Below are 41,254 nucleotides of genomic sequence, written 5' to 3' on the forward strand. Positions count from 1 at the left end.
GGGATAGAGCGTCTGGGGGTGGGGCGCTGTAGGGGTAGACATCGTTGGTACTCCAATCGGGCTGTGGAAGCGGGTGCTCGGTGCTAGAAGGTCACCGGTAGTTCGTAGACGCCATAGGCGAGGCGGTCGTGCTTGAAGGGCACCTCGTCGAACGGGATCGCCAGCCGCAGCGTCGGGATACGGCGCAACAGCGTGTGGAACACGATCTGCAGTTCGGCGCGCGCGAGCTGCTGCCCGACGCATTGATGCCTGCCGTAACCGAAGCCGAGCTGCTGGCCGGCATCGCGGGTGAAGTCGAGCCTGTCAGGTTCGGGGTACGCGGCGGCATCCCAATTGGCCGGGGCCAGGTCGATGATGATGCCCTCGCCGGCGCGAATGGTCTCGCCGCCGATCTCGATGTCGTCGATGGCCACCCGGCGCTGGCCGTTCTGGATGATCGACAGATAGCGCATCAACTCTTCCGCGGCGTTCGCGATGAACTTCGGATCGTTGGAATCGCGGAGGAGCGCAGCCTGTTCGGGGTTCTCCAGCAGTGCGAGTACGCCGATACCGATCATGTTCGCCGTCGTCTCATGGCCGGCGATCAACAGCCCGGTGCCCAGCTGAGCAGCCTCCTTGACACTGATTTCGCCTGCGGTCACCCGCTCGGCCAGGTCGGAGACAGCGTCCTCGGAGGGGTGCTCCATCTTCTTCTCGACCAAGGCGATCAGATACTTGTGGAGGCTCATCGCCCCCTTTTGACCTTCTTCGGCGGACGCGTATCGGGCGAGCCCGACGTTGGCGTGGTGCTGGAAGAATTCGTGGTCCTCGTACGGGACGCCGAGCATCTCGCTGATGACCTTTGTCGGCACCGGCAGCGCGAGCTTGGCGACGATGTCGGCGGGTTGGGGTCCCGCCAGAATCTCGTCGATGCACTCATCGGTGACTTCTTGGATGGCGGTGCGCAGGGCCTCGACGCGTTTGAACGTGAAAGGCTTTGACAGCATCCGGCGGAACCGGGTGTGCTCCTCGGCATCGGAAGTGAAGACCGACCGGGGCCGCTTGTTCACCGTCGAAAGCATGTGCTCATTCCAGTGCGGGAAACCGTCACGCCGGTCGTCGACACTGACGCGCGAGTCCGAGAACAATGCTCGTGCCACCTCGTGTCCGGTGATCAGCCACGGTGTGGTGCCATTCCAGATCCGCACCCGCGACAGCGGCTTGGCCTCACCCATCTCGAGCATCGGCAACGGCGGCGCAAACGGGCATCGGGCCGCTCGCTCCATCGGGTACTCGGGAATATCGGCCGAAACCTGTTCTGTGGCAAGGGTGTCTGACATGAATTCTCCGTCATTCCTCAATGTGAATGGCCAGGGCGGGGCACGCCGCGGCGGCCTTTCGGGTTTCTTCTGCCTGATCGGGGCCGGGTTCGTCGACAAGTAGCTCGACGACGCCGTCGTCGTCGCGCTGGTCGAATACATCTCCGGCGTTCATCACGCACATCCCGGACGAGACGCACCGGTCCTGGTCGACACTCACTTTCACGGTCGCTCCGTGATCGGCGCCTGCCACAACCCGACGATCGCGTCGATGAGGCCGGATGCCACCGAGCTCCACGTGGTTCGGGGCATCAGCGAATTGTGAGAAATATGAGAGCCCTGCGCGCCTTCGGCGAACGCACGCTCGAAATCGGCGCACGTGTGCATCATCAGGTTCCGCACCATGATGTTGCGCTCGGTGACGACAGTCATCGGCAGGTCGGGCAGACAGCGAGTGATGCCATCGACAACGCGCAGCAGCGACGGCGAAGCGAGCGCGTCCTTCACGACGATCTTCTGGTAGGCGGGGTCGGCCAGCGCCTGGGCCGCGAAGCGCGCGTACCAGGTCGGGTTACCGAGCTGGTCGAGGTGCTCGGTGAGTGAACACACCATGCACGCGATCCAGTCGCGCAGGTCGGTCGAGTCGCCTCTGTCGGCAACCATCCGGGCGAGCAGCCGCTCGATCGGCACGCGGTGCTTCTGCTCGATCGCGCGCACGAGGTCGGCCTTGGTGCCGAAGTGGTAACCGACCGCGGCGTTGTTTCCCTGGCCGGCGGCCTCGCTGACCTGTCTGTTGGAGACGGCGTACACACCGTGCTCGGCGAACAACCGCTCGGCGGCAGCCAGGATCGCTTCGCGCGTGATGCTGGCGCGCTCGGTGCGAACGGTCCTGCTGGCTGTGGTCACACGATCAGTGAACCCCGTCTCAGCAGTTAAGTCAAGCGACTGATTTAAATAGACCGCGATGCCCCGCCTGCCCCATCCCCGCGTACCCATAGAGTGCCGCTGACCATGACTAATTCGCGGTTCACCGAAAGCGGCGACGCCCGCATCCACTATCTCGACTCCGGGGGCGACGACCGTGGCGCTCCGGTCGTCTTCGTGCCCGGCATGACATGCATCGCCGACGATTACGCGGAAATCCTGCCGCTGTTCGGACGCAGGACCGTTGTCATCGACCTCAGGGGGCATGGCCGAAGCGGCGCCCCCGCGACCGGATACGACGCCGCGACGTTGAGCACCGACGTCGGTGCGGTGGTGGACGCCGTCACCGACGGGCCGGTGCACGTGGTGACGTTCTCGCGGGGCACGACCTACGCGCTGACGTGGGTGCTGGCCAACGTCGAGCGCGTTCGGTCCGTCGCTATCGGCGACTACGTGCCCGAGGAGAAGGTGTTGACTCCGGAGATGTCGCGACGCCTGCTCGACGGTCGCTGGCGCGGAACTGCGGTGCGCGAGCGCCTCGACGAGCACGCCGCGAACAAGGTGTTTCGCGCGGCTCAGGAGCGATCATTATGGGAGTCTCTTGCCCGACAACACCTTCCACTGCTAGCTGTGCGCAGCCGCGAACGCTTCCTCGTCGGCGACGCGCAGTGGTCGCGCTACCGGGCGTTGTTCCCGGACGCACATCTGGTTGAGTTCCCCGACTCGCCCCACGACATCTTTCGTCCCGACCGTGGCCGGTATCCTCGGCTGGTTTCCGAGCACGTCGACCGTGCGGACGAAGGCCGCTAGTCGGCCTTCGGCTTACGCGCGACCACCTTGCCCGCGCTCGTGCCGCCATCGACGGGAAGCACGGTGCCGGTGACATAGCGCGAGCGATCGGTGGCGAAGTAGAGCGCCGCTTCGGCGACATCTTCCATCGTGCCCTCGCGCTTTAGGGGGCGATCGTTGCGCATCTGCTCGCGGATCTTCGCCTCGAACTGCTCCAACTTCTCGAGGTCCTCCCCCGCCGCCGACTTGCGAACGATCGCTGTGCGGATGTTGCCTGGCGCGATGGCGTTCACCCGAATCTCATAATGTGCCAACTCAATTGCCGCCGACTTGGTGAACTGGATGACAGCGGCCTTCGATGCCCGGTAGGTCATGACGCCGCCGCCGGCCTGAATCCCGCCGATCGACGTCAGATTGATGATCGAGCCGCCGCCGTGTTGTGACATGTGCCGGGCCGCATCGCGCGTCCCTGCCATCACCGCCAGGACGTTTACCGCCATCACCTTGTGGAAGTCGGCGAGGTCGTCGTCGAGGAATCGGCGGTGCATCGTGCCCGACACCCCAGCGTTGTTGACCATCACGTGCAGGCCGCCGAGTCGGTCTACGGCCGTCGACACGAGCGCGCCCACCTGGTCGACGTCGGATACGTCGGCCTCGACGAAGAGAGCGTTGGCACCGATATCCGCCGCGAGCGCCGCACCGGCGTCGGTGTCGACGTCGCCGATCAGCACCTTGGCGCCTTCGGCGGCGAACCTGCGCGCAAGACCTTCGCCCAGGCCCGACGCTCCGCCGGTCACGATCGCGACCTTGCCCGCCAGTTCGTCTGTCATGCTGCTCCTTCGCACTGCTCGGCCAGGAAAGCCATCAGCAGGTCGTTGACCGCCGCGGGCTGTTCGATCTGCGGGCAGTGCCCCGCATCGGGGATCACCGCCGAACGGGCGGACGCGATCTGGCCGGCGATCTCAGCCGCCCAGCCCCGCGGGAGCAGCTTGTCTGCACCGCCTTCGAGTATCAGCGTGGGCACTGCGATGCGTTCATACGCGCGTGCGCTCGACGGCAGCGGTGGCGGCGCCAGCCCGGGACGGCGAAACCTTGCTCCCGCCAAAGCTTCCCAAGCACCCGGGGCGATGCTCGAGTCGTATCGCCGTTGCACGTAGGACTCGTCTGCCACGTATGAGGGATCGTAGAAGAGTGCCTCGACAATTCGACGCATACCGTCGAGCGTGGCGTCATAGTCGTAGAGCGCCGCCGAATGCTCGTTGCGTTGAATCTCGCCTCCGCCGCAGATCATCACCAAGCTTCGCGCGGGCAGCACCGGCGACTCCGAGGTGGCGTCAACGAACAGATTGACCGCGCCCATCGAGTTCCCGACAAAATGCGCTGATTCGACGCCGACGACCTCACAGAACCGCGCGATGTGGCGGATCCGCATGCCGCGGCCGTCATTGAAGTCGATGACCTTGGCGGACGCGCCAAAACCCAGCATCTCCAAAGCGAGGACGCGATGCCGCCGCGCCAGGGCGTCGATGTTGTTCTCCCACGCAATCTGGGCATCGACACCGAACTCGCCGCCGTGCAGCAGAATCACCGGATCGCCTTGCCCTGCCTCGAGATAACCCGTGGCGAGACCGTCGACCAGGACAGTCTTACGCGCTGCGCTCACGCGGTTTCCCATGCGGACTGAGCGAAGGTCAGTACCTGCGTGGCCAACATCTCGAGCTGATCGCAGACCGACGCGTCGGTCAACTCGCCTGCGTTGTCCCAGATCTTGTCGGCGGAGTTGATGGCCACCCCGAGCGGTGTCGGCCAGGCCCGCAGCGCGTGCCCGATGGAACGCAGCTGGCCCAGCGTGCCCACCGCTGCCTGCCAGCCGTAGGCGCAACTGATGCATCCCCACGGCGTGTTGTCGAGGTATACGCGAGGATCTTCGCGCAGATCCTCGATGTAATCGAGCGCATTCTTGACCAGGCCGGAGATCGCCCCGTGGTATCCGGGCGATCCGACGACGACGGCATCGGCGTCGCGCAGAGCACTCACGAGCTCGAGAGCCTTTGGCGTGCGCTCCAGTTCGTGTGGCGCGTACATCGGGAGATCAAGGTCCGGCCCACTGAAGAACCGGGTGCGCCCACCTTGGCGTTCGACCGATGCCAGGCAGTAGCGAAGCGCGCGCTCGGTCGACGAGTTGGCGCGCAGCGTGCCGCCGAGTCCGACGATCAGCGGTGCTCCGCCGGTGGTTGTGCTTGCGGTCATGGTTCTCACCTACTTGATTGCAATCGGGTTCACGGGCGATCCGACGGCGCCGGTCACCCTCAGCGGCGGAGCGATGAGCTGGAATTCGTATACCCCGTCGGCCGCGCAATCGGCCGCCAATGCGGTCAGATCCCAGTACTCGCCGAGCATCAATCCCATGTCACGCAGGCACAGCATGTGCATCGGCAGGAAGACACCGTCGACACCGGGAAGCGGGTTTTCCACCATCAGGTTGTCAGCCGCGATGGCGGCCACTTCGTGGTCGTGCAGCCACGACGCGCACGTCCAGTCCAGGCCGGCGCCGGGTTCACTGCCGTCGCCCGTTTCGAGAAACCTTGCCCACCAACCGGTCCGGACCAGGACGATGTCGCCGCGTTCGACCGTGACTCCCTGCGCCCGAGCGGCCGCGTCGAGTTCGGCAGGGGTGATCGGGTCGCCGAGATCGCAGAACGTCTCTACGCCGCGCAGGCGGACGATGTCGAGCAACACGCCGCGCGAGGTGATGCCCTTGCCGTCCACCTTGTCAATCCCGCAGTGGTAGGCGCCGAGGCTGGTCACCGAGCTTGCGGGAAACCCGTTGTACAGCTTGTCCTCGTAGTACACGTGCGACAACGCATCCCACTGGGTCGCGGCCTGCAGCGGCATGATGATGATGTCGTCGTTGAACCGCATCGGGCCGTTGACCCAGTACTCGCTGAGTTGAGCCGCTGCCGGATTCTTCAGCCACGCCGGGCCGTACTCGGCCAGGGTGCTGGCATCGCCACCGTCGATCGTCATCACGTGCAGTGGGTTCTGCCTGAAGTGGAATGCGCCCTGCGGACCGGACGATCCGAAGTCGACACCGAGCGGAAAGACCTTGCCGTGTCTGGCCAGACTGGCGGCCTGGGCAACCTTGTCCGCCGTGATGAGGTTCAGCGTGCCGATTTCATCGGCCTCACCCCAGCGTCCCCAGTTACGGACGTCGTCGGCGACCCGCCGGAAGTCGCTCATGCTGGCCATAGCTCGCCTCTCATCGTCGCGGAACCGAGCCGGCGAGGTCCGTTTCGCCGATCGTTCCGCCGTCCACCCAGATCACCTGTCCGGTGAGGTAACTGGCTGCCTTGCTGTTCAGGAAGACCAGCACGCTGGCCTGCTCTCCGGGATCGGCGGCCCGTCCCAGCGGAGTACGGAAGGAATCCAAGAACTCCTGTCCGTAGGCCGATCGCAGCTGGTCGAGTATCGGGGTGTCCGTGACGCCCGGTGCGGTGCAGTTGATTCGGATTCCCTTGGCTCCCAGTGCTACGACGTTTGCCATCCCGTACAGAATGATCGCCTCCTTGGAGAGCCGGTAGCCACCGCCGTCGGCGACGGCCTTCGGATTGCGCTCGCACCATTCGATGCCGTCGTCCATCGTCACGGTATCCACCAGGCCCGCGGTGACGCCGGCGTTCTCCCGATATGCCGATGCGGCCAACGACGAGACGGAGGCGATGGCCGACCCGGGGGGCATCGTGGGTATCAGCGCCTCGGTGAACCGCCGGGTACCGAGGAAGTTGATGGTGATCACCCGCAACGGATCACGGATCCCCGATGACACCCCGGCGACATTGAACAACGCATCGACCCGGCCCCCGATCGCGGCGGCCGCGGCGTCGATCGACGACGGATCGTAGAGATCCAGGGAGATGAACTCGCCGATGTTGAAGTCGGGCGGTCGGATATCGAGACCGATCACCTCGGCCCCGAGGTCGGCGAGTTGCTGCGCCAACGCGGCGCCGATGCCCGAAGCGCATCCGGTGACGACGACCCGGCGGCCGTCGTAGCGCCACAGCTCGTCAATCTGGACCACGGATCAACTCTTGTCCGCGGCAGGATTTCTACTCGTCCACCCCTCCCCTGTTTTGAGTTTCGCCGCTGCCGCCTCGATTCCGGCGTTCATCTCGTCCATCGCCAGGGATACCTCGTTGGCGGTGTAGTTCTCGCGGCCGGTGGGCAGACCGCCGAATGCATAGGTCTCGTCGAACAGCGGTGATTTCGACTTGGGCCGGCGCGCCTCGGCCTTCTCCAACACGGGCGCTAGCCGCTTGGCCTTTTCGGCCACCGCCTTGGCGTCGCGCTCGATGAACTCGGGCAGGACCTCGGAGCCCATCAGCTCGATGGACTCCATGGTCTCCTCGTGGCGGCGCGGCGTGAGGAGCAGGATCAGTTCGTCGACGCCGCTTTCCTCGTAGCCGCGCAGGAACTCGCGCACGGTTGCCGGACTCCCGATCGGGCCCCGGTCAGGTCCGTACACGATGCTCGGATCCTTGTCGATCTCTTCGAGGTGCCGCTTCCACACCCCGGTCCGGCCCGGTGTGTGCATACCGGTCATGTAGTAGTGCATGATTCCGAACGCGAAGAACCCGCCGCCCTTTCCAAGTCGCTCGATGGCCTGCTCATCGGTCTTGGCCACCATCATCGACAGGTCGCCGCCGATGGCGAGGATGTTGGGGTTCATCTGGGGCGTGACCGGAACGGCGCTCTCTTCGAACTCCTTGTAATAGCCGTTGACCCGTTCGGTCAGTGGGCCAGGACCGGTGTAGGCGAAACTCAGGGCGCCGAGGCCCTTTTGCGCGGCCATCGACACCGAAGCGGGTCGTGTGCAGGCCACCCATACCGGCGGATGCGGCTTCTGCAGCGGCTTGGGAACGACGTTGCGCGGCGGCATCTCGATGTGCTGACCCTTGAAACCGGTGAACGGCTCCTCGGTCATACAGCGGATCGAGACTTCCAGCGCCTCTTCCCACATCGCACGCTTGTCGGCGGGGTCGATGCCGAACCCGCCGAGCTCACCGACCGAGGACGACTCGCCGGTGCCGAACTCCACTCGACCGCTGGACAACAAATCGAGGGTCGCGACGCGCTCAGCCACGCGGGCGGGGTGATTGACCGCGGGCGGCAGGTGCATGATACCGAATCCGAGCCGAATGTCCTTGGTGCGCTGACTCGCCGCCGACAGGAAGATCTCGGGAGCGGTGGAGTGGCAGTACTCCTCGAGGAAGTGGTGTTCGGTCAGCCACACCGTGGAGAAACCGGCCTTGTCGGCGGCCTCCACCTCGTCGAGACCGTCCAGGAAAAGCTTGTGCTCGTCATCGTCACTCCATGGCCGCGGCAGCGGGAATTCATAGAACAGCGAGATCTTCATTTCGTTACCTTTCGATCTGAATCAAGTGTCGAATCGGTCTGAGTGCCAGGCTGAACAGATCTGTCGGGCAACTGGTCCGCGATGTGCTTGGCAGCCAAATAGCCGAAGGTCATCGCAGGCCCGATGGTCGCGCCCGCGCCCGCGTAGCTGCGCCCCATCACCGCTGCCGACGTGTTACCCACCGCGTACAGCCCCTTCACGAAGCTGTCGTCGGTGCGCAGCACCCGGGCGTGTTCGTCGGTACGCAGCCCTCCGGAGGTGCCGAGGTCGCCGAGGATGATCTGGAACGCGTAGTAGGGCGGCTTCTGCAGCGGATACAGATTCGGATTGGGCAATGTCGGGTCACCATAGTAGTTGTCGTACGCGGAATCACCGCGGTTGAAGTCGTCATCGTGGCCCTTGCGCGCCAGCTCGTTGAAGCGATCGGCGGTCGCACGAAGCTGATGCGGGGGCGCGCCGATTTTGGTCGCCAGCTCCTCGAAGCTGTTCGCCTCCACCACGATTCCTGAATCAAGCCAGGCCTTGGGAACCTTCCGCCCGGTGGGTACCGGCGCGAACGGCACCTTGGGAATCGGCAGGTGCCCGCCCACGACGTAGCGGTGAAACGAGCGGATGTCGGTGACGAGCCAGCAGGGGATGTGGGCGACGCCGGAGTTCTGGCCTTCGATCATCGCGTGCGCGAAGTCCATGTAAGGCGCGGCCTCGTTGATGAACCGCTTGCCCTCGCCGTTGACGACGAACTGCGACGGCATCATGCGCTCGTTCAGCATGAACTGCAGCCTGCCGTCGGGCCAGCACATGGCGGGAAACCACCACGCCTCGTCGAGCAGGTCGGTCGAACCGCCGACCTTCTCCCCGGCTCGGATTCCGTCGCCCATCGACGCGGGATTGCCGAAGCTCCAGTCATTCTCGCCCCCGGCGAGATCATGGACCCTGTCGAGGACAGGCAGATGCTGTCTGCGCCATTCCATGTCATGGTCGAACCCGCCGGCGGCCAGGACGACTCCATGCCGCGCGCCGATGCGCTGCTGGGCGCCGTCGCGCTCGATGACCGCCCCGGTCACCGTGCCGTCGACGTCAGTGATCAGTTCTGTCATCGGTGACCCCAGCCACAGCGGGATGCTCTGCTCTTTGAGGGCCAACCGCATTCGTGCGGCAAGCGACTGGCCGATCGCGGCCATCCGGTCACCGAACACCCGCGCCCGGAACATACGCCAAATCAGTTTCACCAGGACGGCCTTACCGCGCCAGTTCTGGCGTACCTGATAGAACAGCCGAAGATCTTTGGGGGCGAACCAGATTCCCCTCGGCGCCAACGCCAACGGTCGCAGGAGGTTGTGCTCCTCGTCGCCAAGCGTGCGCAGGTCGATCGCGGGCACGTTGATCGTGCTGCCCAGTTCGGAGCCGCCCGGCAGCTCCGGGTAATAGTCGGCATAACCTGGCTTCCAGACGAATTCGAACCACCGGCTGCGCTTCTCGAGGAACTCCATCATCTCCGGCGCACCATCGACATACGCGCGGAGTCGCGCATCGCTCACCAGGCCGCCGGTGATCCGCTGCAGGTATTCGAAGACTTCGTCGGGTTCGGGAACATAGCCTGCTTCGCGTTGCGACGGCGCTCCCGGCACCCAGATGCCGCCACCCGACAGCGCTGTCGAGCCGCCGAACTGGGGTGACTTCTCGACGACCAAAGTGTCGAGACCGAACGCATCGGCGGCCAGCGCCGCGGTCATTCCACCGCCGCCGGAGCCGATGACGAGTACATCGACGGTGTGGTCGAACGCTTCTCCTGTCACGGGTTGCACACCGCCGTCCTGACGGCGAAGCCGGCGATCAACTCGGGTGCCGCGCGATAGAAGCGATTTCCCGTCTCATAGCGACCATGTGCCGCCAGCGCCGCAAAAGCCGCCACCCACGTGCGGATTTCGTGTGCGGAGTGGCCGGCCTGTCGTTCGATCCAACTGTTCGACCAGCCGTCGACCTCGTCGAGGCGATTCGAGTCGACCAAATCGAGGAACGCCTGATCCCATTCGGGATTCAGCGGTTGCAGCGGGCTGTCGCCGTGCGCGAACGCCTGGGCCGCATCGATCACCGCCACCTGTCGCGCCTGGCGCTGCTCCGGCGTCATTGGTTCCCCACCCACGATCCGGGCGAGCGCCGCGGGCGGTGCGGTGGCCAGGGTCGGCACCGGCGGATCATGCGAGAGCCCACCGGATCCGATGACGAGGACCCGCTTACCCAGCGTCGCCAGATGGGTCCCGACTGCGGCGCCGAGCGCCCGAACTCGCCGAAGCGGCCCGAGCGGGGTCGCGACCGAGTTGATGAAGATCGGAATCACCGGCCTCGACGTCGCGTCGCCGAAGAGCTTCTCCAGCGGTTGAACGGTGCCGTGGTCGACATCCATGCTGGCCGAAAGTGCAACGTCCACGCCCGATTCGAGAACTGCCCGCGCACATTCGGCGGCGGTGTCCTCAGGCACGTCCAGCGGGCCCGCATGCGTGCCGTAATCGCCGACACCCTGTGCGGCGGTGCCAATGCAGAACGGTGGCATCGTCCGGTAGAAGAACCCGTTGTAATGGTCGGGCGAGAAGACGACGACCAGTTCGGGGTCGAAGTCCGCGACGAAACCACGCGCCGCTTCCAGGGCCGACTCGACATCGTCAAGAAGATCCCGCGACGGTCCCGGAAGGTTCAGCAGCGGACTGTGCGACATGCAACACAGGGCCAGTGTCGCCATGAGAACTCGAGCCTCCTTCCTGGGTCAGATGCAGGACGTCGAAAAGCGATGCGCTCAGTTCGGGTGCGCGCTGTGCGATGCACGCGCCTGCGATGCAGCGATCGGGACGGACGAACAGCACGGAATCGGTATAGACGTCGAACCACGATTTCAGCGCACCCGTCCGGTCACCGACGACCGTCACGTCAGCGTCATCGTGACCGGTCCAGCGCAGCTGGGTCATGGGACGCGCCTCGACGAACCTTGCCCCCAACGCCTTCCAGCGGTTGAATGCCTCGTCGCCGAGCACGGCCCGCAGGTTGTTGCTCCAGCACAGCACGGCAAAGCCGGTGCCGAGTACGTCATCGAGCAGGACATTCTGGTCCTGTCGCGTATCGACACGGGGCTGGATGAACAGGGTGCCGGTCGGCGAGTTTTCCGAACCGTGCTCGGCGTGGAACACCGCACCCTGCTGATACCGCGGCATCGGCTTGAACCGCATCTCCAGTACATAGCGCTTCAAGGTGGGTACCAGTGACGCGCCGTGGATGACGCGGTCGCGCAGCGCGGCCACCCGCCGGTTCGTCGGCGAGATGACCCGGCCCACCATCGTGGACAGGTCGATCATCGCCCGTGCATGTTTGCGGCGCTCAACGTCGTAGGTGTCGAGCAAGGCGTCGCCGGCCCGGCCGGTCACCACCGCGGCGAGCTTCCACCCGAGGTTGGCGGAATCTCGGATACCGCTGTTGTATCCCTGGCCCTGCCATACCGGCATCAGGTGTGCGGCGTCACCTGCCAGCATCAAGCGACCCTTGCGGAACGAGCCGGCGATGCGCGAGTGATGGGTGTACACACGGTGGCGGATCATGTCGACCCGTTCGGGGTTCGGAACCCGCTGTGCGAGCATGCGTCTGACGAATGCGGTATCGTCGGCGAGTTCGTCGGACTCGTCGTCGTGGATCAGGAACTCGAAGCGGCGGATGCCGTGGGCGATGGAGATCGACACGTACGGCCGCTTGGGATCGGCTCCCACTTCACTGTTCGGATGACCCAGCGGATCGTTCGCGACGTCGACCACCAGCCAGCGTGTCGATGACGTCGTCCCGTCGAACGACACACCCATCAGTCGGCGGGTGGCACTGCGCCCGCCGTCACACCCGACGACGTAGCGCGCCCGCACCGGTTCTTTGCCGTCGGCGAACTCCAGAGTGACGCCGTCGTCGGCTTCGACGCAGTTCTGCATCCGGTGTCCCCACCGAACCTCGACGTGGTCGAAGCGGTCGAGCCCACCGTGCAATTCGGCGTCGACCATCGGTTGGACGAAGCCGTTGCGCTTGGGCCAGCCGAAACGCGCGTCAGGCGGGGCCATTTCGGCAAGCAACCGACGCTTGGCGTCGAAGAAGCGCAGTATCTGGTTCGGCACGGTGTGTGGCAGGACACGGTCGACCAGGCCGATGGACTGGAACGTGCGCAGCGCCTCGTCGTCCAGCCCGACACCCCGCGGGTAATCGATGAGGGTGTCGCGTTCCTCGACGATGACTGTCCGGACCCCCTGCAACCCAAGGATGTTCGCCAGTGTCAGACCGGACGGACCGGCCCCGACAATGACGACATCCACCTGCTCGGTCATTGGCGCCCCAGCAGGAAGTCCAGATGCAGACGGTTGAAGGTCTTGGGGTCTTCGTACTGCGGCCAGTGCCCGCAGCCGGGCATCAGCTCGAACCGGGCGCCCGGGATCATCGACGCGATGCGGCGCCCCTCGGTGACATCGGCGGTCGGGTCGTCGCTGGTCCACACGACCATGGTCGGGGCGGTGATCGACCCGTACTCCTTCGGGCCGAGTAGGTTTCGCTCGCGGATCTCTGGATCCTGCAGTGCCATGATGTCTTTCATCGCGGCGGCGAACCCCGGTTGGCGATACACACGCTGACGGCTGGCGACGATGTCGTCGTAGTCCTTGGACTTGTCTGCCATCAACCACTTGATTCGTGCCTGGACCGTTTCCCAGGTCGGATTCTCAGCGGCCGCCATCGACAACGTGATGATGCGTTTCATCACCTCGGGGTCGGCCTGCGATCCACCCGCGGTGTTGAGCACCAGTCGGTCGATCCGGTCGGGTTGATCGGCAGCGGCGCGTGCGGCCACCCATCCGCCCAACGACTCACCGCTGATGTGGGCACGCTCGGCGTCGATGGCGTCAAGGAACGCCGTCAGGTGGGATACGTAGTGGTCGACTTCGAGCGGGTGCCCGGGCTTGTCCGTGTAGCCGTGGCCCAGCATGTCTATCGACCATGTCGAGAAATGCTCGGCGTGCGATTCGAGGTTCCGGACGTACGCCTCGGCGTGACCGCCCGAGCCGTGCAAAAAAACCAGGGCAGGTTTCCCCAGGTCACCGGCGTGCAGATAGCGGGTGCGCACCCCGCCCGCGTCGATGAAACCCTGCGAGAACGCGACGCTCTGGAGGTCACTCCAGACGCTCTCGAAATCGAGCAACCGAGACGTTTCCCGCACTCGTCACCTCTCTTGACGGCGAGAATCAAATTCTCGTATCTTGTAAGCACTGTGCTCATTTATCGCACGTCCATGTGCACTATAGTCAGAGCATCACTCTCCTAAGTGGTAGATGTCAAGGAAAGTCGGGAAGTCGGATGACTGGTTTGATGGGGTCTGATTCGGCCGACGGGGCTGGCCCCAATGCCGCGCCGACGGGTGCGCCGGGTTCGCAAACTTTGGCGCGAGGTTTGGCCGCGTTGCAACTGGTCGCGACATCCCGGTCGGGACTGACCGCCCAACAGGTCGCCGATGACATCGGCGTGCACCGCACAATCGCGTATCGCCTGCTGTCCACGCTGTCGCAGTTCCGGTTGGTAGCCAAGGGCGAAGACGGCCGCTACCGGGCGGCCGCCGCACTCGCGGTGCTTGGTGCGTCGTTCGACAACCATGTGCGTCAGCTGAGCCTGCCCACCCTCCGCGCACTGGCCGACGAACTCGGCAGCACAGTGTCATTGCTTGTGGCCGAGGGCGATCAGCAGGTCGCCATCGCCGTCATCGTGCCGACCAACGTGTACTACCAGTTGTCCTTTCACGAGGGCAGCCGCTATCCACTCGACCGTGGCGCCGCCGGCCTGGCGCTGCTGGCGAGCATGCCGCCGCGGCCCGGCGAACGCGACCTGGTTCCCCAAACGCGCCAACAGGGTTGGGTTATCACCCACGGAGAGGTCGAGCCGAACACCTACGGCCTGGCCGTGCCCGTACGCAGGCAGCCGCCGTCGCCACCGACCTGCATCAACCTCATCTCGCACCGCGAAGACGTAGTCATGCACGGCAAGGACGCAGTCATGAAGGCGGCCAACGAACTGTCCGCGATCCTGTCCTGAGGATCGCCTGCGCCGAAAGGATTGAGCACGTGACCAATTGGGATCATGAGGTCGACGTGGTTGTGCTCGGCAGTGGCGGCGCCGGCCTGACGTCGGCGCTGACCGCTGCGGTCAATGGAGCCTCGGTCGCGGTGTACGAGAAGGCCGCAACCGTTGGCGGCACGACAGCGGTTTCCGGTGGCATCATCTGGATCCCGGCCCACAACCGGTCCGCCGAAGGCGAACTGACGGTCGACGACGCCATGAGTTACCTGCGCGCGCAGTCACTGGGCTTCATGGACGACGACCTGGTGGACACCTTCGTGCGTACCGGGCCGGAGATGCTCGACTTCGTCGAGGCCCACAGCGAATTGCAGTTCGAGGTCGCCGAGGGATTCCCGGACTACAAGCCCGAACTCCCCGGAGGACGCCCAGCGGGCGGACGGTCGCTGAACGCCAAACCGTTCGACAGGTCCCGACTCGGCGAGTGGAGTGAGCGCATCACGTCGTTTCCAGCCGACTTCAGCAACGTCGGCATCGATGCCGAGACGCGCGCACGCATCCACGCCTCGCTCGACGACGAGTCGGGTGACTACTGCGTGGCGGGCACCGCGCTGATCGCCGGGCTGCTGAAAGGGCTACTCGACCTGGGTGTCGTCCCCCATACGAACGCGCGGGCCGTTGAGCTGTATGCCGACGCTCTGGGGGTCACCGGTGCTCGAATCACGCAGGCCGACAGAGAGTTCAACGTTCGAGCGCGCCGCGGCGTGGTGCTGGGCACCGGCGGATTCGAGTGGGATCCGAAGCTGGTCGAGGCATATCTTCGCGGCCCGATGCGCGGTGCGGTTTCACCGCCCAACAACACCGGGGACGGTCTGCGCATGGCCATGGCGCACGGCGCCGATCTGGCCAATATGGGCGAGGCGTGGTGGGTGCCGATCGTCCAGTTGCCCGACGACACCTTCGGGGGTCATCCGCGCAGTCGCAGCGTCCGACTCGAACGCACCCGGCCCAGAAGCATCATTGTCAACCGCGCGGGCAAGCGCTTCCTCAATGAGGCCGGTGAGTACAACTCGATGGCAGGCCCGTTCCATTTCCTCGATCCGAAGCTGGGCTACGCGAATGATCCGGCATGGATCGTCTTCGACTCCCAGCACTTCAAGCGGTACGGATTCCTCGGCGTGTTGCCCGAGGAAGAGGCTCCGGACTGGTTCGCGCCTTCGGCCGATCTGGCGGAACTCGGCGAGAAGACGGGTATCGACGCAGACGGCCTGGCGGCCACGCTCGCCGCGTGGAACGACAGCGTCGCGCACGAGCAGGATCCCGAATTCGGCCGTGGTGCAAGCGCTTACGACGGCTATTGGGGTGACGCCTTGGCGACCACCCCGGCTGGCAAGACGCTCGGCCCCATCGACACCGCGCCCTACTACGCCGTCCCCGTATCGATCGGTGCGATGGGCACCAAGGGCGGGCCGCGCACCGATCGCGACGGCCGCGTGCTGCACGTCGGCGGTGGGGCCATCCCGGGTTTGTTCGCCGCGGGCAACGCGATGGCGGGCGCGACGGGCAAGGCTTACGGCGGTGCGGGCGGGACGCTGGGCCCCGCAATGGTCTTTGGGTATCGAGTCGGGGTCGCCGTCTCGGCGCGGGTCTCTTAAGGCGAGCCGGCTAGCGAGTGTGCGGTTTCGAACGCCTCACCGGCGTGTCGCGCACGAAACCGCACGCTCGGTGCGCCGCAACCGTCAGCCGGCGATGGCTGAGCCCACGAAATAGCTGCCCAACAGGCAGGTCCCGATGAGGACAACCCAGCCATCAGTCAGGCGGCAGAGCAGCAGTGGTGCGTGTCGCACCTCCATGAACTCCCGGAAAATGATGCGCACCTTGATGAGAGCGATCACGATCGCGCTGACGGTGACCACCGTGCTGGCTCTCAATGTTCCGTTCTGGTCGGCGGTGTTGTCGATCCAGATGTAGGCAAGCGTCATCGACGTCAGGATCAGCCAGACGATCAGCAATCTCGTGTTGAACGTAGTGCTCACAAATCACCTCACGACGTAGAGCAACGCAAAGATAAGGACCCACAGGAAGTCGACCGTGTGCCAGTAGGTCGCACCGGTTTCGACAAGCTGCTGGGAGCGCCGCGCCGGGCTCCATAACTGGTAGACGACGACGCCAAGCACCACGAAGCCGATCAACACGTGTATGCAATGGATCGACGTCAGAAAGTAATAGTGTTGGAAGAACTCGTCGCTGGTGAATGTGTTCCCCAGGTTGATCTCCGTGATCCACTCGAGCACCTTGGACACCAGGAATACGAGCCCGAAGAAGACGGTCACGAAGGCGTTGATCAATGCCGACCGATACGCGCCTGCCCGGGCCGCCTGCACACAGCGCGCGATAGCCCACGAACTCAGCAGCAGGGCAATGGTGTTGAAGATCCCGATGCGAAGATCCAGATCCGCCTGGGACTGCAGGAACAGCGCCTCGTTCTGGGTGCGAGACACCAGATAGACGGAGAAGTAGCCCGTGAAGAGCAGCGACTCGAACAGGACGAACATCCACATGTCCGGCTGCCCGGGCACGGCCTTCGTCGGCTTGTCCTCCACTTGCGACGGCGGGCCCGCGAGGTTCGTCATCGCACCGCCTCCACCGAATCCGAGGCCTTAGCCGCATCCTTGACTGGCAGATCGGGCAGTGGTCCGGTGCCGAAGTCTTCGCGCTCGATCATCTTTCGCAACAGCACGATGAAGACGCCCGTGTAGAGGACGAACACCACCATGTTGATCCACCATGCGATGGCACCGTTCCACGCGAAGGCGCCGCGCTGGAAGATCCATGCCGGCGCGACGACGACTTCGGTCAGCGCATTGCACAGGCTGAGGTAGCCGAACCACTTTGGGAACACCCGGTTCTTGTCGAGCAGGACCGCCACCATCCAGACCAGGGAGCCGATCATGAACACACCCATGGTTCCGCTGAACGATAGGAACGCGAAATCGTATAGCCAGGCGATCAATTCGGGGTCGCGATCGGGGCGAAGGGCGCCGGCCGTCATCGCGATAGCCATTACCAGCATTCCCGGAATAGCGCTGAGCGAATAGATGATCAGATACGAGTACGCGAAGAGTCGGCTCACTGACATCCGCCGCATCGAGTAGGCGAGGAGGGCATTCATGGGAGCACACATACCGCTGATCAGGAAGACGACGCCGAACCCCGCGAGAAGGCCGAGATTACGCTCGCTGAACCACTGCTCGATCATCGGCGTTTCCCAGGCCGGACTCGGCGGGGGCTGCACGCGCGTGACGAAGAAGAACAGCACCCCGTAGAGCTGGTAGAAGACCACCATCACCCACCAGGCGAACCACAGCTCGCGCTTGGGGTGGTAGCGAATGTTCCAGGCCAGCCGGCCCATCCGTGAATCGGCTGGCGGGTCCGGCATCGTTGTCGGTGGTGCGGTGGAGGTGCTCACGCGTCGACCAGATCTTGCGCGCGCTGGTGCCGAATCGTCTGACCGAGGACGATTCCCATGACGACGATCCAGACGAAGATCGCAATGTTCTTGACCCAGAACGACAACACGCCGTCCCAGGCCAATGGGCCGGTGGAGGCCAGCGCGGTGAAGGCGGCGGGTGCCAACGCGACCGCAACGAGAAGATTGAAATGGGCCACCCACGGTTTGAAGATCGGCCGCTCCTGGCGGTCCCAGTAGATCGCCAGCGCGAACAGTAGACACTGCGCGATGAGGTAGGGAACCAGGACGGTGAAGGTGAGCCACGCGAGATCGTTCAACAGCTGAGTCAACTCCGGCGCGCGGTCCGGACGAAACGAACCGAGCAGCCAGAACATGTTGGCGATGAGAAACAGGGTGGGCGGACCACCGGCGCAGGCGATCAGGCTGTAGGACAGGATCGGCGTGCGGTGAGCCATCCGGCGAATCTGCATCGCCAACAGGATCACGATGGGGATGAGCCCCACACCGAACCAGTTGAACAGAATCATGCTGTAGCGGATCCGTGCGGTCTCATCGCGATAGAAACTCGCGACCTCCTCCGCGGACATGTTCGGTGACATCGGGTGAATAAATCCAGGAAACAGCAGGAACGCCGATACCCAGATGATCGCCACCGCCGGCAACGTCCAGAAGAGGATCAACTCGCCGTCACGCTGTCTCATCGTCGAACCATCCCCTTGCAAAGTGTCGGTAGCCGATCGGCAACCGACACGGTAGCCGATCGGCTACTTGATGGTCAATGCTGGGCGGTCTCGGACGTCGACGGGGCGGTACGTCCGGTGAGCCGATCGACGATGTCGGCCAGGCCGGCGAAACCGGGAGCCGCGGCCATATCCGCGGCGACGCGGTCACTCGCCCCGCGGTAGCACGGGTCGTTGAGGACGGCGAGGACTTCGCGGCGCATCGCCTTTGGCGTTGGCTTTTCAGTTTTGATGCGTCGACCGACACCGGACCAGGCGACTCGGGCGCCGACCTCAGGCTTGTCCTCCTTGCCGCCGGTTGCGACGATCGGCACCCCGTAACGCAACGCGTACTGGACACCGCCGTAGCCGCCGTTGGTGACGTAAACCGAAGTGCGCGGCAGCAATTCGTCGTAGGGAAGGAAGATCGCGGCACGGGCGTTCGCGGGCAGCGGGGGCAGGGTTTCCACCGGGCGCCCGCCCGTTGATACGACCACCAAGACGTCTTCGTCGGCGAGCGCACGCAGCGTCGGTTCAATGGCCTGGCCGTAGTCGGTGTTCGCGACTGTCCCCTGGGTGACGTGAACAACGGGGCGGGTGCCGTCGAGATCGGACCACCACTCCGGCAGCGGCGCTTGCGATCCCGTCGCACACAGCGGGCCGATGAAGTGCAGGTTGGGTGGCGCGTCGGACATGGTGTATTCGAACGACGTAACCGTCAACTGGACGATCGCCTCGGCGTGACGGCCCCAGTCCATAAAGCTGAACGGCATGTCGACGCCGTGAACTTGTCTGTGGAATCCGTTGATGGCTCCAAAGGCCTGCCGCAGGATGCGACGAGAAATGGCGGCCAGTATGGCGTTGCGCCCACGGTTCATGACGCGGGCCGGCCGCAGCCCCATGCCGTAGGGCGCGGTGTCACGACTCTCGATGGGCAGCGGAATGACTCCGCACATGATGAGCGGGGGTCGCGATGACGGCGGGTGTCCCAGAAGGAATCCCGCGCCAAGGGAGGCAACATCGGCGATCACCACATCGGCGGGGTGTGCGGCCAGCGCCGCCATAATCGTCTCGTACTGCGGCTTGGCCGGTTTGGCGAAGACTTGGCCGATGTCGAAGGCGACCGCCTTGGCACCTTTCAGCGCGGCACGTTCGGGGAAGAGTTCGCTCAGGGGCCGGTCGTCAAAGTCGGCGTCGGGATGCACCGGCACGTAGGTCGCACCGGTGGCAGCTACTCTTTCGGCGAACATTGCGCCGGTGATGAAGCGAACGTCGTCGCCACGCTCGACGAAGTTTTCAGCGACAGCCAGCAGCGGCGCCACGTGACCTTGTGCCGGAAATCCGACGATCATGATCGATGACACTTATTCCCCCTCGCCGTCTCGGCGAATCCCTACTGTGGTGTAGTATTCATTACTGTGGAACCCAAGTCAATATCTAAGAGTGCTCCACGGTCGTATCGTTCGACGCTGCGTCAGCAGCAGGCGGAGGCGACGCGGTCGCGGGTCCTCGCCGCGGCCGCCGAACTGTTCGCCACTGACGGCTACGCGCGCACGACACTCGCGAAGATCGCCGCGGCGGCCGGGGTCTCCGCCGAGACCGTTCAGGGACAGGGCCCTAAGGGGGCGCTGTTGATCGCCACCATCGAGTACGCCGGGTTCGGTGTGGCCGGCGAAAAGAATGTCTTCAACCTCGACGTAGGTCGTCACCTGCTGGCGATCGACGATCTCGACGAAGCACTGGACTACGTGGCCGACACCGCCACCGACATCCACCAACGGACCGCTCCGTTGGCGCCCGCACTGTACGGCGGCGCGAGCGCCGATGACGAGCTCGAGCGGTACATGGACGACCTGTTCGCGAGCATCAAGCTGCAGTTTCGACGAATCCTCGAGGTCCTTCGCGACCGGGGGTGGCTCCGCGTCGACGTTCCTTTCGATGAATTGCTCGAAACGATGGTGGTGGTCTGCAGTGTCGACACCTATCTGCGGGTCACCCAGCGCGGCGGGTGGAGCGTCGACACCTATCGCTCTTGGTGCCGAAGAATCCTCGCCGAGACTGTTTTCCATTCCCGGAAGCCCGAGACAGAGTAGCCGATCGGCTACTCTCGTCGGTGTGACCTCCACACAGGACAGCGTCAAGTTCAGCGAGATCACCCGCACCGCCGCCCAGACCCGCGTCTTGGACGCGGCATTGAAGCTGATCGCCGAGCGCGGCGTCAGCGGGACGTCGTTGCAGATGATCGCCGACGAGATGGGCGTGACGAAGGCGGCCGTGTACCGCCAGTTCAAGACCAAGGAAGAGATCGTCATCGCCCTCACGGAGCGAGAGATGAGCAAGCTCGAGGATGTACTCGAAGCCGCCGAAGCCGAGGGCCATCCCCTGCGTGCGCGTGCAGTGCTTCTCGACCGGATGGTCGAGCAGGCCATCGACCGCCGTGACGCATTCCGCGTCCCGATGTTCGACCCGGTCATCATCCGCCTGCAGGCGGAGTATGAACCGTTTCAACGGTTCATCGAGCGGCTCTATGCGGCGCTACTCGGCACGGAAGCCGGCGTCGAGGCGCGTCTGCATGCGGCGATGCTCTCGAGTGCCATCAGCGTCGCCGTCATGCACCCACTGCTCGCCGACGTCGATGGCGAGACGCTGCGCGTTCAGTTGAAGCAGATGACCAGCCGCATGCTCGGCCTCCCCGAATGACATTGCCCATCAATGTGGATGAGCAGGCGATCCGCAGTCTCGTCCACCGGTATGCCGATGCCGCGTCCCGGCGTGACCCGGCTGGAGTTGCGGGCACGTTCACGGCCGATGGCGTGTGGCACGCCCCGGAGTTGGGTCGCTTCAGCGGACGTGAAGCGATGCACGGCTTCTTCACCTCGATGCTCGACGGTTGGAACGTCTTCCTGCAGGCGCTGATGTCCGGGGTGATCGTCGTCGACGCATTGAATCCCGATCGCGCCGTGGGCCGTTGGTTCGTCCAGGAGAACGGCCAGCGTGCCGAGGGCACCAACTTGATCATCTCGGGCGTCTACCACGACGAGTACATCCGCGATGGCAACGCGTGGTCGATTCTTCACCGCCGCTACGACGCGCTGATGCGAAACACCGACGGACAGGTGACGACACGGCCGTTCCCGACCGACGTCCCCGCGATCAACTAAGGCTCGACCGGGGCGACGAACAACCCCTCGGTGGCGCTGTATGGATCTGACCCACCGTCGGCGACCTGCGACGCGAGGCGATCCAGATCGGGGTGACTTCGCAGGCGCGTCTGCGCCAACGACAGGATCTGCGCGCGCGCACGTGCCATGCGGCGTTCCGGGCTGTCGGTGCGATGGTGGACCTCGATGACCTCCACCAATTCGGGGATGCCCTGTCCCTCTGCGGCAACGAGTTTCAGGATCGGCGCCTTCGTCTCCGCCTTCAGGTCGCGCACGGTCTGATCGGCACCGTCGCGATCCGCCTTGTTGACGACGACGATGTCTGCGACCTCCAGCAGACCGGCTTTCGCCGCCTGGACCGCGTCGCCCGCACCGGGGTTGAGGATCACGATCGTCGGGTCGGCGATCGCGGCGATCTCGATCTCGGACTGACCGACACCGACGGTCTCCAACACGACCAGGTCGTATGACAACGCGGCGAGCAACCTGATCGCCGCCGGCACCGCTGCGGCCAACCCGCCGAGGTGGCCGCGCGTCGCCACCGATCGGATGAGGACGTCGGAGTCGTTGATGTGCGCGGCCATTCGGATCCGGTCGCCCAGCAGCGCCCCGCCGCTGTAGGGCGATGACGGATCGACCGCGAGCACCGCCACCCGCATGTCGCGTTCGCGGTATGCGGTGACGAGTGCGCCCACTGTCGTCGACTTACCCGCGCCCGGGGGGCCGGTCACGCCGACGACCCGCGGCGCCGGCACCTCGCCAAGAGAGTCGAGCACCTCTCCGCGCCGCGGACTTTCGACCAGGCTCAGCAGTCGGCCGACCGCCCGGGTGGACCCGCTGCGTGCCGCTTCGATGAGCTCGTCGATGGTCATCGCGTCCAGCCTATCCCGGTGGGTACGAATACGAGAATGTTATTCTCTCGACAAGAGAGTGCCAGTTGCAAGAAGGGCGGCCATATGCAACTCACCGGCAAGGTCGCCTTCGTCGCAGGCGCCAGTCGCGGCATCGGTGCGACGATTGCTGCGGCGCTGGCCCGGGAGGGGGCTGCGGTCGCGGTCGCCGCGCGCTCCGAGGAACAGGGCAAGGTGCCCGGCACCATTCATGACGTCGCCAAACGCATCACAACGGCGGGTGGCCGCTCCTTGCCAGTGCAGTGCGACGTCACCAGCGAAGAATCCGTCGAGAATGCAATAGCCGCAACGGTTTCGGAGTTCGGCGGTATCGACATCCTGGTCGCTAACGCCGGCGTGCTGTGGCTCGGCCCGATCGAGTCCACGCCGCTGAAGCGCTGGCAGTTGTGCCTCAACGTCAACCTCACCGGCGTGTTCCTGGTGACCAAGGCCGTCATTCCGCACGTGAAGGCTCGCGGCGGCGGCTCGCTGATGGCGATCACCACGACCGGCGTCGGCATGATCGACCACGGCGCCAACGCATACTGGGTTTCCAAGGCTGCCGTGGAGCGGCTGTATCTGGGACTGGCCTCAGATCTCAAGGCGGACAACATCGCGGTGAACTGTCTGAGCCCGTCGCGGGTGGTGTTGACCGAAGGTTGGAATGCCGGCGGTGGTGGGGTGGAGATACCGCCGGAGATGGTCGAACCGCCGGAGGCGATGGCCGACGCCGCGGTACTGCTCGCCCAGCAAGACGCAACCGGCATCACCGGCACGATCCAGCGCTCAGAGGAACTCACCATCTAGCGCGTGGGCCGATGATCTGCTATTTGTCTTTCGCGATCAGGCCGTCCACGATCTTGTTGAAGTCGGCGGTCCCGAACGACACGTATTCGGACAAGTTGGCGTAATCCAACGACGCCATCACCGACTTCTCGAGTTGGATGTTCATCAATCGCTTCGTGCTCTCGAGCGCCTGCTGCGGCAATTCCATGACCTTCTTCGCGCACGCGATCGCTTCGGCCAGCGGATCCTCGACGACGTGATTGACCATCCCCAGCTCGAGCGCACGTGCGGCCTTGATTCGAATCCCGGTGAAGGCAAACTCCTTGGCCTGCAACAGACTTATCTGCGACGGCCACACCAGCGGACCGCCGTCCGCGGCTACCAGTCCGATCGAGACATGGGGATCGGCGAAGAACGCGGTCTCGGCCATGTAGACGATGTCCGAGAGGGCCGCCAAGCTGCAGCCCAGGCCGACGGCCGGACCATTGACGGCGGCGATCACCGGGATACGGCATCGAATCATGCCGATGACGAGATCACGCCCGTGCTTGATCGTCTTCTGACGTAGCGCTTCGTCGTTGCGCAACTCGTCGAGGTAGTTGAAGTCACCGCCGGCCGAAAACGCCCGGCCTGCACCGGTGATGACCGCTGCCCGCGCGCCGACGTCCTCATTGAGCGCTTCCCAGATCTTGGCGAGGCCGACGTGCAACGGGTCGTTGACCGCGTTGAGTTCATCGGGCCGGTTCAGCGTGATGATGCGCAGACCGCCGTCCGCCCTCACGTCGATTTCGTCTGGCATGTCATACATTTCAGACCCCTAATCCAAGTATTCGCGACGAGATGATGTTCTTCTGAATCTGCGAGGTTCCACCCATCACACTCTGCGCGCGGCTGTACATGTACGCACCGAACAACTCGGGATCGCTCGTGCCGACGGTGGCAAGCGCAGCATGGCCGACCGACTGCTCGACCCAGGTCATCAGCAGCTTGTCCAGCGACCCCTGCGGGCCGTGGGTGATGCCGTCGAGTTGCTCGGACAGCCGTCGGCGCACGTGCAACCTCAACATCTCGGTCTGCACCCACGCCCACGACAGCTCTTCAGGTGTCGCGCCGTCGACCCGGGACGCCAACTGACGCACCAGCTTCCCGTAGCGCGCAGAGAATCCCAGGGTCGATGGTTCGCGTTCATGGCTGACGACAGTCATGGCGAGTTTCCAGCCTTCACCGGGATTACCGACCATGTTCTCGGCGGGCACCCGGGCACCATCGAAGGACACCTGCCCGAATTCCTTCGTGACACCGCTGATCATCTTCAGTGGCCGCTGCTCCACACCGGGCTGATGCATCGAGACGACGAACGCCGAAAGGCCACGGTGCTTCGGCACTTCCTTGTCCGTTCTCGCCAGCAGCAGACACCAGTCGGCGACGTCGGAGTAGCTGGTCCAGATCTTGTGGCCGTGGATGACGAACTCGTCACCCTCGCGGGTCGCCGTGGTGGTCAACGATGCGAGATCCGAACCCGCGCCGGGCTCCGAGAAACCCTGACACCACCGCTCGGTTCCGTTGATCATGCCGGGCAGGAATCGCTGCTGCAGCTCCTTGCTCCCGTGATGGCCAAAAGCGACGACCAAGTATCCCAAGCTCGGGCGCGCCGGGGCGCCCGCCTTGGCGATCTCCTCGTCGACGATGACGTCGTACACCGGAGGCAGGTCCTGGCCGCCGTATTCTTTCGGCCACGACGTTCCGAAGAAGCCCTGCTCGTACAGCGCCTGATGCCAGGCGCCTTGAGCGGCCCAGTACTCGTCGCCGGACGTCGGGAACTTCCCCTTCTGTTCGGTCAGCCAGCCGCGTAACCGGTCACGGAACGCGGCTTCCTCCGTCGAATCACGGAAATCCAATGGTCAGCTCCTCCAGCTTGACGGGCCACGCCTCGGTGGTGGTCAGCACCCGCCGCAGATATATGTGGGCGAGGCACTCCCAGGTGTTGCCGATGCCCCCGTGCACTTGAATCGAGGTCTCGCAGACGGTCAGCGCCGCACGCGCACAGTAGATCTTGGCCACCCGCGCCGCTTCGATGGCCTCGGCAGCAGTCAGTTCGTCGACCGCCCACGCTGCGTGGCGCAGCACGCTGATCGACCCCTCGATGAGGGCCAGGCTTTCAGCGAGCAAATGGCCGACCGCCTGATACGAGCCGATCGTCGCGCCGTACTGCTCGCGGACCTTGGCGTATTCGCAGGCCAGCGCGTGCGCACCGCGCGCGGCACCCACGAGATCTGCACATGTGACGGTGAGCGCGAGCGCGTGCCACCGGCCCGCGTCCTCCTCCGAGAGCTCGTCAAGCGCTGACGGCGATTCGACCACTCCGGCAAGGCTTCTCGTCAGGTCAACAGTCTCGGGGTCGTCGGTGCCCGCAGGCGGCTGCACGCCGCGCTCCCTCAGGTCGTCGGCGAGCAGCGGTCCCAGGAACGGCACGTCGACGAGCCCGCGAGCGAACTCCTCGGCGACGATGGCCACCTCGACACCGGATGCACCGTCGGAGCGCAGCGTCCGAAACCCCGTGGCATCGACCGCCTTCTCCAGACGTGCGACTCGAGCCTGGTCGTCGAGATCAGCGACCGACCCCGGACCCAGATCATCGGCAAGCTTGGCTGCGGCGTCCCGCAGCTGTTGCTGTTCATTGGTCAGACGGACGTCCACAGACGCTCCTTCAACACTCGACGCAACACCTTTCCTGATGGCAGACGGGGTATTTCGTCCACAAACTTCACCTGACTGGGCCGCTTGTACGAAGCCAGCCGATCAGCGACGAGCGCCACGAGTTCGTCGGCACCGACCGAGCCATTCCCCTTGACAGCGGCAACGATCGCCTCGCCGTTGGCCGCGTCGGGGACCCCGAACACGGCGCAGTCCTCGACTGCCGGATGGCCGTGCAGGACAGCTTCGATCTCGGCGGGCGCAACCTGAAAGCCGCGTACTTTGATCATTTCCTTCGAACGGTCGGTGATCCGCAGCCAGCCTTCGGCATCGAGATGGCCGACATCGCCGGTCCGGTACCAGCCGTTCGAAAACGCGTCGGCAGTAGCCGAATCCGGCAGATAGCCGGCCATCGCGGAGCCCGATCGCACCTGGATCTCGCCGAGCTCTCCAGACGCCACAGGCTCGCCGGTATCCAGGGAGACCACTCGCAGATCCACGCCTCCTACCGCGCGACCCACGGTATCCAGACGAGCGCCGGTGATGTCATTGCACGAGATCACCGGCAGTTCGCTGGCCCCGTAAGCGGTCACCCAGTTCACGCCCGCCCTGCGGCTCACGATTTCGGCGACGCTTTCCGTGACCGGTGTCGCGCACCACATCACGTAGCGCAGCGACGACAGGTCGTAGCGCTCGAGATCCGGATGTGCTGCGAGTGCCAGAGCGATCGGTGCAACCGCCATTTCGATCGTGATCCGGTCGGACGCGATGTGCCGCAGCATCACCTCGATCTCGAACCGCCTGTGCAACCGGATCCACGTGCCCGTCTCGAGCGCCATCACGATGTTGAGCAGTCCGAGGATATGCGACGGCGGGGTCATGATCTGCATTCGATCCGCCGACGACAAGTCCAGCGCGCTGCGCCAATGCGCCACGGCGACCGCGAACGACGCGTGCGTGTGGCGCACAGCCTTGGGCATCCCGGTGGTGCCCGAGCTGAAGACGAAGAGTGCGTCGGCCTCGGGCGCCGGCGCTGCGAAAGATCGCTCTCCCGGTGTTATCGCTTCATCCAACGACAACATTGGCATCGACTCGGCGAGCACCGGGTGATCCCCGACGGCGTATCCGGGCTTGGTCAGCGTGAGCGCGTGCTCCACCTCGGTGCGCTTCCACGCCGGACTGAGCAACACCGCGGATCCGCCCAGCCGCCAGATGGCCCGTAGCGCGACGACGAATTCGGGCCGATTGGACGACATGATCGCGACCCGGTCACCCTGCCGCACTCCACGATGCTCGAGGATGGTGGCCATGCCGCTGGCCTGCGCGTCGAGTTCGGACAGCGTGTATTCACGCTCCTCGAAAGCGAGCGCGATCGCCTCACTCACAGCATGTCCTCACTCGCCGGGCCGCCCGTCAGTCGCGAATTGAGAATAGCGTATCATTTAAAGAGAATGGTATTCTCTCGTTCCTAGAATCGACGTGCCAGGAGACGCTTGATGACGGCAGAACCGGTGCCGGGCTCACCCGCCGATGACGGGCAAGTGACGATCGTGCTCGATCGAAAAACGGCGTCGGTGCGGCGGGTGGCCAATGAGACGCTCCTCGAGAGTGCGCGGCGGGCCGGACTCTCTCCGCCATTCTCGTGTGAAGCCGGTAACTGCGGTACCTGCATGGGCAAACTCGTCGAGGGTAAGGCCACGATGCGCGTCAATGACGCGCTCGAAGAAGACGAAGTCGAAGACGGATACATCCTGACCTGCCAAGCGATTCCCGACACCGATTCGGTCAGTTTCACTTACGACGACTGAGGCGACGCGGACTCGGCATGTTCGTCGAGACGTGGCGGCGGCCGGTATTCGGGGTCGTACCCATCGACATGGATCGGGCTGCCCACCAAGCGGAAATCCCCTGCGGTGACGATGATTTCGGGCGTAGCCTCCAATGCCTCGGGCAGCGTGCGCACCGCGGCGGCAGGTATCCCCAGCGGTCGCAGTCGGGCTTCCCAGCCCTTGGCACTGTCTCCTGCGAGTTGGGCTGCGACAACAGCGAGCACCTCCTCGCGGCGTGCGGCCCGTTCGGCCATTGTCGTGAAACCCTCGATTCCGGCCTCCCCGGCGAACGACTTCCAGAAAGCGTCATGCGTGATGAACAACGCGAGGTATCCATCGGCCGTCGCGAAGAGCTGTGCTGGAACGTAATAGGAGTGCGCCCCGTAAGGATATCGACGTGGCTCGGCGCCGTCGTTCAGGTATGCCGACGCGCGGTAGTTCAGCTGTGACAACATCACGTCGCGCAGTGAGACATCCACCTGCCCCCCACGCCCCGCGATGATCTGTGCGAGCAGACCCAGCGCGGCCGCGAGCCCGGTGGAGTTGTCGACCGACGAGTAGCCCGGCAGGGTCGGCGGATCGTCGGGATGGCCGGTCATCGCGGCCACCCCCGTCGCGGCCTGGATGACGTAGTCGAACGCGGGATCGTCGCCGCCGTTCAACCCGAAACCCGTCAGCGCGACGCAGACGATGCGGTCGTTGAACTCCCGCAGCGCGTCATAGGTGAGCCCCAACCGCTTGATCGCCGTCGGCTTCATATTGACCAGTAGCGCATGAGAGTTCGTGACGAGCTCACCGAGACGGGCACGCCCCTCGTCTGACCGCAGATCCAGGACCACGCTCTGCTTGTTGCGGTTCAGACTCGCGAAGTAGCTGTCGCTGACCTGCCGTGAGATCTCGCCGCCCGGCGGCTCTATCTTGATCACCTCGGCACCGAGATCGGCCAACAGCATCGTCGCGTACGGTCCGGCCAGCATGACACCGACCTCGAGGATGCGGATGCCTGCCAGCGGCCCGGCTTCCGAATTCATCGCACGGCCTTGGCGATTTCCGCAATCACCTCGCGCGTGCGGTATTTCGACGCGATCAGCTCGTCGCGGTTGTCACCGATCGGCAGCAGGCGAACCGACAGATCGGTCACTCCGGCGTCGGCGAACTGGCGGAACCGCGCAAGGATCGCGTCCTCGTCGCCGGCAGCGGTCAGGTCTCCCACGTCGCGGGCATCGCCGCGATCCAGTAACCGCTGATAGTTCGGCGACGTCTCTGCCTCGGCCAGAATGCGATTGGCGCGGTCCTTGGCAGCGTCGATCTCGGTGTTGGCGCACAGGCATACCGGAATGCCTGCGACGATGCGCGGCGCGGGGCGGCCCGCTTCTGCTGCGGCCTTGTTGATCTTCGGCGCGATGTGCTCCCCGATGGCCTTCTCGTCGGCCATCCACAGCACCGTGCCGTCAGCGTGCTCGCCTGCGATCTGCAGCATCACCGGTCCCAGCGCCGAAACCAGCACCGGCATGGGTGGGTCAGCGCCGAGCACAGTCGGGTTGTGCACCGTGAAGGTGTCGTTCTCGACGTCGACGTCGCCGGGTCCGGCGATCGCGGCATTGAGCACCTCGAGATAGTCACGTGTGTAGGCAGCCGGCTTCTCATACGGGATACCCAGCATGTCGCGCACGATCCAATGGTGCGAGGGTCCGACTCCGAGCGCCAGCCGACCTCCGGTGCCGGCATGGACGGAGAGCGCCTGACGCGCCAACGCGATCGGATGCTGCGCTTGCAGCGGGACGACGGCGGTCCCCAGTTCGATTCGCGTCGTGCGCGAGCCCATCAGGGCCACCATGGTGAGGCAGTCGAAATCGTTGGGCACCTGCGGCATCCACGCGGTGTCCATACCCGCGGACTCCGCCCATTCGATGTCCTCGATGAGCTTCTTGACCTTGCGGGCCATATCTCCGCGCTCGGCTCCGATCATCACGCCGAGCCTCATGACTGTCCCGCTTTCTCAGTGAGCGCCCGGACATCGCGCACCAGCGTGTCCAGCGGTGTGCCGGTGGGGAACACGGCAGCCGCGCCCGCATCGAGCAGCTTCTGCACGTCCGATTCGGGGATCGTGCCGCCGACCACAACGGCGATATCCCCGGCGTCGGCGGCGCGCAGCGCGTCGACGGTGCGGGTGGTCAGCGCGACGTGAGCACCGGAGAGGATCGAAAGCCCCACCAGGGCAACGTCTTCCTGCAGTGCAATGGACACGATGTCTTCGATGCGCTGCCGGATGCCGGTGTAGATGACCTCGAAGCCGGCGTCGCGCAGCGTGCGCGCCACGATCTTGGCGCCGCGGTCGTGGCCGTCCAGGCCCGGTTTGGCGACGAGCACTCGCGCCGGATGCGTAGCGGTGGATGCAGCCACTAGAACACCACCGGCTGCTGGAACTCGCCCCACACCGACTTCAACGTCGACACCATCTCCCCCACCGTGCAATAGACGTTCGCGCAGTCAATCAGCCTGTGCATCAGGTTGTCGTCACCCTCGGCGCCGCGAGCCAAGGCGGCCAGCGCCTCCTTGACGGCGACGTCGTCCCGATCGGCCTTGACCTTCGCCAGACGCTTGAGCTGCTTGTCACGACCCTCGGCATCGAGTTCGTAGGTGGCGATCTCCGGCGGTGGCTCGTCGACGACGAACTTGTTGACCCCGACCACCGGTCGCTCGCCGGACTCGACCTCCTGATGAATCTTGTAGGCCTCATCGGCGATCAGACCCTGCAGATAGCCATCCTCGATGGCGCGCACCATGCCGCCGTGAGCTTCGAGGTCTGCCATGATCTCGATGATCTTGGCCTCGGTGGCGTCGGTCAGCGCCTCCACGAAGTAGGACCCGCCCAGCGGATCGGCCACCTTCGTGACTCCGGTCTCGTACGCCAGGATCTGCTGGGTGCGCAGCGCGAGCGTCGCGGACTCCTCACTGGGCAGCGCGAACGGCTCGTCCCACGCGGCGGTGAACATCGACTGCACGCCGCCGAGCACCGCAGCCATCGCCTCATACGCCACGCGGACGAGGTTGTTCTGGGCCTGCGGTGCGTACAGCGACGCACCGCCGGCCACACAGCCGAACCGGAACATCGACGCCTTGTCGCTGTCGGCGCCATAGCGTTCCCGCACGATGGTCGCCCACCGCCGACGGCCTGCCCGGTACTTGGCGATCTCCTCGAAGAAGTCGCCGTGCGTATAGAAGAAGAACGAGATCTGCGGGGCGAACTTGTCGATGGTCATCCGGCCACGCTCGACTACGGTGTCGCAGTACGTGACGCCGTCGGCGAGGGTGAACGCCATCTCCTGTACGGCATTGGCGCCTGCGTCTCGGAAGTGCGCACCGGCGACCGAGATCGCGTTGAAGCGCGGCACCTCGGCGGCGCAGAACTCGATGGTGTCGGCGATGAGCCGCAGCGAGGGTTCGGGCGGCCAGATCCAGGTGCCGCGCGACGCGTACTCCTTGAGGATGTCGTTCTGGATCGTGCCGGTGAGCTTCTCCCGCGGCACGCCCTTCTTCTCCGCGGCGGCAACGTAGAAGGCCAGCAGGATCGCGGCGGTGCCGTTGATGGTGAAACTGGTGCTGATCGCCTCCAGCGGGATGCTGTCGAACAGGATCTCGGCATCGGCCAGTGTGTCGACGGCGACGCCGACGCGGCCGACCTCTTCGCCGTACTCGGCGTCATCGGAGTCGTAGCCGCATTGCGTGGGCAGATCGAGCGCGACCGATAGCCCGGTGCCGCCCTGATCGAGTAGGTAGCGGTAGCGACGGTTGGACTCCTCGGCCGTGCCGAATCCCGAATACTGCCGAAACGTCCACAGCTTGCCGCGATACCCGCTCGCGAAGTTGCCGCGCGTGAACGGATAGGTGCCAGGCGCGGGCGGCTCACCGCTTCGGTCCGCCGGTCCGTAAATGGGCTCGAGCGGGATGCCGGAGGGGGTCTGTACAGGCAGGTCAGATGGCGGAGTCATCAGTCGATAACGTACTTGCAAAAAATGAGAATGCCAATACCGCCGGCCGGAAACATGCAGTGAGGGGGACGTACGGCAGTCCCCCGAACATGTCCGAAGGCCCAGTAAACAGCGATTATGGCACTTGCCTAGAATGAGAACGTCACTACCGTTCGTTTAGAATCCAGGTAGAATCCTGGGACTGCGCACCTGAGGAGACTCATGACGAGCCCGTCACCGTTCACCGACCGCACGCTGGTCGTGTCAGGCGGTTCCCGCGGCATCGGACTGGCGATCGCGCTGGGCGCCGCCGAGCTGGGCGCAAACGTCGTACTTCTGGCGAAAACGTCCGAACCCCACCCCAAGCTGCCCGGCACCGTGCACACCGCTGTGGCCGACGTGGAGGCTGCGGGCGGCAAGGGTGTCGCGGTCGTCGGCGATGTGCGCAAAGAAGAGGACGTGCAGCGCGCAGTGGATGCCGCGATCAGCCATTTCGGCGGTGTCGACATCGTCATCAACAACGCCAGCGCCATCGCGACCGAGCCGACCGAGGAACTGGCCGCGAAGAAGTTCGACCTGATGATGGACATCAACGTCCGCGGCACGTTCCTGCTGACCAAGGCGGCCCTGCCGCATCTGCGCAAATCACCGAATGCGCACGTCATCACGCTGTCACCGCCGCTGAACATGAGCCCGCACTGGCTGGGCGCGCACCCGTCCTACACCTTGTCGAAGTACGGGATGACGCTGTTGTCACTGGGCTGGGCGGCCGAATACGCCGGTTCGGGCATCGGATTCAGCTGCCTTTGGCCCGAGACGTACATCGCCACCGCGGCCGTCGCCAACGCACCCGGCTTCCAGGAAATGCTGGCAAGGTCGCGCGATCCGCGGATCATGGCCGACGCTGCGGTCGCGCTCCTGTCCCGCCCGGCCGCAGAGGTCAACGGGCAATGCTTCATCGACGTCGGTGCGCTGGCATCGGCCGGCATCACCGACTTGGCCGGCTACGGCGGTGGGGACGACCCCATCCTTGATATCTTCGTCGACAAACCATGAGCATCTCGTTGCTGCTGGAGATGGCAGCCTCCACAAACCCGGACCGCACTGCGCTGGTGTCCGGTGAGATGCGGCTTACGGCAGCCGAACTGAGTGAGCTCGCCGACGGCGGTGCAGGCGTCATCGCGGCGGCGGGCACCTCCCATGTGGCCTACGTCGGCCTGGGCGGCGCATTGCTTCCTCTGTTGCTGTTCTCCTCTGCACGCGCGGGCGCGACTTTCACGCCGCTCAACTACCGCTTGAGCGCCGACGGTCTGCGCGAGCTCATCGACCGCCTGCCGCAGCCGCTGGTCGTCGCCGACGCGGAGTATCTCGACGTCGTCGCGGGCGCGGGCAAGCTGGTCATCGGCTCCGAGGAGTTCATCGCGGCGGCCCGCACCGCGGAACCGGCCGCCGAGTTCCCCGACCCCGACGATGTCGGCGTGGTGCTGTTCACGTCGGGAACGACGTCGCGGCCCAAAGCCGTTGAGCTGACCCACAACAACTTGACCAGCTATGTCACCGGCACAGTCGAATTCGATTCGGCCGATCCCGATGACGCCGCGCTGATCTGTGTGCCGCCTTACCACATCGCGGGCGTCGGCGCCGCACTGTCGAACCTGTACGCGGGTCGAAAGATGGTGTACCTACCGCAGTTCGACGCGGCCGAGTGGGTATCGCTGGTCGGCGGTGAAGGTGTGACGACGGCGACCGTCGTGCCGACCATGCTCGACCGCATCGTCTCGGCCCTCGAATCGGAACCGGTCGCGCTCCCCAGCCTGCGCAACCTGGCCTACGGCGGCTCGAAGGTCGCACTTCCGTTGGTGCGCAAGGCACTTGGACTGTTGCCCGATGTCGGTTTCGTCAACGCCTACGGACTCACCGAGACCAGTTCGACGATCGCGGTGCTCACTCCCGACGATCACCGCGACGCCATGACTTCCACCGATGTGACGGTCACCCGTCGGCTGGGATCGGTCGGCCAACCCGTTCCCGGCATCGAGGTACAGATTCGCGACGGAAGCGGGCAGGTGGTCGGGCCCGGCGAAACCGGTGAGTTGTTCGTCCGGGGCGAGCAGGTGTCGGGCCGCTACGCCGAGATCGGCTCCGTGCTCGACGCCGACGGCTGGTTCCCAACCAAGGATGTCGCCATGCTCGACGACGCCGGCTATCTCTTCATCGGCGGACGGTCGGACGACACGATCATCCGCGGTGGCGAGAACATCGCGCCCGCCGAAATCGAAGATGTCCTCGTGGAACACCCTTTGGTGCATGACTGCGCGGTCGTGGGACCCGAGGATCCGCAATGGGGCCAGATCATCGTCGCCGTGGTGGTTCCATCACCGGGTGCGAACCCCGATCCCGACGAACTGCGCGAGCACGTTCGATCGCAACTCCGTGGCTCGCGTACACCCGACCGCGTGGTCTTCCGAGACGAACTGCCGACCAACGCGACCGGCAAGGTGTTGCGCCGGGAATTGGTCCAAGAACTGACAGCCTCGAATTGACAAGGAGCCGAACATGATCAAGAACGGGACGCGACTGCAGAGCCAGGTCTGCGACACCCAGGTGATCGTCGTGCGCAGCGCCGACAGCCTCGACGACCTTCGCGCGGGCGGAGTTCCGATGATCCCGCTCGACAGTCAGAAAGATCCCGAGAAGTCCTCCGACTTATCCATCGATCCGGCATTCTCCGAGGGCAACGCGATGGGCAAGCGCTACGTCGATGAGGCGGGCGCCGAGGTGCTCGTCACCAAGGCGGGTGCGGGCACCCTGTCGGTCGGCACCACCGCACTGTCTCTCAAGGAAGCCAAGCCGCTGCCCGCAAGCGACTGATACGTTCGGCCATGTGAAGCCCCGCAGGCTGCTGATCCGGTATGCAGCGGGGCTGACGTTCGCGTACCTCCTGACGACCGCCGAGGTCACAGCGCTCGTCATCTCACTCACCGGCCGCGGCCACAGCTCGCCGGCGATCGTCATCGCCGCGGCGGGGGTGATCGTCATCGGAACAGCCGTCGTCGCTATCGGCGCCGTCCGCATTGTGGCGCCCGCGCTGCAATGGCTCGGCATCCGCGAACCCACCGGCGACGAACGGCGATCGGCGTTGAAGACGCTTCGCCGGCAGTCCGCGATCACCGCCGCGCCCTGGGTACTCGGTGCCGCAGTGATGATTCCCTTGAATCTCGGCGCGCCCGTCGAACTGCAGGTGGTGATCGCCTCGGCACTCATCTTCGGCACGATCGCCACGATATGCACCGGCTTCCTTTTCACACTCCGCACGCTTCGCCCGCTGCTGGCAGGTGTGACAAGGGATTTCAGCGAGATCACGCCCAGCATTGCGCCCGGCGTGCGCGCCAGGCTGCTGATCATGTGGGCGGTGTGCACTGCGCTGCCCGGTATCGCCATCGCCTGTCTACTTATCTTGCGCTCCAACGGATGGATCATTCAGAAGACCACTCCTGTCGAACTGGCCCTGCTGGTGCTTGCCCTCGTCGCTGTGGTGCTCGGACTTCGGGCGATGATCCTGGTGTCCATCTCCATCTCAGATCCGCTGCGCGAGGTCGTCGAGGCCATGGCCGAGGTCGAGCGGGGCGAGATCGACCGATCGCTGGACGTCTACGAATGGTCCGAAATCGGGCGGCTGCAAAGTGGATTCAACCGGATGGTCGCCGGCTTGCGGGAGCGCGAGAAGCTGCGCGATCTGTTCGGGCGTCACGTCGGTGAGGAAGTGGTGCGCCGCGCGATCGACGCAAACGAATCATTGTCGGGTGACGAACGAAACGTCGCGATTCTGTTCATTGATCTCGTCGGCTCGACGCAGCTCGCGGCAACCCACGAACCACATGAAGTCGCGACCGTCCTCAACGAGTTCTTCCGATTGGTCGTCGCTCAGGTCGATGCACACAGCGGGCTGGTCAACAAGTTTCAGGGCGACGCAGTGCTCGCCGTCTTCGGCGCACCGATACGCACAGACGATCCCGCGACAGCGGCGTTGACGACCGCCCGTACGCTCAGCGTCGAACTACGCTGCCTCCCTGTCGATTTCGGCATCGGTGTCTCTGCCGGCCCGGTGTTCGCCGGCAACATCGGGGCGGAAAACCGGTACGAATACACCGTCGTCGGTGACGCCGTCAACGAGGCCGCCCGACTCGCCGACCTCGCCAAGGACTATGACGATCGGGTGCTGTGCTCTGGCACAGCCGTCGAGCAGGCGACCGACGCCGAACGCGGACACTGGATCGCGCACGGTTCCGAGGTGTTACGCGGACGCACCAGCGCGACGGATATTTCGGTACCGGTGCGGCAGGAGCAACCTGCAGGTTAGGTCCTCGGTGCAAACGGGAATGCACGGGTATGACCGCTCGGGTTGCGGCCACGGCAGCCGCTGATCGGGCCAGAATTCGGGCCGGTGACCACACCGGCCCGACGAGCGGGCTTGCGCCGGGCTTCGCGCAGGCCAACCTCGTGATCCTGCCGGCTGACGACGCACTCGACTTCCTGCGATTCTGCGTCCGCAACCCGAAACCATGCCCGCTGCTCGAGGTGACCGACACCGGGTCACCGCGCCCGCCCGGGCTCGCCACCGACGCCGATCTGCGCACCGACCTGCCCCGCTACCGGGTATTCCAGGACGGTCACCTCATCGACGAGCCGACCGACATCGCCCACCATTGGCGTGCAGACCTGGTGTCGTTCCTGTTGGGGTGCTCGTTCACCTTCGAATGGACGCTCGCTGCTGCCGGCCTGCCAGTGGCGCACCAGCTCCAAGGCGTCAACGTTCCGATGTATGTCACCAGCCGACGCTGCAGTCCCGCGGGTCCTTTCGACGGACCGTTGGTGGTGTCGATGCGGCCGTACGCACCCGAGGTCATCCCGCAAGTCGTCGAGATCTCGGCTCGCTTTCCCGCCATGCATGGTGCACCCGTGCACATCGGCGACCCGGCCGAGATCGGCATCGAGGACCTCGCGGCACCGGACTTCGGGGATGCGGTCCGCGTCGGCACGGATGAGGTGCCCGTCTTCTGGGCCTGCGGAGTGACACCGCAGGCCGTCGTAGTCGAGGCGCGGCCCTCCCTCGCGATCTTCCACGCCCCCGGCCACATGTTCATCACCGATCGACGCCACGTCGACTTCGACACCCAGGAGGGGTCATGACCATCCGTGAGGCGCCCAACCGGCAACGCGACACCGACCCAAAAGCGGTACGGAAAGCGGTACGCGGCGCGGCAATCGGGAATACCGTCGAGTGGTACGACTTCGCGATCTACAGCACCCTCGCCACCTACATCGCCGATCAGTTCTTTCCCTCTGGTGACGAGACCGCGGCGCTCCTCAGCACCTTCGCCGTCTTCGCCGCCGCGTTCTTCATGCGTCCGCTCGGCGGTTTCTTCTTCGGGCCGCTCGGTGACCGGATCGGCCGGCAGCGGGTTCTGGCACTTGTCATTCTCTTGATGTCGGGGTCGACCTTCCTCATCGGGCTGGTGCCGAGTTACGAGTCGATCGGCGTTGCCGCACCGCTGCTGCTGCTGTTGCTCCGTTGTGTGCAGGGGTTCTCGGCCGGTGGCGAATATGGCAGCGGTGCGTGCTATTTGGCTGAATTCGCGCCCGACCGCCACCGTGGGTTCGTCGTCTCTTTCCTGGTGTGGTCGGTCGTCGTCGGCTTTCTGCTGGGCTCGCTGACGGTCACCGGCCTCGAAACGCTGCTCTCGGAGAGCGCGATGAACTCCTACGGCTGGCGGATCCCCTTCCTCATCGCAGGCGTACTAGGGGTGGTCGGTCTCTACATCCGGCTTCGACTCGGGGACACGCCGGAATTCGAGACGCTGCGCGAGGAAGGCGAAGTCTCTGAGTCGCCGCTCAAGGAGGCGCTCAAATCGTCATGGCGTCCGATCCTGCAGATCGCCGGGCTCGTGGTGATCCACAACGTCGGGTTCTACATCGTCTTCACCTACCTACCAACGTATTTCACGAAGACGCTTGAGTTCACGAAGACCAATGCGTTCGTCTCGATCATCATCGCGAGCACTGTCGCGATCATCCTCATTCCCCCACTGGGCGCGCTTTCGGACCGGATCGGCCGAAAACCGCTGCTGATCGCGGGCGCCGTCGGGTTCGCCATATTCGCCTATCCGCTGTTCATGTTGCTCAACACCGGATCACTGGCCGCGGCCATCGCCGCGCACGCGGGCCTGGCCGCAATTGAATCGGTGTTTGTGTCGGCGTCGTTGGCGGCCGGCGCGGAACTGTTCGCCACGCGGGTGCGCTCCAGCGGCTATTCCATCGGATACAACGTGTCCGTCGCGATCTTCGGCGGGACGGCACCCTATGTGGCGACCTGGCTGGTGGCACGGACCGGCAACGAGCTCGCACCCGCGTTCTACGTCATCGCCGCGGCGATCATCACGCTGGCCACCATCATGACCATGCGGGAGACGGCCGCTCAACCGTTGCGACAGAAGGTGCACACATAGCGCACACAGATTGAGCGCCAACCGTCCTGCGAGGGACGTCGTCAGCGCAGACTCGACCACATGTCGACGGCACGCTTGCCAAGGAACCGGGCCACCTCTCCGCTGCGCGTGGCGATGGCCAGCTTCATCGGTACGACGGTCGAGTTCTACGACTTTCTCATCTACGGCACCGCGGCGGCGCTGGTGTTCCCGAAGCTGTTCTTCCCCAACGTGTCCCCCGCCTCGGGGTTGCTGCTGTCGTTCGCGACGTTCGGGGTCGGCTTCGTCGCGAGGCCGCTCGGCGGAATCGTGTTCGGCCACTTCGGTGACCGCGTGGGCCGCAAGCGCATGCTCGTCTACTCACTGCTGATTATGGGCAGCGCGACAGTGCTGATGGGTCTGCTGCCCACCTACTCACATATCGGTCTGGCGGCTCCGATCCTGTTGACGCTGCTGCGTCTTGTGCAGGGGTTCGCGGTCGGTGGCGAATGGGGTGGGGCCACGCTCATGGCCGTCGAACACGCATCGGCGGAACGCAAGGGGTTGTACGGTGCATTCCCGCAAATGGGCGCTCCCGCCGGTACAGCGACCGCGACGCTGGCGTTCTACGCGGTATCCCTGCTGCCCGACGAGCAGTTCACGGCGTGGGGATGGCGCATACCGTTTCTTGCGAGCGCCGTGCTGATCGCCATCGGCTTGGTGATCAGATTGTCGGTGGCCGAGAGCCCAGACTTCGACGCACTCCGAAAACGGTCAGTTGTCGTGCGGGTACCCGTCACGGCAGCGTTCCGCAAGCATTGGAAGCAGATCCTGCTCGTCGCCGGCGCGTACCTGTCGCAGGGTGTGTTCGCGTACATCTGTGTGGCATATCTCGTGTCGTACGGCACGACCATCGCCGGAATCGACCGGGCACAGGCTCTTTTGGGTGTGTTCATCGCCGCGGTGGTGGCGGTCGTGACGTATCCGGTGTTCGGCGCGCTGTCGGACATCTACGGCCGCAAGCCGGTCTTTCTGGCCGGCGTCGTTCTGATGGCGCTGTCGGTCGCGCCGGCATTCGCGTTGATCAACACCGGCAATCCGACGCTGTTCCTCGCAGCCCTGCTGCTGGTGTTCGGCTTCGCGATGGCGCCCGCCGCCGGGGTGACTGGTTCGTTGTTCAGCCTCGCGTTCGACGCCGACGTCCGCTACAGCGGAGTATCGATCGGCTACACCCTGTCTCAAGTGCTTGGCTCGGCCTTCGCGCCGACGATCGCGACCGCCCTGTATGCGGCGACCAAGACAAGCAATTCGATCGTCGCCTATCTCATTGCCGTGTCGGTGATTTCCGCGGCCTCCGCGTGCCTTCTGCCGGGTAGGTGGAGGCGGGATTAAGCCTTGGCGAGCTGCTTTTCTGCGTAGAGCCTCGCCCACTCCTTGCGCGGCCGGATCGACACGTCGACGTCGGTTGCCTTGGCGCGCAACGCCCCGACGTTGGCCTGATCCTTCGGCGTCAGCTTGAAGGGATCCCAGCCGAAGAAACGGCAGCTGTTCTGCCACGTGATCTTGTTGATGTCCGTGTCGTCGGCGCCCGCGGCGTTCAGTTCGGCGAGCACCTGCTCCGGCGCATCCGGCCAGAAGCAATCGGAGTGCGGGTAGTCGCACTCCCAGGCGATGTTGTCGATGCCGATTTCGTGGCGCAGCTTCAGCGACGTCTTGTCAGTGACGTAGCAAGCCAGCGAGTGCTCGCGGAACACGTCACTGGGCAGCTTGTCCCCGAAGTCACGCCGCAGCCACTTCTGGTTGGTGTAGTGCCGGTCGCTGCGATCGAGATAGAAGGGGATCCATCCGATTCCGCCCTCGGAGAAGGCGAATTTGAGGTCCGGATAGTTGCGCATCGCGGGACCCCACAGCAGATCCTGGGCGCACATCGCCGAGACCTGGGTGGCCAGGATGATCAGGTTGTCGATCGGCGCGTTGGGCGCCATGCTGATGGCCCCGAAGCCGGTGCCGATGTGCAGACACATCACGACGTTCTCGTCTGAAAGCGTCTGGAACACCGGGCCCCAGTACTCACCGTCGTGGTAACTCGGAAGGCCTTCCAGGTGAGGCAGTTCCGGCATGGTGACGGCCCGGCAACCCTTGGCGGCCACCCGGCGGATCTCGGCGCACATTCCCTCCGGATTCCACGTCGGCAGCACGGCGATCGGGATGAAGCGGTCTTGGTAGCTGCCGGCCCACTCGTCGATGTGCCAGTCGTTGTAAGCCGACACCATCACCAGGGTGACGTCCTCGCGCGTCATGTTGAGATGCCGAGCCGAGAACCCAGTGAAGGTCGGGAAGCACATCGACGCCAGGATGCCGTTGCGGTTCATGTCCCGAACGCGCTCGTGAACGTCGTACACGCCGGGCCGCATCTCGGCGAAACCGGCCGGGTCGCGCCCCCACTCCTCGGCGGGCCAGGACACCACCGCGTTGAGTCCGCTGACGCCCTGCGGCCTGCCCTGGTACATCCACTGGTCGACGCCCTTCTCGTCGGTGACGACGATGGGCGCTTCGTCTTTGTACTTCGCGGGGACGTGGTTGAGGAACATGTCCGGCGGTTCCACGACGTGGTCGTCGATGCTCACCAGAATCAGGTCGTCGGTCTGCATAACCAACTAGTACCGTCTAGAGGCATGACCGTCTCTGCGACTTCGGACAGTCTTTTGTCCGCAGCGGCCAAGCCCGCACAGGATCTTTCCCGCCGCCCCGCCCTGGGCCCTTCCCGCC

At 64.8% G+C, this 41,254-nt stretch carries 43 protein-coding genes; 15 read left to right on the forward strand and 28 right to left on the reverse strand.

Annotated elements, in window-relative coordinates:
* Nucleotides 1-83 precede the first annotated feature (83 nt).
* The 3 genes from CSQ99_RS26655 to CSQ99_RS26665 are packed head-to-tail and all read right to left on the reverse strand — an operon-like array spanning nucleotide 84 to nucleotide 2,294.
* Complete coding sequence (locus tag CSQ99_RS26655; RefSeq protein WP_099042013.1) at nucleotides 84-1,319, reverse strand: cytochrome P450; 1,236 nt, start codon at nucleotides 1,317-1,319, stop codon at nucleotides 84-86.
* Nucleotides 1,320-1,329: 10 nt separating this feature from the next.
* The gene (locus CSQ99_RS26660; protein WP_099042052.1) at nucleotides 1,330-1,524 is read right to left on the reverse strand and encodes a ferredoxin; all 195 of its coding nucleotides are present in this window, start codon (nucleotides 1,522-1,524) and stop codon (nucleotides 1,330-1,332) included.
* Nucleotides 1,521-2,294, reverse strand: a complete 774-nt coding sequence (locus CSQ99_RS26665; protein ID WP_099042014.1) for a TetR/AcrR family transcriptional regulator — start codon at nucleotides 2,292-2,294, stop codon at nucleotides 1,521-1,523. Before CSQ99_RS26665 ends, CSQ99_RS26660 begins: the two co-directional genes overlap by 4 nt.
* 15 nt (nucleotides 2,295-2,309) lie before the next feature.
* Here CSQ99_RS26665 and CSQ99_RS26670 point away from each other — a divergent pair, with 15 nt between their 5' ends.
* A complete protein-coding gene (locus tag CSQ99_RS26670) occupies nucleotides 2,310-3,032 on the forward strand; it encodes an alpha/beta fold hydrolase (RefSeq protein ID WP_099042053.1) in 723 nt (240 codons plus the stop codon).
* Here CSQ99_RS26670 and CSQ99_RS26675 read toward each other — a convergent pair.
* The 10 genes from CSQ99_RS26675 to CSQ99_RS26720 are packed head-to-tail and all read right to left on the reverse strand — an operon-like array spanning nucleotide 3,029 to nucleotide 13,633.
* Nucleotides 3,029-3,841 (reverse strand): SDR family NAD(P)-dependent oxidoreductase, encoded by an 813-nt coding sequence (locus CSQ99_RS26675; protein WP_099042015.1) that lies wholly within the window; start codon nucleotides 3,839-3,841, stop codon nucleotides 3,029-3,031. The genes CSQ99_RS26670 and CSQ99_RS26675 overlap by 4 nt on opposite strands.
* Complete coding sequence (locus CSQ99_RS26680) at nucleotides 3,838-4,686, reverse strand: alpha/beta fold hydrolase (protein ID WP_099042016.1); 849 nt, start codon at nucleotides 4,684-4,686, stop codon at nucleotides 3,838-3,840. The genes CSQ99_RS26675 and CSQ99_RS26680 overlap by 4 nt, the downstream gene beginning before the upstream one ends.
* Entirely contained in the window at nucleotides 4,671-5,261 is a 591-nt protein-coding gene (locus CSQ99_RS26685) for an NADPH-dependent FMN reductase (protein WP_099042017.1), read from the reverse strand. Before CSQ99_RS26685 ends, CSQ99_RS26680 begins: the two co-directional genes overlap by 16 nt.
* 9 nt (nucleotides 5,262-5,270) lie before the next feature.
* Nucleotides 5,271-6,260, reverse strand: a complete 990-nt coding sequence (locus CSQ99_RS26690; protein WP_099042018.1) for a cyclase family protein — start codon at nucleotides 6,258-6,260, stop codon at nucleotides 5,271-5,273.
* Nucleotides 6,261-6,270: 10 nt separating this feature from the next.
* On the reverse strand, nucleotides 6,271-7,089 hold the full coding sequence (locus CSQ99_RS26695; RefSeq protein ID WP_099042019.1) for a coniferyl-alcohol dehydrogenase: 819 nt from the start codon (nucleotides 7,087-7,089) through the stop codon (nucleotides 6,271-6,273).
* Between the two features lie 3 nt (nucleotides 7,090-7,092).
* Entirely contained in the window at nucleotides 7,093-8,424 is a 1,332-nt protein-coding gene (locus tag CSQ99_RS26700) for an LLM class flavin-dependent oxidoreductase (protein WP_099042020.1), read from the reverse strand.
* The gene (locus CSQ99_RS26705) at nucleotides 8,421-10,157 is read right to left on the reverse strand and encodes an FAD-binding protein (protein ID WP_245909110.1); all 1,737 of its coding nucleotides are present in this window, start codon (nucleotides 10,155-10,157) and stop codon (nucleotides 8,421-8,423) included. The genes CSQ99_RS26700 and CSQ99_RS26705 overlap by 4 nt, the downstream gene beginning before the upstream one ends.
* A gap of 59 nt (nucleotides 10,158-10,216) precedes the next feature.
* Nucleotides 10,217-11,137: a 3-carboxyethylcatechol 2,3-dioxygenase gene (locus CSQ99_RS26710; RefSeq protein WP_245909108.1), complete on the reverse strand. Its 921-nt coding sequence runs from the start codon at nucleotides 11,135-11,137 to the stop codon at nucleotides 10,217-10,219.
* Nucleotides 11,085-12,770: a bifunctional 3-(3-hydroxy-phenyl)propionate/3-hydroxycinnamic acid hydroxylase gene (locus CSQ99_RS26715; RefSeq protein ID WP_099042023.1), complete on the reverse strand. Its 1,686-nt coding sequence runs from the start codon at nucleotides 12,768-12,770 to the stop codon at nucleotides 11,085-11,087. The genes CSQ99_RS26710 and CSQ99_RS26715 overlap by 53 nt, the downstream gene beginning before the upstream one ends.
* The gene (locus CSQ99_RS26720; protein ID WP_099042054.1) at nucleotides 12,767-13,633 is read right to left on the reverse strand and encodes an alpha/beta fold hydrolase; all 867 of its coding nucleotides are present in this window, start codon (nucleotides 13,631-13,633) and stop codon (nucleotides 12,767-12,769) included. The genes CSQ99_RS26715 and CSQ99_RS26720 overlap by 4 nt, the downstream gene beginning before the upstream one ends.
* Nucleotides 13,634-13,800: 167 nt before the next feature.
* On the opposite strand from CSQ99_RS26720, the gene CSQ99_RS26725 reads away from it, so the two are divergent.
* Together CSQ99_RS26725 and CSQ99_RS26730 are read left to right on the forward strand one after the other, a co-directional pair.
* Nucleotides 13,801-14,517: an IclR family transcriptional regulator gene (locus tag CSQ99_RS26725; protein WP_099042024.1), complete on the forward strand. Its 717-nt coding sequence runs from the start codon at nucleotides 13,801-13,803 to the stop codon at nucleotides 14,515-14,517.
* Between the two features lie 29 nt (nucleotides 14,518-14,546).
* The gene (locus CSQ99_RS26730) at nucleotides 14,547-16,154 is read left to right on the forward strand and encodes an FAD-dependent oxidoreductase (RefSeq protein ID WP_099042025.1); all 1,608 of its coding nucleotides are present in this window, start codon (nucleotides 14,547-14,549) and stop codon (nucleotides 16,152-16,154) included.
* Nucleotides 16,155-16,238: 84 nt separating this feature from the next.
* Here the strand turns inward: CSQ99_RS26730 and CSQ99_RS26735 are convergent, their stop codons facing one another.
* The 5 genes from CSQ99_RS26735 to CSQ99_RS26755 all read right to left on the reverse strand — a co-directional run bounded on the left by CSQ99_RS26735 (nucleotide 16,239) and on the right by CSQ99_RS26755 (nucleotide 20,054).
* Nucleotides 16,239-16,535 (reverse strand): cytochrome C oxidase subunit IV family protein, encoded by a 297-nt coding sequence (locus tag CSQ99_RS26735; RefSeq protein ID WP_099042026.1) that lies wholly within the window; start codon nucleotides 16,533-16,535, stop codon nucleotides 16,239-16,241.
* Between the two features lie 3 nt (nucleotides 16,536-16,538).
* Complete coding sequence (locus CSQ99_RS26740; protein WP_099042027.1) at nucleotides 16,539-17,132, reverse strand: cytochrome c oxidase subunit 3; 594 nt, start codon at nucleotides 17,130-17,132, stop codon at nucleotides 16,539-16,541.
* Nucleotides 17,129-17,938, reverse strand: coding sequence for a hypothetical protein (locus tag CSQ99_RS26745; protein ID WP_099042055.1), 810 nt, complete (start codon nucleotides 17,936-17,938; stop codon nucleotides 17,129-17,131). Before CSQ99_RS26745 ends, CSQ99_RS26740 begins: the two co-directional genes overlap by 4 nt.
* 26 nt (nucleotides 17,939-17,964) lie before the next feature.
* The gene (locus CSQ99_RS26750; RefSeq protein ID WP_099042028.1) at nucleotides 17,965-18,672 is read right to left on the reverse strand and encodes a hypothetical protein; all 708 of its coding nucleotides are present in this window, start codon (nucleotides 18,670-18,672) and stop codon (nucleotides 17,965-17,967) included.
* A 74-nt stretch (nucleotides 18,673-18,746) separates the two neighbouring features.
* Nucleotides 18,747-20,054, reverse strand: a complete 1,308-nt coding sequence (locus CSQ99_RS26755; RefSeq protein ID WP_099042029.1) for a glycosyltransferase — start codon at nucleotides 20,052-20,054, stop codon at nucleotides 18,747-18,749.
* Nucleotides 20,055-20,108: 54 nt separating this feature from the next.
* Here CSQ99_RS26755 and CSQ99_RS26760 point away from each other — a divergent pair, with 54 nt between their 5' ends.
* From CSQ99_RS26760 to CSQ99_RS26770, 3 genes are read left to right on the forward strand one after another with little or no spacing between them, the layout of a single operon-like run.
* Nucleotides 20,109-20,783 carry a TetR/AcrR family transcriptional regulator gene (locus CSQ99_RS26760; protein WP_176561237.1) on the forward strand — a complete coding sequence of 225 codons (675 nt, stop codon included), beginning with the start codon at nucleotides 20,109-20,111 and terminating at the stop codon, nucleotides 20,781-20,783.
* Nucleotides 20,784-20,805: 22 nt separating this feature from the next.
* Complete coding sequence (locus CSQ99_RS26765) at nucleotides 20,806-21,390, forward strand: TetR/AcrR family transcriptional regulator (protein ID WP_099042031.1); 585 nt, start codon at nucleotides 20,806-20,808, stop codon at nucleotides 21,388-21,390.
* Complete coding sequence (locus tag CSQ99_RS26770) at nucleotides 21,387-21,851, forward strand: nuclear transport factor 2 family protein (RefSeq protein WP_099042032.1); 465 nt, start codon at nucleotides 21,387-21,389, stop codon at nucleotides 21,849-21,851. The genes CSQ99_RS26765 and CSQ99_RS26770 overlap by 4 nt, the downstream gene beginning before the upstream one ends.
* Here the strand turns inward: CSQ99_RS26770 and CSQ99_RS26775 are convergent.
* Entirely contained in the window at nucleotides 21,848-22,723 is an 876-nt protein-coding gene (locus CSQ99_RS26775) for an ArgK/MeaB family GTPase (protein ID WP_099042033.1), read from the reverse strand. The genes CSQ99_RS26770 and CSQ99_RS26775 overlap by 4 nt on opposite strands.
* Nucleotides 22,724-22,807: 84 nt before the next feature.
* Here CSQ99_RS26775 and CSQ99_RS26780 point away from each other — a divergent pair, with 84 nt between their 5' ends.
* Entirely contained in the window at nucleotides 22,808-23,548 is a 741-nt protein-coding gene (locus CSQ99_RS26780) for an SDR family NAD(P)-dependent oxidoreductase (RefSeq protein WP_099042034.1), read from the forward strand.
* A 19-nt stretch (nucleotides 23,549-23,567) separates the two neighbouring features.
* Here CSQ99_RS26780 and CSQ99_RS26785 read toward each other — a convergent pair whose 3' ends face one another.
* From CSQ99_RS26785 to CSQ99_RS26800, 4 genes are read right to left on the reverse strand one after another with little or no spacing between them, the layout of a single operon-like run.
* Nucleotides 23,568-24,335 carry an enoyl-CoA hydratase/isomerase family protein gene (locus tag CSQ99_RS26785; RefSeq protein WP_099042035.1) on the reverse strand — a complete coding sequence of 256 codons (768 nt, stop codon included), beginning with the start codon at nucleotides 24,333-24,335 and terminating at the stop codon, nucleotides 23,568-23,570.
* 1 nt (nucleotide 24,336) lies between these two features.
* Complete coding sequence (locus tag CSQ99_RS26790; protein ID WP_099042036.1) at nucleotides 24,337-25,425, reverse strand: acyl-CoA dehydrogenase family protein; 1,089 nt, start codon at nucleotides 25,423-25,425, stop codon at nucleotides 24,337-24,339.
* Nucleotides 25,412-26,224 carry an acyl-CoA dehydrogenase family protein gene (locus CSQ99_RS26795; protein WP_099042037.1) on the reverse strand — a complete coding sequence of 271 codons (813 nt, stop codon included), beginning with the start codon at nucleotides 26,222-26,224 and terminating at the stop codon, nucleotides 25,412-25,414. The genes CSQ99_RS26790 and CSQ99_RS26795 overlap by 14 nt, the downstream gene beginning before the upstream one ends.
* Nucleotides 26,209-27,606, reverse strand: a complete 1,398-nt coding sequence (locus tag CSQ99_RS26800) for a class I adenylate-forming enzyme family protein (protein ID WP_099042038.1) — start codon at nucleotides 27,604-27,606, stop codon at nucleotides 26,209-26,211. The genes CSQ99_RS26795 and CSQ99_RS26800 overlap by 16 nt, the downstream gene beginning before the upstream one ends.
* 111 nt (nucleotides 27,607-27,717) lie before the next feature.
* Between CSQ99_RS26800 and CSQ99_RS26805 the strand changes: the two genes are divergently transcribed.
* Complete coding sequence (locus CSQ99_RS26805) at nucleotides 27,718-28,029, forward strand: 2Fe-2S iron-sulfur cluster-binding protein (RefSeq protein WP_099042039.1); 312 nt, start codon at nucleotides 27,718-27,720, stop codon at nucleotides 28,027-28,029.
* On the opposite strand, the gene CSQ99_RS26810 is transcribed toward CSQ99_RS26805, so the two are convergent.
* Genes CSQ99_RS26810 through CSQ99_RS26825 form a run of 4 tightly spaced genes read right to left on the reverse strand, consistent with a single transcriptional unit; the run spans nucleotide 28,017 to nucleotide 32,042 of the window.
* On the reverse strand, nucleotides 28,017-29,081 hold the full coding sequence (locus CSQ99_RS26810; protein WP_099042040.1) for a CaiB/BaiF CoA transferase family protein: 1,065 nt from the start codon (nucleotides 29,079-29,081) through the stop codon (nucleotides 28,017-28,019). The genes CSQ99_RS26805 and CSQ99_RS26810 overlap by 13 nt on opposite strands.
* Nucleotides 29,078-30,034 carry an LLM class F420-dependent oxidoreductase gene (locus tag CSQ99_RS26815; protein WP_099042041.1) on the reverse strand — a complete coding sequence of 319 codons (957 nt, stop codon included), beginning with the start codon at nucleotides 30,032-30,034 and terminating at the stop codon, nucleotides 29,078-29,080. Before CSQ99_RS26815 ends, CSQ99_RS26810 begins: the two co-directional genes overlap by 4 nt.
* Nucleotides 30,031-30,453: a cobalamin B12-binding domain-containing protein gene (locus CSQ99_RS26820; protein WP_099042042.1), complete on the reverse strand. Its 423-nt coding sequence runs from the start codon at nucleotides 30,451-30,453 to the stop codon at nucleotides 30,031-30,033. The genes CSQ99_RS26815 and CSQ99_RS26820 overlap by 4 nt, the downstream gene beginning before the upstream one ends.
* A complete protein-coding gene (locus CSQ99_RS26825; RefSeq protein ID WP_099042043.1) occupies nucleotides 30,453-32,042 on the reverse strand; it encodes a methylmalonyl-CoA mutase family protein in 1,590 nt (529 codons plus the stop codon). The genes CSQ99_RS26820 and CSQ99_RS26825 overlap by 1 nt, the downstream gene beginning before the upstream one ends.
* A 201-nt stretch (nucleotides 32,043-32,243) precedes the next feature.
* Here CSQ99_RS26825 and CSQ99_RS26830 point away from each other — a divergent pair, with 201 nt between their 5' ends.
* The 7 genes from CSQ99_RS26830 to CSQ99_RS26860 are packed head-to-tail and all read left to right on the forward strand — an operon-like array spanning nucleotide 32,244 to nucleotide 39,877.
* A complete protein-coding gene (locus CSQ99_RS26830; protein ID WP_099042044.1) occupies nucleotides 32,244-33,077 on the forward strand; it encodes an SDR family oxidoreductase in 834 nt (277 codons plus the stop codon).
* Complete coding sequence (locus tag CSQ99_RS26835) at nucleotides 33,074-34,564, forward strand: class I adenylate-forming enzyme family protein (RefSeq protein WP_099042045.1); 1,491 nt, start codon at nucleotides 33,074-33,076, stop codon at nucleotides 34,562-34,564. Before CSQ99_RS26830 ends, CSQ99_RS26835 begins: the two co-directional genes overlap by 4 nt.
* 13 nt (nucleotides 34,565-34,577) lie before the next feature.
* Nucleotides 34,578-34,892 (forward strand): hypothetical protein, encoded by a 315-nt coding sequence (locus tag CSQ99_RS26840; RefSeq protein ID WP_099042046.1) that lies wholly within the window; start codon nucleotides 34,578-34,580, stop codon nucleotides 34,890-34,892.
* A gap of 13 nt (nucleotides 34,893-34,905) precedes the next feature.
* On the forward strand, nucleotides 34,906-36,381 hold the full coding sequence (locus CSQ99_RS26845) for an adenylate/guanylate cyclase domain-containing protein (RefSeq protein WP_099042047.1): 1,476 nt from the start codon (nucleotides 34,906-34,908) through the stop codon (nucleotides 36,379-36,381).
* A gap of 29 nt (nucleotides 36,382-36,410) precedes the next feature.
* Entirely contained in the window at nucleotides 36,411-37,211 is an 801-nt protein-coding gene (locus CSQ99_RS26850) for a putative hydro-lyase (RefSeq protein ID WP_099042048.1), read from the forward strand.
* Nucleotides 37,208-38,527, forward strand: coding sequence for an MFS transporter (locus tag CSQ99_RS26855; protein WP_099042049.1), 1,320 nt, complete (start codon nucleotides 37,208-37,210; stop codon nucleotides 38,525-38,527). The genes CSQ99_RS26850 and CSQ99_RS26855 overlap by 4 nt, the downstream gene beginning before the upstream one ends.
* Before the next feature lie 60 nt (nucleotides 38,528-38,587).
* Nucleotides 38,588-39,877: an MFS transporter gene (locus CSQ99_RS26860; protein ID WP_099042050.1), complete on the forward strand. Its 1,290-nt coding sequence runs from the start codon at nucleotides 38,588-38,590 to the stop codon at nucleotides 39,875-39,877.
* Here CSQ99_RS26860 and CSQ99_RS26865 read toward each other — a convergent pair.
* On the reverse strand, nucleotides 39,874-41,136 hold the full coding sequence (locus tag CSQ99_RS26865; protein ID WP_099042051.1) for an amidohydrolase family protein: 1,263 nt from the start codon (nucleotides 41,134-41,136) through the stop codon (nucleotides 39,874-39,876). The two genes, CSQ99_RS26860 and CSQ99_RS26865, sit on opposite strands and share 4 nt — an antisense overlap.
* Between the last annotated feature and the right edge of the window lie 118 nt (nucleotides 41,137-41,254).

The sequence above is a fragment of the Mycobacterium neglectum genome, from assembly GCF_002591975.1.
Taxonomy (GTDB): Bacteria; Actinomycetota; Actinomycetes; order Mycobacteriales; family Mycobacteriaceae; genus Mycobacterium; species Mycobacterium neglectum.

Excerpts from the sequence above, each read along its gene's own strand:
- CSQ99_RS26655 (WP_099042013.1), bottom strand. The coding sequence starts at position 1,319 with ATGTCAGACACCCTTGCCACAGAACAGGTTTCGGCCGATATTCCCGAG.
- CSQ99_RS26665 (WP_099042014.1), bottom strand. The coding sequence starts at position 2,294 with ATGGGTACGCGGGGATGGGGCAGGCGGGGCATCGCGGTCTATTTAAAT.
- CSQ99_RS26670 (WP_099042053.1), top strand. The coding sequence starts at position 2,310 with ATGACTAATTCGCGGTTCACCGAAAGCGGCGACGCCCGCATCCACTAT.
- CSQ99_RS26675 (WP_099042015.1), bottom strand. The coding sequence starts at position 3,841 with ATGACAGACGAACTGGCGGGCAAGGTCGCGATCGTGACCGGCGGAGCG.
- CSQ99_RS26680 (WP_099042016.1), bottom strand. The coding sequence starts at position 4,686 with ATGGGAAACCGCGTGAGCGCAGCGCGTAAGACTGTCCTGGTCGACGGT.
- CSQ99_RS26685 (WP_099042017.1), bottom strand. The coding sequence starts at position 5,261 with ATGACCGCAAGCACAACCACCGGCGGAGCACCGCTGATCGTCGGACTC.
- CSQ99_RS26690 (WP_099042018.1), bottom strand. The coding sequence starts at position 6,260 with ATGGCCAGCATGAGCGACTTCCGGCGGGTCGCCGACGACGTCCGTAAC.
- CSQ99_RS26700 (WP_099042020.1), bottom strand. The coding sequence starts at position 8,424 with ATGAAGATCTCGCTGTTCTATGAATTCCCGCTGCCGCGGCCATGGAGT.
- CSQ99_RS26705 (WP_245909110.1), bottom strand. The coding sequence starts at position 10,157 with ATGACCGCGGCGCTGGCCGCCGATGCGTTCGGTCTCGACACTTTGGTC.
- CSQ99_RS26710 (WP_245909108.1), bottom strand. The coding sequence starts at position 11,137 with ATGTCGCACAGTCCGCTGCTGAACCTTCCGGGACCGTCGCGGGATCTT.
- CSQ99_RS26715 (WP_099042023.1), bottom strand. The coding sequence starts at position 12,770 with ATGACCGAGCAGGTGGATGTCGTCATTGTCGGGGCCGGTCCGTCCGGT.
- CSQ99_RS26725 (WP_099042024.1), top strand. The coding sequence starts at position 13,801 with ATGGGGTCTGATTCGGCCGACGGGGCTGGCCCCAATGCCGCGCCGACG.
- CSQ99_RS26740 (WP_099042027.1), bottom strand. The coding sequence starts at position 17,132 with ATGACGAACCTCGCGGGCCCGCCGTCGCAAGTGGAGGACAAGCCGACG.
- CSQ99_RS26745 (WP_099042055.1), bottom strand. The coding sequence starts at position 17,938 with ATGCCGGACCCGCCAGCCGATTCACGGATGGGCCGGCTGGCCTGGAAC.
- CSQ99_RS26750 (WP_099042028.1), bottom strand. The coding sequence starts at position 18,672 with ATGAGACAGCGTGACGGCGAGTTGATCCTCTTCTGGACGTTGCCGGCG.
- CSQ99_RS26770 (WP_099042032.1), top strand. The coding sequence starts at position 21,387 with ATGACATTGCCCATCAATGTGGATGAGCAGGCGATCCGCAGTCTCGTC.
- CSQ99_RS26775 (WP_099042033.1), bottom strand. The coding sequence starts at position 22,723 with ATGACCATCGACGAGCTCATCGAAGCGGCACGCAGCGGGTCCACCCGG.
- CSQ99_RS26780 (WP_099042034.1), top strand. The coding sequence starts at position 22,808 with ATGCAACTCACCGGCAAGGTCGCCTTCGTCGCAGGCGCCAGTCGCGGC.
- CSQ99_RS26785 (WP_099042035.1), bottom strand. The coding sequence starts at position 24,335 with ATGTATGACATGCCAGACGAAATCGACGTGAGGGCGGACGGCGGTCTG.
- CSQ99_RS26805 (WP_099042039.1), top strand. The coding sequence starts at position 27,718 with ATGACGGCAGAACCGGTGCCGGGCTCACCCGCCGATGACGGGCAAGTG.
- CSQ99_RS26810 (WP_099042040.1), bottom strand. The coding sequence starts at position 29,081 with ATGAATTCGGAAGCCGGGCCGCTGGCAGGCATCCGCATCCTCGAGGTC.
- CSQ99_RS26815 (WP_099042041.1), bottom strand. The coding sequence starts at position 30,034 with ATGAGGCTCGGCGTGATGATCGGAGCCGAGCGCGGAGATATGGCCCGC.
- CSQ99_RS26825 (WP_099042043.1), bottom strand. The coding sequence starts at position 32,042 with ATGACTCCGCCATCTGACCTGCCTGTACAGACCCCCTCCGGCATCCCG.
- CSQ99_RS26830 (WP_099042044.1), top strand. The coding sequence starts at position 32,244 with ATGACGAGCCCGTCACCGTTCACCGACCGCACGCTGGTCGTGTCAGGC.
- CSQ99_RS26835 (WP_099042045.1), top strand. The coding sequence starts at position 33,074 with ATGAGCATCTCGTTGCTGCTGGAGATGGCAGCCTCCACAAACCCGGAC.
- CSQ99_RS26840 (WP_099042046.1), top strand. The coding sequence starts at position 34,578 with ATGATCAAGAACGGGACGCGACTGCAGAGCCAGGTCTGCGACACCCAG.
- CSQ99_RS26850 (WP_099042048.1), top strand. The coding sequence starts at position 36,411 with ATGACCGCTCGGGTTGCGGCCACGGCAGCCGCTGATCGGGCCAGAATT.
- CSQ99_RS26855 (WP_099042049.1), top strand. The coding sequence starts at position 37,208 with ATGACCATCCGTGAGGCGCCCAACCGGCAACGCGACACCGACCCAAAA.
- CSQ99_RS26860 (WP_099042050.1), top strand. The coding sequence starts at position 38,588 with ATGTCGACGGCACGCTTGCCAAGGAACCGGGCCACCTCTCCGCTGCGC.
- CSQ99_RS26865 (WP_099042051.1), bottom strand. The coding sequence starts at position 41,136 with ATGCAGACCGACGACCTGATTCTGGTGAGCATCGACGACCACGTCGTG.